We start from the raw sequence: 54,626 nt of genomic DNA, 5'->3' as shown, positions 1-54,626 counted from the left end.
CCGTTCCGGCCGCTATGTCACCGAGCAGCCCAGCTACTCGATCCTCCAGCGCGGGATCGAAACGCAGGTCCTGCCCGTGACCGAGGAATACGGCATGGGTGTGCTCGCGTGGAGCCCGCTGGCGTCCGGCTGGCTGTCCGGCGCGGTCCGGGAAGGCGGCGAGATCAGCACGAACCGTTCGGCGGTCCTGCCCCAGCGATTCGACCTGACCCGGCCCGTCAACCGGGCCCGGCTGGAAGCCGTCGAACGGCTGGTCAAGGTCGCCGACCAGGCCGGGCTGAGCCTGATCCAGCTCGCGCTCGGCTTCGTCGTCGCGCATCCCGGGGTGACGAGCGCGATCATCGGCCCCCGCACGCCGGGCCACCTCGAGTCGCAACTCGCCGCGGCGGACACCGTGCTTTCCGCCGATGTCCTCGACGCGATCGACGAGATCGTCGCCCCGGGCACGGACCTGGCCCCGGAGGAGAAGCACGACACCCCGCCCGCTCTGCTCGACGCGTCGCTGCGGCGCCGCTGACGCTCAGGCGAGCAGTTTGTCCAGCTTGGCCCGGACCCGGTCCAGGTCTTCGCTGTACTTGAGCACCGAACCGAGGGTCCGGGCGGCGGTCGCGGCGTCCAATTCGGACATTCCGAGGGCGAGGAGCGCCTGAGCCCAATCGAGGGATTCCGCCACCCCGGGCGGTTTCAGCAACTCCATGGTGCGAAGCCGCTGCACCGCCGTCGCGACCTGAGTCGCGAGCCCCTCGCCCAGATTCGGGATCTTGCGGCGCAGGATCTCGATCTCGCGGCCGAGGTCCGGATGTTCGAGCCAGTGATAGAGACAGCGGCGCTTCAGCGCGTCATGCACCTCCCGCGTCCGGTTGGAGGTGAGCACCACGAGCGGCGGATGCTCGGCCCGCACCTCGCCGAACTCGGGGATCGTCACCGCGCTCTCGTCGAGGAGTTGCAGCAGGAAGGCTTCGAACTCGTCGTCGGCGCGGTCGATCTCGTCGACCAACAGGACACACGGAGCGGTCTGCAACGCTTTCAGCAGCGGCCGGGAGAGCAGGAAACGTTCGGTGTAGAGGGACTGTTCGGCGGCCTCGACGTCGAGGCCGCCGTCACCCGCGGCTTCCAGCGCGCGCAAATGCAGCAGCTGGCGGGGGAAGTCCCATTCGTACAGTGCCTGCGCCGCGTCGATCCCCTCGTGACATTGAAGCCGGATGAGCGGAATGCCGAGCGCTTCGGCCAGTCCCAGCGCGAGCGAGGTCTTGCCGGTGCCCGGTTCGCCCTCGCAGAACAGCGGGCGGCCGAGCGCCACGGCGAGGAACCCGGCCGTGGCGATGCCGTCGTCGGCGAGGTAGCCGACCGTTTCGAGGGCTTCGGCCAGTTTCTCGGGCGATTCGACGGTCACGTGCCGATCGTAGGCCTCGGTGAGCCGGAGATCAGCCCGGAAGATCCTCGCGGCGGTCCACGTCTTGCCCGGTGCCGAGGTCACCGCATTCGACGAGCCGCAGGTCCTGGCGCCCGTTGAGCCAGTCGCGGGCGCCCTTGTCCCCGGACGCGCCCGCCACGATCTCCGGCCACCACCGGCGGCCGAGAACGACGGGGTGGCCGGGAACGCCTTCGTACGCGGCACGCGCGACGGTGACTTCACCGGCCCCGGCGGCGACCCGGCGGACCACGTCGGCGCCGACGCCGGGCAGGTCCACGAGATGCACGACGGCGGCTTCGGCATCGGTTGCGGTGAGCGCCCTCAGGCCCGCGCGCAAGGACGCGCCCATGCCGGACTCCCAGTCTTCGGCCACGATCGCGGCCCCGGGGTCGGGCAGGAGCGCGCGGACTTCCGCGGCCGAGGCACCCAGCACCACCCGGACCGGCGCACAGCCCGCGTCGGTGAGCACTCGCAATGCCCGCACGACGAACGGCTCACCGTCGAGGACGGCCAGCGCCTTCGGCCCGCCGAACCGGCGACCGGCTCCGGCCGCGAGCAGCAGCCCCGCGACCTCAGCCATGCCTCGCCCTGCTCGGTGGTGCTGAGGCCAAATCGGCCTCGATGGCCCGCGCCGCCGAGAGCAGCGACGGCAGCAGTTCCCGTTCGACCGACTCCGGCGTCGTGCGGCTGGCGTGGGTGGAGAGGTTGACCGCGGCCACGACCGAACCGCGCCGGTCCCGGATGGGCACGGCGATCGAGCGAAGGCCTTCTTCGAGTTCCTGGTCGACCATCGCGTAGCCCTGTTCGCAGACCCTGACCAGCTCGGCGAGCAATTCTTCCGGCCGGCTCTTGGTGCGCGCGGTGAGCTTGTCGAGCTTCGCCCTGGCGAGGTATTCCCGCAGTTCGGCGTCATCGAGGCCGGCGAGGAGGACGTGCCCCATCGACGTCGCGTGGGCGGGGAAGCGGGTGCCGACGTTGATGCTGACGGTCATGATCCGCGAGACGGCCACCCGGGCGACGTAGACGATGTCCGGGACTTCGAGCACGGAGATCGAACTCGACTCGTGCACGTCGGCGGAGAGCCGCTCCAGATGCGGCTGGGCGACCTCCGGGAGCGACAGGCTCGACAGATACGAGTAGCCGAGTTCGAGGACCCGCGCGGTGAGGGAGAAGTACTTGCCGTCCGTGCGCACGTACCCCAGGTCGACGAGGGTGAGCAGGAACCGGCGGGCGGCCGCCCTGGTCAGCCCGGTGGAGCGGGCCACGTCGCTCAGGGTGAGTTCCGCCGCGTCCGCGTTGAACGCCTTGATCACGGCCAGCCCACGCTCCAGCGACTGGACGTGATGCGCCCCGCGCTCGGTCACCTCGCCTTCGTCCATATGAGAACCCTAGGCCGTGACCTGTATGTCTGTCCGATGGGCTTCGTGATCCAGGTGGTTCCCGTCGGTGCGGGCGGATCGGCCTCGTACCGGGTCGTACTCGGCCGCATCCGCCCGTATCGCCAGGGGCCGCCTGGGCGGCGAAGACCGCGGACGGACGTACAGGACGCGGCCTAGCGGCCTCCCTTTTCCTGGGCGGCAGGCTCACCGAGTTCGGCCAGGACCCGCTGCGCGACGGCGAACGCGGTGTTGGCCGCGGGGGCGCCCGTGTAAACGGCGGTGTGCAGCAGGACCTCGGAGATCTCCTGGGCAGTGAGTCCATTGTGGACGGCGGCGCGGACGTGCATCGCGAGCTCGTCGTGGGCGTGCAACGCGGTGAGCGCGGCCAGGGTGACGCAGCTGCGGGTCTTGCGGTCCAGCCCGTCACGCGACCAGACCGATCCCCAAGCGCCCCGGGTGATGTAGTCCTGGAACGGGCGGCTGAACTCGGTGGTGCGGGCGACCGCCCGATCGACGTGCTCGTCCCCGAGGACCTCGCGGCGCACCTTCATGCCGGTCTCGTAGGTGTCGTCGGTCATCGGGCGGCCTCCAGGTGTTCGAGGATCAACGCGGTGAACCGCTCGGGCTGTTCGAAGCTCCCCAGATGCGCGGCGCCTTCGACGACTTCGAGCCGCGCGTCCGGGATGCCGCCCGCGATCACCTCGGCGTGTTCGACCGGGGTGGCCGGATCCTCGGCCCCGGCGATCACCAGGGTCCGCGCCGCGATCTTGGGCAGATCGCCGACGAGATCCATCTTTTCGATGGCCTGGCAGGAGGACGCGTAGCCCTCGGCGGGGACGTTTGCGATCATTTCGCGCAGGTACCCGGCCCGCTCGGGGTGGGCGGCGGTGTAACCGGCGGTCAGCCAGCGGCCGACCCCGGTCTCGGCGACCGCGGCGGTGCCCTTCTCCCGGACCGTCTCGGCCCTGTCCGCCCACATGCTCGGCGGCCCGAGCTTCGCGGACGTGCAGCACAGCACGAGGCTCGCGATCCGGTCCGGCGCGTTCACGCCCAGCCACATCCCGGTCATCCCGCCGAGTGAGAGCCCGACGACATGGGCACGCTCGGCACCGTGCTCGTCGAGCAGTGCGAGCAGGTCGCCGCCGAGATCCGCGAGGGTGTAGGGCCCGGGCGGGACGGGTGACGCGCCATGCCCGCGACTGTCGTACCGGATCACCCGGAAACCCCGCTCCACCAAGGGTTTCACCTGAGGATCCCACATGCGGTGATCGCTGCCGAGCGATCCGCTGAACACCACGACAGGGCCGTCCGCGGGCCCTTCCGCGACGCTGTGCACCTCCACCGGCTCAGACATCGAAGAACACCGTCTCTCCCTCGCCCTGCAACCGGATGTCGAACCGGTAGCCGTCGCCGTCCTTGGCGGCGACCAAGGTGCCGCGGCGGGCTTCCGGGACCGACGCCAGCACCGGATCCCCGGAGTTGTCGTCGTCCTCGAAGTAGATCCGGGTGACCACCCGGTGCAGGAGCCCGCGGGCGAACACCGAGACGTCGATATGCGGGGCCTGCGTACTGCCCGCCGGACCGGGCAGCGAACCGGGCCTGATCGTCCGGATCTCGTAGTTGCCGCCCGGATCGGTGGGGCAGCGGCCGAAACCCCGGAACCCGCCGTCGACGGCTCCGCGCGGGTCGTCGGGGTGGTCGAACCGGCCGTCGGCGTCGGCCTGCCAGGTCTCGATCATCGCGTCCGGGACGGGTTCGCCCGCCCCGTCGAGGACGCGGCCGTGGATCAGGATCGCGGCGGGTTCGTCCGCGGGGACGACGTCCGGCCCGTCCGGCCAGGGCAGGCCGATGGACAGGTACGGGCCGACGGTCTGGGAAGGCGTCGTCTCCGGCATCAGTGCTCGTCCTCCTCGTCTTCGAAGACCGAAGCCTCGCGGCCGCGCACGACGATGTCGAACTGGAAGGCCAGCGCCCACTCGGCTTCCGTGCGGTCGAGGTCGAAGCGCGCGATCATCCGCTGCCGTGCCTTCTCGTCCGGGATGGAGTTGAAGATCGGGTCCTGCGAGAACAGCGGGTCTTCCGGGAAGTACATCTGGGTGACCAGCCGCTGGGTGAACGCGCTGCCGAACACGGAGAAGTGGATATGCGCCGGCCGCCAGGCGTTGTCGTGGTTCTTCCACGGGTACGCGCCCGGTTTGATGGTGGTGAACGTGTAGCGCCCCTCGGAGTCGGTGAGCGTCCGGCCCGCGCCGTCGAAGTTCGGGTCGAGCGGCGACGGCCAGCGGTCGCCGGTGTGCCGGTACCGGCCGCCCGCGTTCGCCTGCCAGATCTCCACGAGCGAATCCCGGATCGGCCGCCCGTCGCCGTCGAGCAGCCGTCCGGTGACGATGATCCGCTGGCCCTGCGGCTCTCCCGCGTGCCCCTGGGTGAGGTCGTTGTCGAATTCGCCGATCCGGCCCGGCCCGAGCGCGGGACCGGTGACCTCGGTCAGCAGATGCGGGAGCACGATCAACGGCTCTTTGGGATGCCGCAGCGCCGTCGACCGGTAGCCGGCGTAGTCGAGCGGCGGATGCGTGCCGTCGGGATCGCGCCGGTAGCGCGGGAGCCTCAGTTCTGCGGGTGCGGACATGGTTTCCCCCCAGCGCGGGTCAGCGGGTGTCACTGGGCTTCGAGGACGACGGCCAGCCCCTGGCCGACGCCGATGCAGATGGCGGCCAGGCCCCACCGGCCGCCGGTGCGGCGCAGGTGGTGGGCCAGCGTGCCGAGGATCCGGCCGCCGGAGGCGCCCAGCGGATGCCCGATCGCGATCGCGCCGCCGTTCACGTTGACGATCTCCGGGTCGAGTCTCGACCAGTCCCGCAGGCAGGCCAGCGACTGCGCGGCGAAGGCCTCGTTCAGTTCCACGGCCGCGAGGTCCTCCCAGCCGATTCCGGCGCGCTCCAGGGCGATCTCGGCCGCGCGCACCGGGCCGATGCCGAAGACGTCCGGGTCGACGCCCGCCGCGCCCCGGCCGGCGATCCGGGCCAGCGGCGCCTTGCCGAGCCGCTTCCCGGCCGCCTCGTCACCGAGCAGCAGCGCGGAGGCGCCGTCGTTCAGCGGGGACGCGTTCGCGGCCGTGACCGTCCCTTGTGGACGGAATACCGGCTTCAGCTTCGCGAGCTTCTCCGGGCTGGAATCCGGCCGGATGCCTTCGTCGCGGGTGAGTTCGACTCCCTCGACGGGGACGACGTGGCCGTCGTAGAACCCCTCGTCCCAGGCGCGGGCGACGTTGACGTGACTGCGGACGGCGAACGCGTCCTGCTCGTCGCGGCCGATGCCGTAGCGCTCGGCGAGCTGCTCGGTGGACTCGCCGAGCGAGATCGTCCACTGCTCGGGCATCTTCGGGTTGACCATGCGCCAGCCCAGCGCGGTGGAGTACAGCGTCTGGTTTCCCGCCGGGAAGGCCTTCTCCGGTTTCTGCATGACCAGCGGCGAGCGGCTCATCGACTCGACCCCGCCCGCGACGGCGAGCGAGGCGTCGCCGACCTGGACCGACCGGCTGGCCTGCATGACGGCGTCGAGACCGGATCCGCACAGGCGGTTGACCGTGGCACCGGGCACGGTCGTCGGCCAGCCCGCGAGCAGCGCCGCCATTCGCGCGACGTTCCGGTTGTCCTCGCCGGCGCCGTTGGCGTCGCCGAGCACCACCTCGTCGACGGTGGCCGGGTCGAGGTCGTTGCGCTCGGCCAGCGCCCGCAGGACGGTGGCGGCAAGGTCGTCCGGGCGGACCCCGGACAGGGCGCCGCCGTACTTGCCGAACGGGGTACGGATGGCGTCGAACAGGAAGACGTCGGTCATGCGCTCGCCCTTGTGAGGTCTCGGAGGATGCGGAGTTCTGCCTCGGTCGGCGCCGGGGTGGTTCCCAGGTCGCCTGCCACCTTCAGTTTCCACCCGGTCGCCGCGACGACCTGATCGACCTCGACCCCGGGGTGCAGCTCGGTCAGCGTGAGCTCGGCGGTCTCCGGGTCGGGCCGCATCAGGCCGAGGTCGGTGACCACCAGCGTCGGCCCGGCCCCGGGGAGGCCGAGGCGCTCGCGATCGCCCTTGCCGGCGCCGTGACCGAACGAGGTCACGAAGTCGACCTTCTCGACGAACGTGCGGGTGCTCTGCCGGAGCACCACGAACACCTCGCGGCAGGAGGCGGCGATCTCCGGGGCGCCACCCGCCCCGGGGAGACGCACCTTGGGGTTGGCGTAGTTCGAGGTGCTCGTTGCCGCCGAGGACTCGTCAGCGGAGTCCGGGCCGATGACGGTGGTGTTGATGTTGCCGAACTTGTCCAGCTGGGCGGCGCCGAGGAAGCCGACGTCGATCCGGCCCGGCTGGAGCCAGTAGTTGAAGACCTCGGGGACGCTGACCACGGCGTCCGCGGTGTCGGCGAGTTCGCCGTCGCCGATGGACAACGGGAGCCTGCTCGGTTTGGCGCCGAGGCAACCGGATTCGTAGATGAGCGTCAGATTCGGCGCGTGCCCGCGGCGGGCCAGGTTGGCGGCCGTGCTCGGCAGGCCGATGCCCACGAAACAGGACATCCCGTCGCCGAGCGCGCGAGCGGCGGCGACGCTCATCATCTCGTCGGAGGTGTACTCGGTCATGCCTTCACTCCCGTCAGCTCGCCGAGCCAGCGGGTGAAGCTCTCCCTGTCCCGGCCGATCGCGTCCCATTCCTGGTAGGCGTCGTTGTCCCGTTCGTAGTACCCCGCCGCGTACGACGGCCTCGCGCCGCCGGGAACCTCGGCCACGGCGGTGAGGGCCCACGACGGCAGCACGATCGCGCCCGGCCGCGGCTCCAGCTCGTCCACGATCTCCTCGACGGTGACCAAGGATCGCTTCGCCGCGAGCACCGCCTCCTTCTGCACGCCGGTGATGCCCCAGATCTGGACGTTGCCGGACCGGTCGGCGCGCTGGGCGTGCACGATCGTCACGTCCGGGTTGAGGGCGGAGACGGCGGCCAGTCGCTCACCGGTGAACGGGCAGGTGATGGGTTTGATCGTGTCGGTCTGCGCGGCGAGATCGGTGCCCGTGTACCCGCGCAGGACGGCGAACGGCAGGCCCGAAGCGCCGGCGACGTACCGATTCGCCATGCCCGCGTGACTGTGTTCCTCTATCTCCAGCGGTACCGGCCAGGAGTGCTGGACGGCGTCGCGGAACCGGTGCAGCGAGCCGACTCCGGGGTTGCCGCCCCACGAGAAGATCAGCTTGCTCGCGCAGCCCGCGCCGATGAGCTGGTCGTAGACGATGTCCGGGGTCATGCGGACCAGCGTCAGGCCGGTGCGGCGCTGGCGGATGATCTCGTGGCCGGCGGCCACGGGGATGAGGTGCGTGAAGCCCTCGAGCGCGACGGTGTCCCCGTCGTGCACCAGCCGTGCCACGGCCTCCTTCAACGACAGCAGCTCAGCCATCCCCACTCCCGGCTCGTTCGAAGCGCGTGTTCGGATCGCGCACACATGTTCTGCATATGAACATAGCACAGGCGGGCCGGTCGTGGCACTGCTTCGACCCGGCGAATCCGGATCAGCCGGCGCGACCGCGCAGCCAGGTGCGGTACCGGCGAAGCGCGACGGCCTGCAGCACCGTTTCCACCACGAGCGCCGGCTTCGGGTCGATGCCCGGCTTCGTCGGCCGTCCCGCGCCGAGGCGCCGCAACTGCCGCCGGACGCGGGCCATGCTCGCGGCGGACGCGACGGCCTTGTCCGCGATCCGGATCGGCCGGAGGTCCACCTTGGCGTCCCGGTCGTGCCGCCACCTGGCGGGCAGTCCGGGATCGACGGCGAGAGCACTGCCCATGCCGACGAGTTCGACGCCGCTCGCCAGCACTTCCTCCGCGACCGGCCTGCGGGCCACGCCGCCGGTCAGCATCAGCGGCAGCGCGCTGGTCCGCACGAGTTGCTCGGCGAGTGTCAGGAAGTAGGCCTCCCGCGCGCGGGTGCGGTGGTCGCCGGACTGTCCGGGAAGAGACCGTGCGCGTCGAAGGCGAACCGGACGTCCTGGCCGTCCTTGCGCAGCATCTTCGCGGCGCCGACCAGACTCGGTTCGGACGGCTTCCCCTTGCCCTCTTCGGCGGCGGACACCGGGCCTGCCGCGACGAGTGTCGTGGCGAGGACCATCGCGGCACCGACGACGGCGAGTTCTCGTGATTGTTTCATGTTCCACCCCTGGAATCCCCTGCTCGCGGAGCCTTTCCGCACTCATCAGCATCCCGGCGCACCCGGCGGTGACGACTCCCCCGCGTAGGGGAAGCGCCTCCCTCATCGCGGGGATTTCCACATTTGGGATACCAACTGCCGCGCACTAGGCTGGCGACGTGACCTCGAAGATCGCGGTGACCCGGTGGATCCCCGACGAAGCGCGGAAAGTGCTCGCCGAAGCCGGGGAGGTGAAACTCTCGCGCGCCGACCGGCCGCTGACGCGGGACGAACTGCTCGAGTTCGTCCATGGCGCGTCCGCGATCGTCGGCATGCTGCACGACCGGCTCGACGGCGAGGTCGCCGACGCGGCGGGTCCCGGATTGAAGGTCGTGGCGAACGTGGCCGTCGGCTACGACAACGTCGACGTCGCGGCGCTGTCGGAGCGCGGGGTCACCGTCACCAACACTCCCGGTGTGCTCACCGATGCCACCGCGGATCTGGCGTTCGGGCTGATCCTCGCGGTCACCCGGCGGCTCGGCGAGGGCGAACGGCTGATCCGCTCGCGTACCCCGTGGTCGTTCCATCTGGGGTTCCTGCTCGGTTCCTCGCTGCAGGACAAGACGCTCGGGATCGTCGGGCTCGGCCAGATCGGGCAGGCGGTCGCGCGGCGGGCGCTCGGTTTCGGCATGCGGATCGTCTACTCGGGACGATCGCGGGCCGCCGAAGACGTCGAGAAAACCCTGGGCGCGGAGTACGTGCCCTTCGGCGAACTGCTGCGAAGTTCCGACGTCGTGTCGCTGCACTGCCCGCTCACGCCGGAGACCCGGCATCTCGTCGACGCGGACGCGCTGAAGTCGATGAAGCCGGACGCGTACCTGATCAACACCACACGCGGCCCCGTCGTCCACGAAGCCGCGCTGGCGGACGCGCTCGAAACCGGCGAGATCGCCGGAGCGGGCCTCGACGTGTTCGAGGCCGAACCCGAGGTCGAACCGCGGCTGCTGAACCGTGAAAACGTCGTCTTGACGCCGCATCTGGGATCGGCGACCGTCGAGACCCGTACCGCCATGGCCGTGCTCGCGGCCGAGAACGTCGCGTCGGTGCTCACCGGCGGAAACCCGCTGACGGAGGTTCGTCCATGACTCGTGTGGTCATCGCGCCCGACAAGTTCAAGGGAAGCTTGACCGCGGTCGAGGCCGCGGCGGCGATCGCCCACGGCGTCCGCGACGCGCTGCCCGAAGCCGAGGTCTCCTCCTGCCCGGTCGCCGACGGCGGCGAAGGAACGCTCGACGTCCTCGTCGCGGCAGGCGGCCGTCTCGTGGAACTCCCGGTCCGCGGGCCGCTCGACGACACCGTCGACGCGCGCTACGTGACGCTCGACGGAACGGCCTACATCGAATCGGCCCGCGCGTGCGGCATCGAATTCGTGGAGCCGAGCCCGGAAGTGGCGCTGGCCGCGCACACCTGGGGCGTCGGCGAACTCCTCGCGCACGCGCTCGACAACGGCGCGCGGCGCCTGGTGCTGACGGTCGGCGGAACGGCGAGCACCGACGGCGGCGCCGGGATGCTGGCGGCACTGGGCGCCGGGGTCTTCGACGCGTTCGGCTCACCGGTCGGACTCGGCGGCGGCACGCTGGGCCGTGTCGCACTGGCCGAACTCGGCCCGGCGCGCGAACGGCTCGGCTCCGTCGAAGTCGCCGTCGCCACCGACGTGACGAATCCCTTGCTCGGGCCCCGTGGCGCGGCCGCGATCTTCGGCCCGCAGAAAGGCGCGGGCCCGCGCGAGGTCGAGCAACTGGACGAAGCCCTGTCCCGCTGGGCACAGGCGCTGCGGAACGCCGGGACCCCCGATGTCTCCGATCTTCCCGGAGCGGGCGCGGGTGGCGGGGTGGCCGCCGGGGCGATCGCGGGGCTCGGCGCCAGCGTCGAATCCGGTTTCCAGCTCATCGCCGGACTCACCGGGGTCGCCGGCGCCATCGAACGCGCCGACCTCGTCATCACCGGCGAGGGCTCACTGGACGAGCAGAGTCTCGACGGCAAGGCCCCGGCGGGCATCGCGGCCCGCGCGCAGGAGCACGCGGTGCCGCTGATGGTGCTGGCCGGACGGATCCAGCTGGACCAGAGCCAGCTCGCCGGCCTCGGGGTCGTGGGCAGCGCCGCCCTGATCGACCACGCGCCTTCGCTCGACCACGCGCGTGCGCACGCGGCGGAACTCCTGCGCGAGCGGGCCGGTGAGCTGGTCCGCACCTGGGCCCGGTCTCAAGCCTGAACCCGCCGGGCTCAGCTGCCAGGCTGGGGCTGAGCCTGCGGGAGTACGGCGAAGGCGGCTTCGCCGGTTTCGTCCTGCTGGACGTCGAGCACCTTGTCGTCGAGCAACGCGGCCGCTTCGGGCTCCAAGAATACCTTCGGGCCGCCGTCGGCGCCGAGGACCTTGTCGCCGGTCTCCGGTTCGGGGGCGACGGAAACCGCGAGCTGGGGACTGTCCCCCTGCTGCGAGTGCATCGCGAACCGCAGGCCGCCTCCGTCCTGTCCGTTCTCCTGTCCGGTCAGTGCGGTGATCGCCTCGGCGGCGGCTTCGGTGACTGTCAGCATCTCTGCCCTTCCTTCGTCGCGGTCTTGCACTTGACCGACCACGCTAGGGGCTGTCGGCATGGCCCGCCGTCTGAGTGAAGATCACTTCTCGCCGACGTCCGGCTCCTCCTCGGCCAGCCGCATGGTGTGCGACTCCCCTTCGCGGATCTCGGCGGGCGTGGTCCCGAAACGGTCTGCCCCGCTCCAGTGCTCGGGTGGTTCGACACCCTCTTCGAGCGGGTCGACGCGGAGTTCGTCTTCGTCGAGTGCCTCGCTGGGATCCAACGTTTCCGGTTCCGCTGTCTCACGGTCGCTCATCGGCCGCTCCCTCCTGGTCGGACGTCAGCCGGGCCGTGCTGTACTCGACCCGGTCCCTGTGGCTTACCCGACGTCTCCGCAGGCCAAACGGCCACGCTGTCGCGGGGATCACAATTTCTCAGGTGGTTCATTAGCTTCACAAGTTTGTGAAATGAGGAGTAGCGTCGTCGGTATGACCACCACCAGGTGGGCGCCAGGGCACCGGATCATCCGGCGCGCGCCGGAGCGGCATCACGAACTCGGCAACCATGCCGCTTGGTACGTCGTGGCCGGCGTCGCCGCCACCGGCCTGCAGGCGGTGCTTTTCCTTGTCCTACAGCCGATCCTCGGCCCCCAGTTCGCCAATCTGGTCGCACTCGCGGTCACGACCGTCGGGAACACCGAGTTCCACCGCAGGGTCACCTTCGCCACCCGGGAGAGCAATGCGGGCAAACGGCATTTCCAGGATCTGGTGACCTTCGCCTTCTACGCCGCGTACGGCTCGATCGTGCTCGCGTCACTCGACGCGGTGATCACCGAGCCGACCGCACTGGAACAGACAGGCGCCCTGCTCGCGGCCAGCGTCGTGGGCGGCATCGCGCGCTTCGCGGTCCTTCGCTGGTGGGTCTTCGCGCGCCGGAACGCCTAGGCGTTGTCCGGCCGGCCTGCGCGAGGGGCTTCGTGATGCAGGTGGTTCCTGGCGGTGCGGGCGGGGATGACCTGGGCGCGAAGACCGCGCGCAGGTCGGCCGGAGACCGCCTAGTCTCTTCGCGTGGCAGAGATCAACAGCCCGCAGGACGGCGGCTCCGAACCCGATTACCGATTCACCCTCGCCAACGAACGGACCTTCCTCGCCTGGCTCCGGACGGCGCTGGGCCTGCTGGCCGGCGGCGTCGCCGTCCACCAGCTGGTTCCCGATCCGAGCGCGCTGAGCACCGTCCTGGCGGGACTGTGCGTCGTGCTGGCCGCCGTCGTCGCGGCGAGCGCGTATCCACGCTGGCGGCAGGTGCAGAGCGCGATGCGCGCGGGACGGCCGCTGCCGAAGAGCGGGATGCTGGTCCTGCTGACCGCCGGGATCCTCGCGATCACCCTGACGGCGGCGGCGCTGGTGATCTTTTCGTGAGCCGACGCGATCACGGAGCGCAAGCGGAACGGACCGGGCTCGCTTGGCGCCGGACCGCGCTCGCGGCTACTGCCTGCACACTCCTGCTCTTGCACGCCGCGGCCCGGCGGGACTGGGGGACGGCGGTCGTCCCGGTCGCGTTCGCGGGCGCCATGGTGATCACCTTCGTCGTCGCCGGGGCGATCCGTGAACGAGCACTGCGCCGTCCGGGAACCCCGAAACCTCTTAACAGAGTCCTTGCTGTCACGGCATCGGCACTCGTCGTAGCGACGGCGGTCGCACTGATCGCGGTGCGCTAACCGCCGCGCACATCCTGCGACGCCGAAGGCCGTTTTCCCGACGCAGAGTCTCGGTTGTATTAAGCCGACTCCGGCGAATGGGCTATCTCTAGTTGAAATCTTTACTGCCGTCCGATCGACGCCTACGATTACGCTGCGTCGCAACGGCGGCAGGTGGATCTGATCTTACGGAGCATCTGCCGCCCTCAATCGTTACGGAGTGTTGACCCCTCGACAGCGACGGTCTCAGGGTCGGCCGGGGAGGACGACCATGCAAGCCACTTCCAGTGCGTCCAGAACCGTCACCCCCGATGCGGTCCCCGGATACACGACTCCGGAGAACCTGCCTCGACCGGGCGGACGGCTGACGAAGGAGGACCTCGATCCCCTCGTCAAGGACGCGGGCGACGGCAATCCCGCCGCGATCCAGTCCCTCCTCCGGATGATCGGTCCCGTCGTGGTCCGCTACTGCCGCGCCAGAATGGGCGGCCGCGACCTGTCCTACCTGTCGGCGGACGACGTCGCGCAGGAAGTGTGCATGGCGGTGCTGAAGGCGCTGCCCGGCTACCAGGATCGCGGCGGTTCGTTCCTCTACCTCGTCCACGCCATCGCCGCCAACAAGGTCGCCGACGCCTACCGCGCGGTCTCCCGCGACCGGTCGGAACCGGTCCCGGAACTGCCGGAACGGCCCATCGGCGACAACGAACCCGAAACCCACGCCCTGCACCTGGACCTCGGTGCCCGGCTCAGCCGCCTGCTCTCCACCCTCCCGCGGGTGCAGCAGGAGATCCTCGCCCTCCGCATCGCCGTCGGCCTGTCCGCCGCCGAAACGGCCGAGGCGCTCGGGATCTCCGCAGGCAACGTGCGCGTGACGCAGCACCGCGCACTGGCCCGCCTGCGGACGATGGTCAAGCAGGACGAGTTCTGATCTTTTCTCCTCCTGCCGCAGGTCATCGACCGGCGGCTCAGGCGCCCGGACCCCGCGCCGCCCACTTCGTCCTTTCCCGGTTCACAGCCGGGTTTTCGTCGTATCTCGTGACTCGCGTGTTCGAAAGCGGAACTCACGTGATTGGAGGCGGTAGGCCCGCCGCGCCGTGCCGTCGAAGAACTCCAGCCGTTCGCTGTCACTCAGCGAGCCCGTCAGCGAAAAAGCGGTGTCCACGACGACTTCGTACGCGGCCGCGAGCTCGCAGACCGGCCAGTCCGAGCCGAACATCAGCCGCGAAGCCCCGAAGGACTCCAGGACGTGCTCGGCCCAGCGCGCCAGCTGCCCGACCTTCCACCGCGCCCAGTCCGCCTCGGTCACGAGCCCGGAAAGCTTGCAGTACACGTTGTCCAGCTCCCCCAAAGCCGCGACACCGTCCGCCCACGGCTGCCATTCGCCCGTGGCGATCGGCGGCTTCCCGGCGTGGTCGAGCACGAAAATCTGGTCCGGCAACGCTTTCGCGGCGGCGAGCGCGGCGGGGAGTTGCGGTGGTTTCACCAGCAGGTCGTACGCCAGCCCTGCCTCGCCGAGGGCGGCGAGACCGCGCAGGACCTCGGGCCGCGTCAGCCACGACGGGTCCGGCTCGTCCTCGACCTGATGCCGGATCCCCACCAACGGCCCGGAAAACGAGGCCACGCGCTCGACGACGTCGGGCGCGGTGAGGTCGGTCCAGCCGACGACGCCCACGACGAGCGGTTCGGCCCGAGCCGCCGCCAGGAACTCGCGCGTCTCCTCCTCCGATGAGACCGTCTGCACCAGCACGGTCCCCTTCACCCCGGCCGCCTCGGTCACCGCGCGGAGATCGTCCACTGTGTACGGACGGCGGATCGGATCCAGTGCCGTGCCGGTCATCCACGGGTAGTCCCGTCGTGCGGGATCCCAAAGGTGATGGTGCGCGTCGATCACGCCCGTTCCTCCTGTCGCAGCACGGTGTCCTCACGCAACAGTCCCGCACGGATCAGGTCCGTCCACAACTCGCGCGGCACCGGGCGCCGGAACCGTTCGGCGTTGAGCCGCACCTGGCCGGGATCGTGCGCGCCGACGACGACGGACACCACCGACGGATGCGCGGCGGGCAACGCCAGCGCGGCTTGCGGGAGTTCGACGCCGTGCCGCTCGCAGACGTCGGCGATCCGCTGGGCGCGCTCGACCAGTTCGGCGGGAGCCTCGGCGTAGTCGTACATCGTGCCAGGCGACGCGGTGGCGAGGATCCCGGCGTTGAACGCCCCGCCGGCCACCACGTCCACACCGCGTTCCGCGCACAGCGGGAGGAGGTCGTCGAGCGCGGGCTGGTTGAGCAGGGTGTACCGGCCCGCCAGCAGGATCACGTCGAGGTCGAACCGGCGGACGAACTCGGTGAGCATCGGCGCCTGGTTCATCCCGGCCCCGATGGCGTCTACGACACCCTGCTCCCGCAGTTCGAGCAGCGCGGGGAACGCGCCACCGACGGTGTCCTCGAAGTGTTCGTCCGGGTCGTGCACGTAGACGACGTCGACGCGGTCGAGCCCCAGCCGCTCCAGACTGTCCTCAAGCGACCGGAGGATCCCGTCGCGACTGAAGTCCCACCTGCGTTTGTACGCGGCGGGAACGACGAAACCCTGTGAGTCGGTGCGCGAAGCGCCTTCGGGATCGGGTTCCAGCACGCGGCCGACCTTCGTCGAGACCACGAAATCCGCGCGCGGATACGCCGAAAGCGCCGCGCCCAGCCGCCGTTCCGACAGCCCGAGACCGTAATGCGGGGCGGTGTCGAAGTAGCGGATGCCTTCGTCCCACGCCTGCCGGACGGTCGCTTCGGCGGTCTCGTCGGTGATGGCGTGGTACAGGTTGCCCAGCTGCGCGCAGCCGAGCCCCAGCGGGGACAGGGGGATCGTCACGGAAGCTCCCAGACGAGGCCGAGCCCCGAATCGCCGCCCGAGTAGTCGTCTTCGACGTCGAGCAGCTCCGACATCCGCGCCTGCCACGGAATGTTGGCCGGGTGATCGCGCAGGACCGCGCGCATCTTCGCGTAGTCCTCGACCTCCACGACGTGGAACAGGTCGAGCCCGTCCCGCCAGATCCGCCACGAACGCACACCCGCACCGCGCAGGGCTTCGTCCAGCTCAGGCGGGATAACGGCGTGGACCGACTCGTATTCGGCCTCCTTGCCCGGCTTCAGCCGGGTGTGGAGTGCCACTCTTTGTAGTGCGACACCGTGGGTCACCGCGCCTCCTCAACTCGAAACATGGCACTCTGTCAACTGACACTCAAACATCCGAGGTCTTCGGGGAGGGCGGTGGAACATGCCGGTCACCGATGTCGCGATCGACAAGATCAAGGACATGATCATCTCCGGCGAGCTTGCTCCGGGCGACAGGCTGCCGAAGGAGGCCGAACTGGCCCAGCGGCTCGGCCTGTCCCGCAGTTCGCTGCGCGAAGCGGTGAAGGCGTTGTGCCTGATCCGCGTGCTCGACGTCCGCCAGGGCGACGGGACGTACGTCACCAGCCTCGAACCGAATCTCCTCCTCGACGCGATGACCTTCGTGGTGGATTTCCACCGCGACGACACCGTGCTGGACTTCCTCGCCGTGCGCCGGATCCTCGAACCGGCGGCGACGGCGCTGGCCGCGATGCACATGAGCGACGAGGACATCGAGGAACTAGGCCGCCTTCTCGACGAACTGGCCGACTCGCCGACGGTGGAGGCGCTGGTCGCGAACGACCTGCAGTTCCACCGCAAGATCGCCGACGGTTCCGGCAATCCGGTGCTGTGCTCGCTGCTGGACAGCCTGTCCGGCCCCACCGCGCGGGCCCGCATCTGGCGCGGGCTCACCCAGGAGGGCGCCGTCGCGAAGACCCGCGAGCAGCACACGGCGATCTACGAGGCCATCGCGGCCCGCGAGCCCGAACTCGCGCGTTCGTGGGCGACCGTGCACGTGGCGGGCGTCGAGCAGTGGCTCCGCAACGCCCTCGGCACCGCCGACGACCCCACCACGGCCGCCGAAGCTTCCTGACACAGCACCCCTCCCGAGGCTTCCGATAGCTCTTACGCCGTGCAATGAAGGGGCCTTTCATCGCAAATTTTGCAATGAAAGGCCCCTTCATTGCATCGGTGTACTAGGTCTGGGCCTTCCCGCCGGCATAGCGGGAGATGATCAACGCGACCAGGATGATCACGCCGTAGATCGCCTTCAGCCATTCCGGCGGCACCTGCGCCACCTGCAGCAGGTTCGTGACCGTCTGCAGGAGCAGCACGCCGGTGAGCGCCCCGACCAGCGTGCCCTTCCCACCGTCCAGTGAGACACCGCCGATCACCGCAGCCGCGAACACCTGAAGGATCAATCCGTCGCCCTGATCCGCGCCGAGCGCGCCGACGTAGCCGGTGTACGCGAGCCCGCCGAGCGCGGCCAGCACACCGGCGACCACGAAGACACCCCACGAGATCCGGTCGACGCGGATACCGGCGGCCCGCGCGGCCTCCCGGTTGCCGCCGATGGCGTACAGCGACCGGCCGATCCGGTGATACCGCAGCCCCAGCCCGAACACGGTGAACAGCGTCGCGGCCAGCCACACCGACATCGGCAGTCCGATGAACGTCGTCGTGGCCAGCGCGGTGAACACGTCCAGCTGATCGAAGAGCGTCTTCCCCTGCGTGGACCCGATCTGCGTGCCGCGCAGCACGGTCAGCATCGCCAGCGTGACGATGAAGGCGTTCAGCTTCAGCTTGACGATCAGGAAGCCGTTCACGAAGCCGACCGCGGCACCGGCCACCAGCACGGCGAGGATGCCCGCGAAGCCGGGGATCTCGGTGCCGAAACCCGAGGACGCCACCGGGATGACCAGCATCGCGCCCAGTGCGGGCGCCATGCCCATGGTGGATTCCAGTGACAGGTCGAACTTCCCGGTGAGCAGCACCAGCGATTCGCCCAGCACCACCATCGACAGCGCGGCCGAGGCGGACAGGATTCCGACGATGCTGCCGAAGGTCAGGAACGTGTCACTGATCAGTCCTCCGATGATCAGCACCACGATGAGCGCGGGCACCAGGGCGAGTTCGCGCAGCCAGCGGAACTTCCGGCGGCGGGGCGGGCCCGCGAACGACGAAGTCTTCGGATCGGTCACCGTTCGACTCCTTCGATGTCGGCCACCAGGTCGCCGTCCGACCAGCCCGCCCGGTGTTCGGCGACCACGGCACCGGCGCGCAGCACCAGCACCCGGTCGCTCAGCCGAAGATCGTCCAGCTCGTCACTGACGATCAGCACCGCCTTGCCCTCCGCGCGCACCCGGTCGACGACCGCGAGCAGCGCCTCCTTCGACTTCACGTCCACGCCCGCGGTCGGGTTGATCAGCACCACCAGTCGCGGATCCCCGGCCAGCGCGCGGGCGAGGACGACCTTCTGCTGATTGCCGCCGGAAAGGTCGGACACCGGCTGGTCCGCGTCGGCCGCGACGATGTCGTAATCCTTCAACGCCTGGGCGGCCCGGCCGTATCGCGTGCCCGGCGACGCCAGGCCACCCTTCCCCATTCGGTCCAGAATGGACAGTGTGGCGTTGTCCGCCACGGAATGCTCCAGCACCAGTCCCTCGTGATGCCGGTCCCTCGGCACGCAGCCGATCCCGGCGCGGATCGCGGCCGGGATGTCGCCCGGTTTCAGCGGTTGCCCGTCCACCCGGACCGTGCCGGATGACGGCGAGCGCAAGCCGTACACGGTTTCGGCGACCTGGTGCTTGCCGCTGGCGTTGCTGCCCGCGAGCCCGATCACCTCACCGCGATGGATCCGGAACGTCACATCCTCGAAGCCGTCACCGGAGAGGCCGTCGACGGTCAGCACCTCGTCGGCGTCCGCGGCCAGCGCCTCGCGGGCGGAGGCGTCGCGCACCGAAAGCCCGCCCTGCTCGCCGGTCATCGCGTCGATCAGCTCGGCACGGCCGACCTCGGAGACCGGCGCGGTCAGGATGTGCTTGGCGTCGCGCAGCACGGTGACCGCCTGACAGACTTCGTAGACCTCGTGGAGGTGATGCGAGATGAACAGGAACGTCACCCCGTTGTCCTGCATCTGGCGCATCCGCGCGAAGAGCCGTTCGATCGCCTGGCTGTCCAGCTGCGCCGTCGGCTCGTCCAGCACGATGAACCGGGCACCGTAGGAAAGCGCCCTGGCGATCTCGACGAACTGCCGGTCCTCCACCGAAAGCTCACCCGCCGGGGTGTCGACGTCGACCCGCACATCCCAGGAGTCGAGCAGTTCCCGTGCCTGACGGCGCAACCGCTGCCAGCCGATCGCGAAACCCTTGCCGGATTGGCGGTTCAGGAACAGGTTCTCCGCGACGGTCAGCTGCGGGACGACCATCGCGTGCTGGTAGACGCAGGCGACCGCGCGTTTCCAGTCGTCCTGCCTGGACAAAGGCGGTGCGGGAACACCGCCGAACTCGACGCGACCGGTGTCCGTTTTGGACAGTCCGGTGAGGATGGAGACGAGGGTCGACTTCCCGGCACCGTTGCGGCCGACGAGCGCGTGCGACTCGCCGGGGTGCACGGTGAGGCTGACGTCGGACAGCGCCATGGTGGGCCCGTAGCGTTTGCCGACGCCCTGTGCGCTGACCACCGGCACGGCGGCGGATCCGGCGGGCAGCGCGCTCACAGGTTGTTCCCCCAGAGGGCCTTGTCGTCCACGTTGTCCTTGGTGACGACGGGAGCGGGGAGCTGGTCTTCCAGGATGCCGGGGCGCACCTCGACGACGGTGCTGCCGTGATCGGTCGGCCCCGCCTTGAAGGTCTCGCCCGCCATGGCCTTCTTGATCCAGTACATACCGTACTTGGCGTAGTCGTCGGCGGGCTGCGAGACGGTCACGTCGAGTTCGCCGGCGCGGATCGCGGCCAGTTCCTGCGGGATGCCGTCGTTGCTGACCAGCACGACATGCTTCGGGTCGCCGACCGGGAAGTAGAGGTTCTTGCGCTTGAGCGCCTGCTGCGTCGGCGCCAGGTACACGCCGCCCGCCTGCATGTACACGGCCTTGATGTCGGGGTTCGCGGTCAGCAGACTGTCCAAACCGGACGAGGCCTTGTCCGCCTTCCACTCGGCGGCGACCTCCAGCACCTGGACGTCCGGGTACTTCGTCTTCATGCACTGCCGGAACGCTTCGGAGCGGTCGCGGCCGTTGACCGAGGCCAGATCACCCATGACCTGCACGACCTTGCCCGACGTCACCTTCGCGCCGATCGCCTCGCAGGCCTTGGTGCCGTACGCCTTGTTGTCCGCGCGCACCACCATCGCGACCTTGCCGCTCTCCGGCGCGACGTCGACCGCGACCACCGGGACACCCTTGTTCTCCGCCACCTTGAGTCCCGCGACGACGGCGGCGGAGTCCAGCGGCGTCACGACCAGGCCCTTGACGCCCTGGTTGAGCAGGGTGTTGATGTCGGTGATCTGCTTCGCCGAGTCGCTGTCCGCGTTGACCGTCGGCAGCGCCTCGACGCCCTGTTCCTTCGCCTTCAGCGGTACGTAGTTGTTGTAGGCCTGCCAGAACGGCGAGGTCAGCAACGGGATCGTCGCGCCGACCTTGCCGCCTCCGCCCGCACCCTGGGGAGCGTTGGCGGCGTTGTCCTTTGTGGACCCACACGCCGACAGGGTCAGCCCGAGCACGGTGGCCGCGGCGGCCACCTTGATCACCCTCGTACGCACCGCATCCTCCTTGATGACAGCGAAAAACTACTGCTGGACCGGGCCGCGCGGACGCAGCCCGTACATACCTCCGTCGACAGCGAGCGCCGTGCCGGTGGTCGAAGCCGACAGCGGGCTGGCGAGGTACACGACCGCGTTCGCGACCTCGTCCGCGGTGACCAGCCTGCCCATCGGCTGACGGGCGGCCAGCGCGGCGCGTTCGGCCTCCGGATCGCCCGCGGCGTCGAGCAGCCTGCCGACCCACGGGGTGTCCGCGGTGCCGGGGCAGACGCAGTTGACCCGGATCCGGTCGGCGAGGTGGTCGGTCGCCATCGCCAGGGTCAGCGAGAGCACCGCGCCCTTGCTGGCCGAGTACAGCGCGCGGTCGGGCAGGCCCGCCCACGCGGCGATCGAGCAGGTGTTGACGATCGCGGCCGACGGCGAGTTCTTGAGATGCGGCAACGCCGCCCGCGCCAGCCGCACCATGCCGACGACGTTGATGTCGAGCACGCGGTGCCATTCGTCGTCGCCGTTGGCGGTGACGTCACCCTGCGCGCCGATGCCCGCGTTGTTGACCAGGACGTCGAGCCTGCCGAACCGGTCCGCGACCGCGTCGATCGCCGACCGGACCTCTTCGTCGGCACCGACGTCGCAGCGGAATCCGGCGAGACCTTCGGGAAGGTCGCCGGGGTTCAGGTCGAGGACCGCGACCTTCGCCCCGCGCGAGGCGAGCAGGTCCGCGGTGGCCCTGCCGATTCCCGACGCGCCTCCGGTGACCGCCGCGACGAGGCCTTCGAACTCACTCACTTGCTTGTCTCCGTCCATTCCGGACCGTCGGGGAAGGTGAACCGGCGCAGCGTCGCGTCGTGCATCCGGGCCGAGAAACCCGGCGCGGACGGGGCGACGTAGCGGCCGTCGACGACGGCGGCCGGATCGGTGAAATGCTCGTGGAGGTGGTCGACCCATTCGATGGACCGGTCGGCGTCGGAACCGGACACCGCCACGAAATCGAACATCGACAGGTGCCGGACGAGTTCGCAGAGCCCGACACCGCCGGCGTGCGGGCACACCGGGATCCCGAACTTGGCCGCCAGCAACAGGATCGCCAGGTTCTCGTTGAACCCGCCGACCCTGGCGGCGTCCAGCTGCAGTACCGAGATCGCGCTCGCCTGCAGCAGTTGCTTGAACACCACGCGGTTCTGGACGTGCTCGCCGGTGGCCACCCGGATCGGGGCGAGCGCCTTGGCGATCGCGGCGTGCCCGAGCACGTCGTCGGGCGAGGTGGGTTCCTCGATCCAGTACGGGTCGTACGGCGCCAGCGCGGTCATCCAGGTGATCGCGGTCGAGACGTCCCAGCGCTGGTTCGCGTCGACGGCCACCTGGATGTCCGGACCGACGGTCTCGCGGGCGAGCTTCATCCGGCGGACGTCGTCCTCCAGATTCCCGCCGACCTTCAGCTTGATCATCTCGAAGCCGTCCGCCACCGCCTGCTCGGCGAGCCGAACCAGTTTCGCGTCCGAGTAGCCGAGCCAACCGGGGGAAGTGCTGTACGCGCGGTATCCGTCGCGCTCGATCCGGGCGATGCGTTCGGCGCGGCCCGGTTCGGCGGCGCGGAGGATGTCGAGCGCCTCCTGCTCGGTCAGCGCGTCGGACAGGTAGCGGAAGTCGACGAGGGAGACCAGGTCCTCCGGCGACATCTCGGCGGCGAAACGCCACACCGGGAGCCCCGCGATGCGCGCGGCGAGGTCCCAGGCGGCGTTGACGACCGCGCCGATCGCCATGTGCGCGACACCCTTTTCCGGGCCGAGCCAACGCAGTTGCGAGTCTCCGACCAGTGCCCTCGACAGAGCACCGAGTGCGGCGGCGTCGGCCGGCACGTCCCTGCCGACGACATGCGGCTCCAGCGCGCGGATCGCCGCGGCCTGGACGTCGTTGCCGCGCCCGATGGTGAAGGCGAGCCCGTAGCCGTCCGGACCGCCGTCGGTGTGCAGCACGACGTACGCGGCCGAGTAGTCCGGGTCCGGGTTCATGGCGTCCGAACCGTCGAGGTCCCGCGAAGTGGGGAACCGGACGTCGAGCACCTCCATGCCCACGATCTTCGCCATCACGCCTGCCTGACGTTCTGGCGCTGACGGCCGAGGCCGTCGATTTCGAGCTCGATGACGTCCCCTTCGCGCAGGTACGGCTTGGGGTCCGGCTGCCCGAGGGCGACGCCCTGCGGAGTGCCGGTGTTGATGAGGTCGCCGGGGCGCAGCACCATGAACCGGCTCAGGTAGCGCACGATCTCGGCCACCGAAAAGATCATGTCCTTGGTCGACGAGTCCTGCTTCTTCTCGCCGTTGACCCACAACCGCAGGCCGAGGGCCTGCGGGTCGGGGACCTCGTCGGCGGTGACCAGCCACGGGCCGAGCGGATTGAAGTTCTCGCACGACTTGCCCTTGTCCCAGGTGCCGCCGCGTTCGAGCTGGAACTCGCGCTCGGACACGTCGTTCGAGACGGTGTAGCCGGCGACGCACCCCAGAGCCTCTTCGGCGCTTTCGAGGTAGCGCGCGGTCTTGCCGATGACGACGCCGAGCTCGACCTCCCAGTCGGTCTTGGTCGAACCGCGCGGCACGAGCACGTCGTCCTCCGGGCCGACCACGACGTCGGGCGCCTTCATGAAGACGACCGGTTCGCCCGGGACCTCGGCGCCGGACTCCTCGGCGTGCTGCCGGTAGTTGAGGCCGATGCAGACGACCTTGCCGGGCCGCGCGATCGGCGCGCCCACCCTGGCCCGCGCGGCTTCGGAGCCGGCTTCGGGCAGCTCACCGGCGGCCAGCGCGGCGGCGACCCTGGCCACGCCGTCGCTCGCGAAGAAGCCGCCATCGATATCGGCGGTCAGCCCCGAGAGGTCGCGCAGCGTGCCGTCCCCGGCACGTACGAACGGACGCTCACTTCCCGGCTCCCCGAGTCGCAACAGCTGCACGGATTTTCCCTTCAAGCCGAACCGCCAGCAATCAACGGCTCCCAACGCGACGAACAGACATCCGATGTATACCCGACAACCTTCGCCAAGATCTAGGGCCGTTCGGATTCGAATGGAAAATTGATCGGATCAGTCTTGCGAAGTCCGGGTGGCGAGACTCACAGCGGGAATAGTTACCTACTCTAAGCAAGTTGTTCCTCGCGGAACCATGACTGGGGAAGGAACGAGCATGACCATCGCGCCCGAGCGGGTGGAAGAAACCGTCGCGCGGCCCCGCACGAGCGGACGCGCCCGATTCGTCCTGATCCTCGGCGGCCTGTCCGCCTTCGGGCCCCTGTCCATCGACATGTACCTGCCCGCGCTGCCGCAGATGGCGGGCGAACTGCGCGCGGCGGACGCGACCGTCCAGCTCACGCTGAGCGCGTTCATCATCGGGCTCGCCATCGGCCAGCTGATCCTCGGACCGCTGTCCGACGCGATCGGCCGCCGCAAACCGCTCGTGGCGGGCCTCGCGCTCTACATCGTCGGCTCGATCCTGTGCGCCGTCGCCCCGACCGCCGAACTGCTCATCGCCGCACGCGGCGTCCAGGCCTTCGGCGCCGCGGCCGGCATCGTGATCGCCAGGGCGACCGTGCGCGACCTCTACTCCGGCACCGCGATGACGAAGTTCTTCTCGCTGCTCATGCTGGTCAACGGGCTCGCCCCGATCCTGGCGCCGATCATCGGCGGCCAGATCATGAACTGGACGTCGTGGCGCGGCGTGTTCGTCTGCCTGACCGCGTTCGGCGCGATCCTGCTCGCCGTCGTCTTCTCCCTGCTGCCCGAACCCCTCCCCGAGGAACGCCGTACCCCCGCGCGGTTCGGCTCGGTGATGCGGAAGTACGCGAGCCTGCTCCGGGACCGCGGCTTCCTCGGCTACGCGCTGGCCTCGGGGCTCATGTTCGGGAGCCTGTTCGCCTACATCTCCGGCTCGTCCTTCGCGCTGCAAGGCGTCTACGGCCTCAGCCCGCAGGCGTACAGCCTGGTGTTCGGGCTCAACGGCATCGGCATCGTGGCCGTCGGCCAGCTGAACGGGCGCATCGTCGGCCGCTTCCCGGAACGGACCCTGCTGACCGTCGGTCTCGTCATCGCGGCGGTCGCCGGATTCGGCGTCCTGGCCGCGGCGGTACTGGACCTCGGCCTGATCGGGCTGCTGGTCCCGCTGTTCGTCCTGGTGTCGAGCATCGGCATGGTGGCGCCGAACGCGAGTTCGCTGGCGCTCGCCGAGCAGGCGCGGTCCGCTGGTTCGGCGTCGGCGCTGCTGGGCGTGCTGCAGTTCGTCGTCGGCGGACTGGCGACGCCGCTGGTCGGGCTGGGCGGCGCGAGCACCGCTGTCCCGATGGGGATCGTGATGGCGGCCTTCGGCGTGCTGGCGCTGCTGGCCTTCGGGACCATGACGCGGCCTTCGGTGGCTTCGGTGCCTCTCGCGCCCGTCGCACAGGAGGCCTGACCCCCTGACGCGCGCTAGGAAAGGACCTTTCCTTGCAAATTTTGCGAGGAAAGGTCCTTTCCTAGCATCCCGAGGGGTCACCCCAGCGACTTGAGGTCGGCCGTCCTCAGCTGCTCCGCGGTCACCGCCGCGCGTCCCTCGACCAGGGCCTTCAAGGCGTCCCCGTCATCCCACTGGTTGACGTTCATCGCGGCGGTCACCTGCCCGTCACGCAGCCAAAACGCCGTGAAGTCGCGCGACGCGAGGTCGCCCCGCACCACCAACTGATCCGCTTCCGGATCGGCGAGCCCCCGGTATTCGCAGCCGAGGTCGTACTGGTCCGAGAAGAAATAAGGGCTCCGCAGGTACGGTTCGTGCTCGCCCAGCAGGTTTCCGGCGACGTGCTCGCCCTGCCACTTCGCGTTCGACCAGTGCTCGACGCGGACACGTTTTCCGTAGCGGGGATGGAACTGCGCGGCGATGTCGCCGATGGCGTAGACGTCGGGCGCCGCCGTCCGCAGGCCGGCGTCGGCGCAGACACCTCCGTCGTCCGACAGTTCCAGCCCGGCGGCGTGCACGAGATCGACCCGCGGCGCGGCGCCGACGGCCACCAGCACGACGTCCGCGGAAAGCTCGTCACCACTCTTCAGGCGAACGCCCGTCACCCCGTCCGGGCCGCCGGTGAATCCGGCGACGCCTTCACCCAGACGCCAGTTCACGCCGTGCTCGGTGTGCAGATCCTTGAAGACCCCGGACACCTGCTCGCCCAGCACCGCGAGCAGCGGTGAGCCGACCTGGTCGACCACGGTCACCTCGGCGCCGTGCTCCCTGGCGGCCGCCGCGGCCTCGGTCCCGATCCAGCCCGCGCCGACGATCACCACCCGTCCGGCGTCCTTCAGCGCCGAGCGCAGCGCCAGCGCGTCGTCGAGGGTGCGCAGGGTCCGTAGTCCGGGCAGGTCCCCGCCGGGTACGGGCAGCGAGCGCGGCCGCGAGCCGGTCGCGAGTACGAGCCGGTCGAAACGGTGTTCACCACCCGCGTCGTCGTGCACGAGCCGCGTGCCGAGTTCGATCCTGGTCGCGGTCACGCCGTTCTTGAACGCGATGTCCTTTTCTTCGTGGAAACCCTCGTCGTGCACCCAGTCGGGTTCATCGGTGTTACCCAGCAAAAGTCCTTTGGACAAGGGCGGTAATTCGTACGGGCGATGCGTGTCGGTGCCGAGCAGCAGGATTTCCCCCGCGTAGCCGCGTTCTCGCAGCGTTCCGGCCGCTGTCGCTCCGGCGAGACCGGCTCCGACGATGACGATCTTCCTGGGTTCGGGCATCGATGACCTCCCAAGCAGTCCTCCCCCGGACGCTACTCCCGTCCCTCCTCGTCCGGCCTAGCGAAAGCGGAAGTCGATCACGATGTGCAGGTTCGGTTAACCCATCAGTAGGAATGTCGGGTAACCCGCGTCACGGCCCCGAAAGCGCCTCGTCCCAGCCTCGGACGAGAAAGGGAGATCATGGGATACGGGAGGATGAGGACGTTGGCACCCCGGGACGAATGGTCGGTCGGCTGCCGGGATCTGGCGGGCAGGCGCAGGGACGTGACGGTGTTCGTGAGCAGCGACAAGATCGTGCTCGTGGCACCGCCCGGAGAGGCCGCCGTACTCGGGCCGCTGGACGTGGGGCGCCTGCGCGCCGCGCTCCGCGACGCCGTCGTCGCGGTGGCCGAACATCCGGACCACAGTGAATGACAACTACCGTTCCTACTTCTGAGTAGGTAGAGTCGGCTCCGTTCGGAAGGAGCAGGCCATGACCACCTACTTCGTGACGGGCGCGACGGGTTTTCTGGGAAAACGCCTGGTCGCACGCCTACTACGGCGACCTGAGACCGTAGCCGTCCACGTTCTCGTGCGGGAGACTTCACGCGGGAAGCTCTCGAGCCACGAGAAGCTCGTTCCCGTCACCGGCGATCTGACCGAACCCTCGCTCGGCATCGATCCCGCCCGTCTGGGGCCCCTCGACCATGTCGTGCATCTCGGCGCGATCTACGACCTCACCGCGGACGAAGCGGCGAACCGCGCGGCCAACGTCGACGGCACCCGCAACGTCCTGGAGTTCGCCACCGCCGCGAAGGCCGGACTCTTTCACCACGTCTCGTCGATCGCGGTCGCCGGGCAGTACGCCGGGCGGTTCACCGAGGCCGATTTCGACCTCGGCCAGAGTTTCGCGTCGCCGTACCACGCGACGAAGTTCGAGGCGGAGAAACTCGTGCGAGAGCACGGGAAAACGCCGTTCCGCGTGTACCGGCCGTCCGCCGTGGCCGGCGATTCGCGGACCGGTGAGATGGACAAGATCGACGGTCCGTACTACTTCCTTCCCGCGATCTCGCGGCTCGCCGCGCTTCCCCGTCGTCTTCCGCTGGCCGCGCCGGATCTCGGCGCCACGAACATCGTTCCGGTCGACTACGTCGTCGAAGCGATGGAGCACCTCATGCACGTCGACGCGCCCAGTGGCAGCACGTACCACCTCGCGTCGCCGCGGCCACAGCCGCTTCACGAGGTCTACAACGCCTTCGCGCGAGCCGCGGGCGGGCCGAAGATCTCCGCGGTCCTTCCTCCCGGACCGTCCGGAGCGCTGAAGCGTGCCGGAACCCGGCTGGCGAAATCCGCGGCCGCCGGATTCGACCGCGTCCCCGGCGGGCGTTCGGCCCGCGCGGCGGTGCTGGCCGAACTCGGCATCCCGCTCGAAGTGCTGCCGCATCTGAGCATGGAGGTCGACTTCGACACGAGCGCGACCACGGCCGCGCTCGAAGGCAGCGGGATCACGTTGCCGCCGTTGAAGGAGTACGCCGGTCCGCTCTATCGGTACTGGCTGGAGCATCTGGATCCCGACCGCGGTCGTCGCCGTCCCGGCCCGGAACCCCTCGACGGCCGCAAGGTGCTGATCACCGGCGCGTCCTCGGGGATCGGTCGCGCGTCCGCGCTGGCCGTCGCCGCGAAGGGCGGCGAAGTGATCCTCGTGGCCAGGCGCGCCGACGAACTCGAACAGGTCCGCGAGCAGATCGTCGCGGCGGGCGGGAAGGCGTCGGCGTATCCGTGCGACCTCACCGACGGCGGTGCCGTCGACGCTCTGGTCAAGGACGTGCTCGCCGCGCACGGCGCCGTCGACATGCTGGTCAACAACGCGGGCCGGTCGATCCGGCGGTCGCTTTCGCTGTCCACCGAACGGTTTCACGACTTCGAGCGCACGATGGCGATCAATTACTTCGGTCCCGTACGGCTGACGCTGGGACTGCTGCCGTCGATGACCGCGCGCGGATTCGGGCACGTCGTCAACGTGACCACCCAAGGACTACAAACGGACACGCCGAGGTTTTCCGCTTATCTGGCCTCGAAGGCAGCGCTGGAGGAGTTCGGGCTGACCGCGGGGCGGGAAACGCTTTCCGACGGCGTCACCTTCACCTCGGTCCGGATGCCGCTGGTACGCACCGACATGATCACGCCGACCGGGTCCTATCGCGGGATGCCGTCGAGTTCTCCCGAACGCGCCGCCTCGCTCGTGGTGAAGGCACTGGAGAAACGCCCCGAGATCCTGAACCTGCCCGAAGGCACGGCCGCCGAACTCGTGACGCTCGTCGCACCCAAGACGACCCGCTTCTTCGCCCACCTCGTCTACCGCGCCATGCCCGAATCCGCGCCGGAATCCCGTGGCCTGCCCCGGAAGGGTCCGTTGGCCTCGGTGGCGGGCGCGGTCACCCGGCTGGTCTGGCGCCGCCGTCCCTGACGTCCCGCCGCCGGGGCTCGTTCGGGGGACGCCCCCGGCCGCTACCATCGGTTTCCGATACGCCGGGGGGTCGGCGGGCACGGGCCGAGGCAGGACGAGGCGGGAAGGGGCAGTGTGGACGTCGCCAGTCCCCCGCTGTCGACCGGACCGGACGCGGCAGTGACATCAGCGGCACGTCCTTCCAGGACAGTGCTACGGCTTTCCTTGCACGTGGCCTGGGTGTTCGCGCTCGCCATCGCCACCGAGCTTCGGGTGGGGCGCTTCGGTTTCCACCCGTCGGACCAGGGTTTCATCCTCGCCCAGGCGTGGCGGGTACGGCACGGCGAGGTCCCGCATTCCGACATCATCTCCGCGCGGCCGCTGGGTTCGGCGTACCTGCACATCGTCGACTTCGCGCTGCCGGGGCCGCTGTTCTTCGTCTCCAGCGTGCTCAGCATGCTGGAGATCATCCTGGCGACCATCGCGTTCGCCGTACTGGTCACCCGCCGCCGCGTCCGCGACTGGGGTCCGGGGCTCACCGGGCTGACGGCGGCCGCGTCGCTGCTGAACCTCAACGCCTTCCCGCTGATGGCCTGGCACACGATCGACGGGATCTTCCTGACCGCCTGCGGTGCCTGGGCACTGGATTCGGGGCTGCGCAACGGCAAGGCCTGGCCGCGGCGGCTCGGCCTGGCGCTGCTGGGCACCGCGGTGTTCGTCAAACAGAGTTTCGCGCCGGTGCCGCTGATCGCGCTGTGCTGGCTGCTGCTGCATCCGTCGCTGCGGGAAGGCGCGTTCCGCACCGGCCGCTGGTGGGCGCGGCTGGCCTGGGATCTGACGGCGCTGGGCGCTTTCCTGGTGTTCTACCTCGGAATCGTCACCCTCGACGGCGGGCTCGGCGCGATGGCCGAGCAGCTCACCGGCGGCCTGCCCGCGTATGGCGAGCGCCTTCTCGGGCTGTGGCTGGAAGATCCCGCGTCCCTGCTGCGGCCACCGGTGCGAGGCTTGACTTTGTTCGCGATCGCCGGACTGTTCCTGGCCCTGCTCGGGATCTTCCGCGACCGCGCGGGGTTCGCCGGCGCGGTCCTCTCGCGGCTGCTGCTCCTGGCCGGCGTGGCGGTGGTGGTCGGCACCGTCGTCGACGGGCACTTCACCGGCGCGTCGCGCTGGGCGGACGTCCTCTGGTGGATCCTCGGTGTCGCGCTCGTGGTGAACTGGGTCGCGTCGCGGCGTTTCCCGAGAATGGGCGCGCTCGTTTTCGCGACCGGCTTCATGACCAGCCTGTCCTGGGGGAACGACACGCCGACGCTGTTCACCGGGACACTGGCGCTGACGGCGATCCTGCTGCTGTCGGACGCGCTGCCACCCCTGCCGGAGCCGCCCCGCCGGGTCGGGCTGGCCGGCGCCACGGCGATGGGCCTGGTCGCGGTGCTGGCGTCGGGCTGGGCCGTGGTCGCGCACCACGACGAGGCGGCGTACCTCGACATGGCGCACGAGAAACTGACCGGTGACCTCGGCGAGGTGACGCCGTCGATGCGCGGGATCCGGACGAACCCGGGCACCTTCACCTACATCTCCCAGATCCAGGACTGCGTCACGCGCTTCCCCGCGGGGCGCACGGCCGTCCTGCCGGACAACCCGTTCGCCTATCCCGCCTTCGGCCTGCGCAACCCGTTCCCGCTGGAATGGCCGCTGCCGCTGGAGATCGTCGCCGACGCTCCGGAACGCATGCTCGCGACGGCCGACGCACTCAACCGCGAAGGCGACTACCTGGTGCTGTTTCAGACCGTGAGCATGCCGGCCCTGGCCAAGGGCGGGCCGGTACCCGCCGAGGTCGCCGGGGACGCGCCGATCTTCGACTACCTCGGGCTGGAGAACGCGCTGCGGTCGCGGCTCACCGGACAGACCGTCACCTGTGGCAGTTTCATCGGCAAGTGGGCGCCTCGCCCCTGATGCGTTTCGTCCTCTGAATGCGGTCCTTGCACACGCAACTACCGCATTCAGAGGACGAAACGCGGGGGTCAATCGACGCCGGCGTCCTCGGGGCGGCCGGAGGCGAGTCCGGCGAGGACGTCCAAAGCGGTCCCGAGCGTCTCCAGGGGCGGCGACGAGACGGCGAGGCGGACCGCGTTCGGGGCGTGACCGGGGACGACGGCGAACGCGGCCGCCGGGGTGACCGCGATCCCGCGGCGCGCGGCCGCGGCGACGAAGGTCTCGGCGCGCCAGTGTTCGGGGAGTTCCCACCAGCAGTGATACGCCTGCGGATCGGCGCGCAGGGTGAACCCGGCCAGCCGGGCCGCCGTCACCCGCTGGCGTTCCGCGGCGTCGAGCCGTTTCGCCCGCTCGACGGTTTCCAGGGTCCCGCCGGTGATCCACCGCGTGGCGGCCTCGACGGCGAACCGGGGCGCGACCCAGCCGCCCGAGCGCACCGCCGCGGCCAGCCGTTCCGTCCATTCCGCCGGCACGGCGAGGAATCCGGTGGTAAGGCCGGGGGCGAGCCGTTTGGACATACTGTCGGCGAACACCGTGCGTTCCGGCGCGTACGCCGCGAACGGGCGGACCTCGGGGCGAAGGAAGGTGTAAATGCCGTCCTCGATCACCGGGATGTCCATCCGGCGCACGGTTTCCGCCAGCTCGACCCGCCGCGCTTCGTCCATTGTGGACCCGAGCGGGTTGTGCAGCGTCGGCTGGACGTACAGCGCGCGGACGGACGCGGCTTCGAGCGCCTCGGGAATGAGACCCAGGTCGTCGGTCTCGATGGGCACCAGCTGGACGCCGAGCCGTCCGGCGAGCGCCTTGACCACGGGATAGGTGATGGCTTCGACGGCGAGACGTTCCCCCATCGGTACGAAGGCGGCGATGGCGGCCGCGATGGCCTGGCGCCCGCTTCCGGCGAAGAGGATTTCCGGCGTCCAGCCTTGCTTCGCGAGCAGCCCGGCGACGGCGTCACGTGCCTGCTTCGAGCCGGAAGCGCTTCCCGGCCGCAGCGCCGCCGTCAGGACGTCGTCGCGCAGCAACGGCTCCAGCGCCTTCCCGACCAGCGCCGTTTGCTCCGGGAGGACGGCGAAGTTGAGTTCGAGGTCGACCGTCGCGCCACCGGGTTCGGCGAGCGCGGTCTCCAACGGCGGCCTCCCGGCACGGACGAACGTGCCCCGGCCGACCTCGCCGACCACGACGCCTCTCCGGACGAGTTCGCCGTAGACCCTGGCGGCGGTCGAGTTCGCGATCCCGCGTTCGCGGGCGAACCGCCGCTGCGGGGGCAGCCGGTCGCCAGGACGAAGCCTTCCCGCCTCGACGTCGGCGGAGATCTCGTCCGCGACTATCCGGTAGTCCTCCACGCCTCATGATGTCATCGGAGGGCGTTGTGAGCCGACTGCGACCTACGGAACACCACAACGGCGGTCTCCTAGGTTAGCCTAACCTGCGTGGAGACCGTGGAAACCCTCACCGAGCAGAGCACGACGTCCCGCCTGCACGCGGACGCGCTGACGCTCGCCTACGACGGTCGGACCGTGGCCGAAGACCTCGGGGTGGTCATCCCCGACCGGTCGTTCACCGTCATCGTCGGCCCGAACGCCTGCGGCAAGACGACGCTGCTGCGCGCGCTCGCCCGGATGCTCAAACCCCGCCAGGGTTCGGTGTTCCTCGACGGACAGGTGATCAGCTCCTTCCCCGCCAAGGAGGTCGCCCGGCGGCTCGGCCTGCTGCCGCAGAGTTCGATCGCGCCCGACGGCATCACCGTCGCCGACCTCGTCGCGCGCGGCCGGTATCCGCATCAGCGGCTGCTGCGCCAGTGGTCCCGTGAGGACGCCACCGTGGTCGCGGAGTCCATGCGCGCCACCGGGGTCGACGACCTGGCCGAGCGGCTGGTCGACGAACTGTCCGGTGGTCAGCGGCAGCGCGTGTGGATGGCGATGGCGCTCGCGCAGGAGACGGACCTCCTGCTCCTCGACGAGCCGACGACCTACCTGGACATCGCGCACCAGATGGACATCCTCGACCTGTGCGCGCAACTGCACCAGGAGCAGGGCCGGACGCTCGTCGCGGTGCTGCACGACCTCAACCACGCCGCCCGCTACGCGACGCACATGATCGCGATGCGGGACGGAGAGGTACTGGCGACGGGCGCGCCCGAAGACGTCGTGACGGCGACGAACGTCGAGAAGATCTTCGAGCTGCCCTGCCGGGTGATGCCGTGCCCCGAAACCGGGACCCCGCTGGTGATCCCGAAGGCCGGGCGCCGCGCCGCGTGATCATCTCGGAGTAGGTTGGCGGCGGAGGTGCCATGTCACAGCAACTGTGGTCCGAAGTGGACGACTACCTGTCCGGAGTGCTCATCCCGGCCGATCCCGCCCTCGAAGGCGCGCGTGAGGCGTCGGATCAGGCCGGGCTGCCGTCGATCGCCGTCGCGCCGAACCAGGGCAAACTGCTCAACCTGATGGCGAGGATGATCGGCGCCCGGTCCATCCTGGAGATCGGCACGCTCGGTGGGTACAGCACGATCTGGCTCGCCCGCGCCCTGCCGCCGCAGGGCAGGCTCGTCACCCTCGAATTCGACCCGAAGCACGCCGAGGTCGCGCGCGGCAACATCGAAGCGGCCGGGCTCGGCGGGCTGGTCGACGTCCGCGTCGGCAAGGCGCTGGACCTGCTGCCGTCGGTCGAGGGCCCGATCGATCTGGCGTTCATCGACGCCGACAAGGTCAACAACCCGGCCTACTTCGAGGCGTCGCTGAAGCTCGTCCGCCCCGGTGGCGTGATCGTGGTAGACAACGTCGTCCGCGGTGGCGCGGTGACCGACGCCGCCAGCGAAGACCCGAACGTCCAAGGGATCAGGCGGCTGCACGAGATGATCGCCGCCGAACCCCGCGTCGACGCGACGGCCGTCCAGACCGTCGGCAGCAAGGGCTATGACGGGCTCACCGTCGTGCTCGTGAAGCCCTGACGGCCCCGGCGACGCGCGTGTCGTCCATCCAGACACGCGTGTCGTCCGTCTGATCACACGTGTCGTCCGTCTGATCACACGTGTCGTCCTCCTGATCACGCGAAAGAGCCGCCTGGGCGCACGGTGGACCGACGCCTCACCGCGGCGCCGTCGTGGCAGGTCGCGGACCGGAGCCCTCCGGCCACCGCACCGGCAGTCCCTGGTGGAAGCCGTTCATGAAGCGCTGCCATATCTCGGCCGGGATCGTCCCGCCGGTCAGTTTCTCCCCGGCGGCGTCCCGCATCCGGCGCGGCTCGTCGGAGCCGGCCCAGACCGCGGTCGCGAGCTGCGGCGTGTACCCGACCGCCCAGCCGCCGGCGTTGTCGTCCGTCTCGTTGTACTGGAAGTCGCCGGTCTTCAACGCCGCCGGGCGATCCTTCAGGCCGGTGGCCAGCACCTGGCTCATCGTGCCGGCGATCCGGCGGCTCAGCGCCTCGTCACCCTTGAACGCGGGTGACCTGTCCGACGGCCGTTCCCACACGATTTCGCCGGTCTCGTCCCGGATCTTCGACACCAGATGCGGAGTGGCGCGCAGGCCGCCGGCGGCGAAGGTCGCGTAGGCGCCGGCCATGTCGCTGGGGCGCAAGGGATAACGGCCGACCGCGATCCCCGGGCCGATCAGGAACCCGTCCTTCTCCCGCAACGTCACCGCGCCGTCGACGGTCTCGGGGATCCCGGCCGCGCGGGCGCCCTCGCGGACCGCTTCCGCGCCGAGTTTCTTCGCCAGGTCGACGAACGGGCCCGGCGCACCCCGCCCCATCGCCTCGCGAAGCGTGCATTTCCCGGTTTCGCCGCACTCGTCCTGGAACGTGAAGGTCTCGCCGAGGAAGTCGACCTTCGCGGGCGCCTTCAGCGGTTCGTCCACGTTCACCCCCCGGTCGAGCCCGGCGGCGAGGATGAACGGCTGGAACGCCGAGCCGGTGCCGTACGGGGTGCCGGCGTAGTCGTGCACGCTCCACCCACCGCCGTTGTAGGCGCGGATGGCGCCGGTCCCGGGTTCGACGGCGACCAGCGACGCCCGGAAGTGCTCCGGCTGTCCCCGCAACCGCTCCTTGACCGTCTTCTCGGCCTCGGCCTGCGCTCGCGGATCGATGGTCGTCTCGACCCGCATCGCGCCGCCGCGGAGCCGGTCGAGCGGGTAGCCGACCTGCTCCAGTTCGGCGAGAACCTGCTGTTTGATGTGGTACTGCTCGTAGGTCACCCGACCGGCCCGAGTCTCCGACGGCGCCTGGATCGCGTCCTCCGGGTAGGTCATGGCGACCGCTTCGGCCTGGCTGACGTAGCCGCGCGCGACCAGCTTGTTCACCACGTAGGACCAGCGTTTCCTCGCGTGCTCGTGGCTGGAGGCGTACGGGTCGTGCACCGACGGCGACTGGATCATGCCCGCGAGGAAGGCCGCCTCGCTCCAGGTCATCGAGTCGTCGAGCTTGCGGCCGAAATAGGCGTTCATCGCCGACGCCGGGCCGTAGGTGCCTCGGCCGAACGAGATGATGTTGACGTAGCTGGAGAAGATCTCCTTCTTGGTCTGCTGCTGGGTGATCTTCGTGGCGAGCACCAGCTCGGAGAACTTGCGGGTGAGGGTGGCGTCCTCGTTGCCGGTGGATTTCTTGATGTACTGCTGGGTGATCCCCGAACCACCGCCGACGCCGGTCACCAGCGCGCGGCCGAGCCCGGTGAGGTCGAAGCCCTCGTTGTCCCAGAAGGTCGGGTCCTCGGTCGCGACGATCGCGTCGCGCAGTTTCGCGGGGACGGCGTCGTACGGCACGAACAGCCGGTCGCCGCCGGGCGGGACCACCTTGAGCAGTTCGGAACCGTCGGCGTTCTGCAGGACGACGGTCTTGTCGAGGTCGGCGAGCACCTCTTGCGGGCTGCGGACGTCGAGCAGGACGTACGCGAGCCCGAACGCGACGACGGGGATGCCGATGAGCAGGCCGAGCGTCCAGGCGGCGATCCTTCGCCACCTGCGCTTCTTTCCCTCCGGCTCGGAAGTGGCCGTGGTCTCCGACTCGGGTGCGTCTGCCTCATCCGGGTTCTCCACGCCAGGTTAGACGCCCGAACGAGTGAAAAGGTTGTGGGAAAATCACCGAATCGCGCCTGCCCCCTACCTCGTTTCGTCCTCTGAATGCGGTAGTTCGTGTCGCCAGCTACCGCATTCAGAGGACGAAGGGATGGAGGGTCAGGCCAAGAACGCGCGAAGCAGCGAAGCCGTCCCTTCGACGTGCTCCGCCATCGCTCGGCGCGCCGCCTCGGCGTCGCCGGCGAGGATCGCGTCGACGATGGCCTCGTGCTGGGCGTTGGAGTGCTCCAGATTGGGTTCGAGCAGCGGGATCATGTCGAGCAGCTGGTTGACCCGCATCCGCGCGTCGGCCATCGCCGTGGTCAGCGAGCCGGACGCGGTGACCTCGGCGATCGCCAGGTGCAGCCGCGAATCCTTGCGCCGGTAGTCGCCGACGTCGGCCGCGGCCGCCTCGGCGAGCGTGCTGGTCAGATGCTGCCGGTCGGCCGGGCTGAGCGAACGTGACGCCGCCATCTCGGCGGCGCCGGTCTCCAGGACGTGCCGCAGGCCGAGCGCGTCCTCCAGGGTGGCGTGGTCGACCTTCCGCCCGTCCGCGGCGGGCGGGTCGGGCAGGACGTCGTTGACGAACGTGCCGCCGTACCGACCGCGCCGCGACTCGACGTAACCCGCGTCGGACAGCGCGCGGATGGCCTCGCGCAGCGTCACCCGGCTGACCCCGAGCCGCTCGGCGAGCTCGCGTTCCGAAGGCAGCCGCTCGCCCGCGCCCACCACACCCAGCCGGATCGCCTGGAGCAGCCTTTCGACGGTCTCCTCGAAGGCGTTGCCCGCGCGCACCGGGCGGAACAGCGCGTCACCCGCGTTCGCGACCGTGCTCGACTCCACCCTCCGAGTTTAGGCCGCCCGCAATTCGTCCTCTGGATGCGGTACTTGCGTGTGCAACTACCGCATCCAGAGGACTAAACGCGAGGGGTCAGCATTCGATGACGTTCACGGCGAGGCCGCCGCGCGAGGTCTCCTTGTACTTCACGCTCATGTCGGCGCCGGTCTCACGCATGGTCTTGATCGCCTTGTCCAGCGTCACGATGTGCGAACCATCGCCGCGCATCGCCATCCGCGCCGCGTGGATCGCCTTCGACGCGCCGACGGCGTTGCGCTCGATGCACGGGATCTGCACCAGCCCGCCGACCGGGTCGCAGGTCAGCCCCAGGTGGTGCTCGACGCCGATCTCGGCGGCGTTCTCCACCTGCGCGGGCGAACCGCCGAGGACCTCGGTGAGCCCGGCGGCGGCCATGGCGCTGGCCGAACCGACCTCGCCCTGACAGCCGACCTCGGCACCCGAGATCGAGCCCGTCTGCTTGAGGATCGAGCCGATCGCGCCCGCGGTGAGCATGAACGTCACGATGCCGTCGTCCGACGAGCCCCGGATGAACCGCTGGTAGTAGTGCAGGACGGCCGGGATGATCCCCGCCGCGCCGTTGGTCGGCGCGGTCACGACACGACCGCCCGCCGCGTTCTCCTCGTTGACCGCCAGCGCGTACAGGCTCACCCAGTCCATCGCGTACAGCGGGTCGCCGACGCCGTCCTCGGCGAGCAGCTTTTCGTGCAACGCCTTCGCGCGGCGCGGCACCTTCAACCCGCCCGGCAGGACACCCTCGTGCTCGCAACCGTTGCGCACGCACTCCACCATGACCTGCCAGATCTCCAGCAGACCCTCGCGGACCTCCTCACGCGTACGCCACGAAAGCTCGTTGCGCAGCATGATCTCGCTGATCGGCAGCCCGGTGTTCTCGCAGTGCGCCAGCAGATCCGCGCCGGTACGGAACGGGAACTCCAGCCGAGTCGAGTCTTCGACGACGACAGTGTCGGTCTCGTAGGACTCGTCACGGACGAACCCACCGCCGACGGAGTAGTAGGTCCGCTCGCGCAGCACCCTTCCGTCGGCGTCGAACGCGCGGAAGATCATCCCGTTCGGATGCGCGGGCAACGACTTCCGCCGGTGCATGGTCAGGTCGTCGTCCTCGGTGAACACGATCTCGTGTTCACCGCGCAGCTTCAGCAGGCAGGATTCGCGGATCTCCGCGATCTTGCCCGGCACCGTGTCGGTGTCGATCTCCTCCGGACGCTCCCCGGACAGCCCGAGCAGCACGGCCTTGTCGCTGCCGTGCCCGAACCCGGTCGCGCCCAGCGAGCCGAAAAGCTCACTCTGGACGCGGGTCGTGGCCGTCAGGTCGCCGTCTTCAGCGAGACCGTCCACAAAGGTCAGTGCGGCACGCATCGGGCCCACCGTATGAGAGCTGGAGGGGCCGATCCCGATCGAAAACAGGTCGAAGACGCTGATCGCCATTGATCTGCCCTCCTTCCTATCTGGCCAGCAAGGAGCTGGCTTCTTGGGCCGCGGGCCCTTCGGCGGCGAGATGGGCCAAGTTCTCCGACAGCTCTTCGCCGCGGTGGGCCTTCGTCTGCGCGAACAGACGCCCGGCCCGATACGACGAGCGTACGAGCGGCCCGGCCATCACACCAGCGAAGCCCATGGCCTCGGCGGCGTTCGAATGCTCGACGAACTCCTCCGGCTTGACCCACCGGCCCACCGGGTGATGCCTCGGCGACGGCCGCAGATACTGGGTGATCGTCAGGATTTCGCAGCCCGCCTCGACCAGGTCCTTCATCGCCGGAGCCACCTCCTCCGGCGTCTCGCCCATACCCAGGATCAAATTCGACTTCGTCACCAGACCCGCCTCACGAGCACGGGTGATGACCTCCAGCGACCGCGCATACCGGAAACCCGGCCGGATCCGCTTGAAAATCCGCGGCACCGTCTCCACGTTGTGCGCCAACACCTCAGGCCGCGAACCGAACACCTCGGCCAACTGCTCCGGATCCGCGTTGAAATCCGGGATCAGCAACTCCACACCCGTACCCGGATTCAGCGCATGGATCTGCCGCACCGTCTCCGCGTACAACCACGCGCCGCCGTCATCCAGATCATCACGCGCGACACCGGTCACCGTCGAATAACGCAAACCCATCGCCTGCACCGACTCCGCCACCTTGCGCGGCTCAGTCCGATCCAGCTCGGCCGGCTTACCCGTATCGATCTGACAGAAATCACACCGCCGCGTGCACTGATCCCCACCGATCAGGAACGTCGCCTCACGATCTTCCCAACACTCATAGATGTTGGGACAGCCGGCCTCCTCACACACGGTGTGCAGGCCTTCACGCTTGACCAGCCCCTTGAGCTCGGTGAACTCCGGACCCATCCGCGCGCGCGTCTTGATCCACGACGGCTTCTTCTCGATCGGGGTCTGCGCGTTGCGGACCTCGAGCCGGAGAAGTTTGCGCCCCTCGGGGACCGCGCTCATCGGTTGAGGTCCGCGTACAGCGGGTGCTTCTTGGCCAGGAGTTCGACCCGGGCGGCCAGCGACTGGCGCAGGGCCTCGTCGAAGTCCGGGCGCAGCGCCTCGGCGATGATGTCGGCCACCTCGGCGAAGTCCTCGGCGCCGAAGCCGCGGGTCGCGAGTGCCGGGGTGCCGATCCGCAGGCCGGAGGTGACCATCGGCGGACGCGGGTCGAACGGGACGGCGTTGCGGTTGACCGTGATACCGACCGAGTGCAGCCGGTCCTCGGCCTGCTGACCGTCCAAAGTGGAGTTGACCAGATCGACCAGCACCAGGTGCACGTCGGTGCCGCCGGTCAGCACGCGGACACCGGCTTCGGTGCAGTCCGTGCGCGAAAGGCGGTCGGCCAGGATCTTCGCGCCTTCGAGCACGCGCAGCTGACGCTCGCGGAACTCCTCGCTCGCGGCGATCTTGAGCGCGACGGCCTTCGCGGCGATGACGTGCTCCAGCGGTCCGCCCTGCTGACCGGGGAACACCGCCGAGTTGATCTTCTTGGCGAGTTCCTGGCGGCACAGGATGATGCCGCCGCGCGGGCCGCCGAGGGTCTTGTGCGTGGTCGTGGTGACGATGTCCGCGTACGGCACCGGGCTCGGGTGCAGGCCCGCGGCGACGAGACCGGCGAAGTGCGCCATGTCGACCATGACCTTCGCGCCGACCTCGTCGGCGATGCGGCGGAACTCGGCGAAGTCGAGCTGACGCGGGTACGCCGACCAGCCGGCGATGATCAGCTTCGGCTTGTGCTCCTTGGCGAGGCGCTCGATCTCCTCGACGTCGACGATCCCGGTCTCCTTGTCGACGTGGTAGGCGACGACGTTGTAGAGCTTGCCGGAGAAGTTGATCTTCATCCCGTGGGTCAGATGCCCGCCGTGCGCGAGATCGAGACCGAGGATGGTGTCACCGGGGTTGAGCACCGCGACCATGGCGGCGGCGTTGGCCTGCGCGCCCGAATGCGGCTGGACGTTGGCGTGCTCGGCACCGAACAGGGCCTTCGCGCGGTCGATCGCCAGCTGCTCGATGACGTCGACGTGCTCGCAACCGCCGTAGTAGCGGCGGCCGGGGTAGCCCTCGGCGTACTTGTTGGTCAGCACCGAACCCTGCGCCTCGAGCACGCCCACCGGGGCGAAGTTCTCCGAGGCGATCATCTCCAGGGTCGACTGCTGCCGGTCGAGTTCGGCCGCGACGGCGGTGGCGACCTCGGGGTCCACTTCGGACAGGGCGGCGTTGAACATCTCAGTTCTCCTGGGTCAGGACGGCGTACGCCTGGGCGTCGAGCAGGGCGGGCACGTCGCCGGAAAGACGCACCTTCAGGAGCCATCCTTCGGCGTACGGGTCCGAGTTGATGAGCTCGGGGGTGTCCGTTGTGGCCTCGTTCACCTCGACGACCTCGCCGTCCACGGGCGCGTACAGCTCGCTGACCGATTTGGTCGACTCGACCTCGCCGAACACCTCGCCCGCGGTGACGGTGTCGCCGACCGAGGGAAGCTGGACGAACACGATGTCACCGAGCGATTCGGCGGCGAAGGCGGTGATGCCAACGGTGGCGACGCCGTCGGCGACGTTCAGCCACTCGTGTTCCTTCGTGTACTTCAGGTCCTGGGGGATGCTCATGGTTGCGAAAGGGCCTTTCAGGCGCGGGAGTAGAAGGGCAGGGCGACGACCTCGACGGGCTCGATACGGCCCCGGATGTCGACGGAAAGCTCGGTGCCGGGCTCGGAGTGCTCCCGGTCCACGTAAGCCATGGCGATCGGGTAACCCAGAGTCGGCGACAGGGCACCGCTGGTGACCTCGCCGATCTCGTTCTCGCCCGCCAGGACGGTGTAGCCGTGGCGCGGGGCGCGGCGGCCGGAGCCCTTGAGCCCGACGCGCACCCGGGGAACGTCCTTCTTGGACAGTTCCTCGAGCGCGGCCTTGCCCACGAAGTCACCCGGCTTCTCGAATTTGACCACGCGGCCGAGGCCGGCTTCGAACGGGCTCAGCTGGAGGCTGAGTTCGTTGCCGTACAACGGCATTCCCGCTTCGAGGCGCAGGGTGTCACGGCAGGCGAGACCGGCCGGGAGCAGGCCGTGCGGCTCGCCCGCGTCGGTCAGGATGCGCCAGACGGCGGGAGCCTCACCGGCCGGGACGTACAGCTCGAAGCCGTCCTCGCCGGTGTATCCGGTGCGGGCGAGCAGGACGTCGTGACCCTTCACGACGGCCGGGACGCTCGCGTAGTACTTGAGCGCGCCCAGGTCGGCGTCGGTGACGGCGCCGAGGATCTCGACGGCCTTCGGACCCTGGACGGCGATCAGCGCGACGTCCTCGGACTTGTTCTCGACGACCGCGTCGAAACCCGAGACCCGCTCGGCCAGCGCCTCCGCGACCACGGCGGCGTTGCCCGCGTTGGCCACGACCAGGAACTTCTCGTCGGCGAGGCGGTAGACGACCAGGTCGTCCAGCACGCCGCCGTTCTCGTCGCAGATCATCGTGTAGCGCGCCCGGCCCGGCTTCACGCCGGACAGGTTGCCGACCAGCGCGAAGTCGAGTGTGTCGGCGGCCTGCGGGCCGGTCACCTCGATCTCGGCCATATGGGAGAGGTCGAACAGGCCCGCGGTCTCGCGGACGGCCTTGTGCTCCGCCAGTTCGCTGGAATAGCGGATCGGCATCGACCAGCCCGCGAAATCGGTGAACAGCGCACCCAGTCCTTTGTGGACTCCGTGCAGGGACGTCTCTTTCGACATCAAGTGCCTCAGTTCTCGTAGGCGTTGAGCGGCGGGCAGGAGCAGACGAGGTTACGGTCCCCGCGCGCACCGTCGATGCGGCGCACCGGAGGCCAGTACTTGGCCTTGCGATTCACTCCGGCGGGGTACACCGCCAGTTCGCGGTCGTAGGGCAGGTCCCAGTCTCCGACCAGGGTCTCGGCGGTGTGCGGGGCGTTGCGCAGCGGGCTGTTGTCCGCGGTCCACTTGCCCTGCGCGACGGCGTCGATCTCCGCGCGGATGGCGATCATCGCCGCGATGAAGCGGTCGATCTCGCCGAGGTCCTCGGATTCGGTCGGCTCGACCATCAGCGTGCCCGCGACCGGGAACGACATGGTCGGGGCGTGGAAGCCGTAGTCGATCAGGCGCTTCGCGACGTCGTCGACGCTGACGCCGGTCTCCTTGGTGAGCCCGCGGAGGTCGAGGATGCACTCGTGCGCGACCAGGTCGTCCTGGCCGGTGTACAGCACCGGGTAGTGCTGGTTGAGGCGCTTGGCCACGTAGTTCGCGGCGAGGACCGCGACCTGCGTCGCGGCGGTGAGCCCGCCCGCGCCCATCATGCGGACGTACGCCCACGAGATCGGCAGGATCGAGGCCGAGCCGTACGGGGCGGCGCTGATCGGGCCGACGCCGGTCGCGGGACCGGCCTTCTCCAGCATCGGGTGGTTGGGCAGGTACGGCGCGAGGTGCGCGCGGACCGCGACCGGGCCCACGCCGGGGCCGCCGCCACCGTGCGGGATGCAGAAGGTCTTGTGCAGGTTCAGGTGCGAGACGTCGCCTCCGAACTCACCCGGCTTCGCCAGCCCCAGCAGCGCGTTGAGGTTCGCGCCGTCGACATAGACCTGACCGCCCGCGTCGTGGACGATCTTGGCCAGCTCGTCGATGCCGTGCTCGTACACGCCGTGCGTGGACGGGTACGTCACCATGATCGCGGACAGCGTGTCGCGGTTGGCCTCGACCTTGGCGCGCAGGTCGTCGAGGTCGACGTTGCCCTCGGCGGTGCACTTGACCACGACGACGCGCATCCCGGCCATGACCGCGGAGGCGGCGTTCGTGCCGTGGGCGGACGACGGGATCAGGCAGACCTCGCGCTCCTGCTGACCGTTCGCGTGGTGGTACGCGCGGATCGCGAGCAGACCGGCGAGCTCGCCCTGGCTGCCGGCGTTCGGCTGCAGCGACACCTTGTCGTAGCCGGTGACCTCGGCCAGCCAGCCGGACAGCTGCTCGACGAGGACGTGGTAGCCCTCGGCCTGGTCAGCGGGGGCGAACGGGTGGATACCCGCGAACTCGCGCCAGCTGATCGGCTCCATCTCGGTGGTGGCGTTGAGCTTCATCGTGCAGGAGCCGAGCGGGATCATGCCGCGGTCGAGCGCGTAGTCGAGGTCGGACAGGCTGCGCAGGTACCGCAGCATCGCGGTCTCGGAGCGGTGGGAATGGAAGACCTCGTGCGTGAGGTACTCGCTCTCGCGGTCGAGGCCGGTGGGCAGCGCCTGAGTGCTTTCGGCCTGGTTTTCGACGCCGAACGCGTTGAGCACCTTGGCGATGATCGCGGACGTGGTGACCTCGTCGACGGCGATACGGACGTGGTCGGCGTCGAGGAGGCCGAGGTTGATCCCGTTCTCGCGCGCGACCGCGACGACCGCTTCGGCCTGCCCGGGCATGCGGGCGAGGACGGTGTCGAAGAAGCCCTCGTGGACGACCTCGACGCCCCCGGCGCGGAGAGCGCCGGCCAGGCCGGCGGCGAGTTCGTGGACCCGGGTCGCGATGCGCTTGAGGCCGTCGGGGCCGTGGTAGACCGCGTACATCGCGGCGAGCACGGCGGGCAGGACCTGCGCGGTGCAGATGTTCGACGTCGCCTTCTCGCGGCGGATGTGCTGCTCACGCGTCTGCAGGGCGAGGCGGTACGCGGGGTTGCCGTCGGCGTCGACCGAGACACCGACGAGGCGGCCCGGCAGCGAGCGCTCGAGCCCGGCGCGGACGGCCATGTACCCGGCGTGCGGGCCGCCGTATCCGAGCGGGACACCGAAGCGCTGGGTGGAACCGGCGGCGATGTCGGCGCCGAACTCACCCGGCGCGGTGATCAGCGTGAGGGCGAGCAGGTCGGCGGCGACGGTGTACAGCGCGCCGGCGGCCTTCGCGGTCTCGGAGATGGCGGAGTAGAAGCCCGCGCCGCGCAGCACGCCGGAAGCGCCCGGGTACTGGACGACGACGCCGAAGAACTCCTCCGGCAGGCCGGTGAGCAGGTCACGGACCTCGACCTCGACGCCCATCGCCTCGGCACGGGTGCGGACGACGGCGATGGTCTGCGGCAGGCACTCGGCGTCGAGGACGACCTTGTTGGACTTGGACTTCGACACGCGGCGCATCAGCATGACGGCCTCGGCGACGGCGGTGGACTCGTCGAGCAGGGAGGCGTTCGCGGTGGTGAGACCGGCCAGCTCGGAGACCATGGTCTGGAAGTTGAGGAGGGCTTCGAGACGGCCCTGCGAGATCTCCGGCTGATACGGCGTGTACGCCGTGTACCAAGCCGGGTTCTCCAGCACGTTGCGACGGATGACCGCCGGAGTGACCGTGTCGTGGAAGCCGAGGCCGATCATCTGCGTCATCGGCTTGTTGAGCGCGGCGAGCGCGCGCAGCTCGGCGATGGCGTCCTCTTCGGACGCGGCGGGGGGAAGTTCGAGGTCGCGGGTGACCCGGATCGCGGACGGCACGGCGGCCTGCACCAAGGCATCGAGACTGCCGTAGCCGACCTCGGCGAGCATCTTGGCCTGCTCGGACTCCGAGGGGCCGATGTGCCGGTCGTCGAAGGACGTACTGGTCAAGGGAGCTCCTTGGGTCAGGCGCCGGATAGACCGGTGCGCTGGGAACTCCCCCTCTGTCATGGCACCTGAGAGTTTCACCACCGTTGAGGGTGGCTTTCACCTTGGGTGAGACGCACTTGCGCGCCTGCTTTCCAGAGTGGCCTCGCGTGAAGCGGTAGTGGGTACCTGAGAGATTCCGGGGAGTTTGCTCCTTCGGTGCCCCACCACGTTCGTGGGGGCTCTCCCGCTCCAGCTCGACGGCCCTGTCTGAAGTTGTGCGCACACCGTACCTGGCGTCTTCGAGGCGCGTCTACTTCCAGCCGAGCACGTCACTTGCGTGCTTGGAGCCGTGACTCGCGTGATCGGAGGCGTAACTCGTGAGTTACGCCTCCGATCACGCGAGTCACGGGTCTGATCACGCGAGTTACGCGTTCTCCATCATCATTTCGGCGGTGATCGTGCCGCAGAGCTCGGCGCACCGCGTCATCATGTCGGCCGCGTCGGCGAGCTCGGCGTCACCGGTCTTGGCGCACTCCTGGGCGCACATGCGCATCATCTGGGAGGCGAGGCCGCACATCTTCGCGCACATGCGCATCATCTCGAGGTCGGCGATCATGGCGGAGCAGCGCATCATCATGTCGGCGGACATGCGGGACATGTCCGCGCAGGTCACCATCATCATCCCGAGCTTCGCGCCGCCCATCTCCATGCAGCGCGTCATCATCTTCTCGCACCGGACGTGGCACTCGTTGCACAGGTCGATGCAGTCACGCATGGCGGTACTCATCTGCCGGGTCATTCTGGGGCCTCCTGGCTGGTCCTGGATGCTGGCTTCGCGCTCTCAGGACTACAGCGCAGGTCAGCGGCCCGCCATCCCAGCCACCGGGACGAGTGAGGGGGTCGTGAGTGATAAGGAGCGTTAGAACGACACTTATCACTCACGACGCCCGCGCACCGACGCGCCGGCTTTGACTGACCCCTCACTGAATGCGTGCCGTCAGAGCGGGGTCACATAGGCGCCCGAGATGCCGCCGTCCACCAGGAACTGCGAAGCCGTGATGAACGAGGCGTCGTCGCTCGCCAGGAACGCGACGGCCGCGGCGATCTCCTCGGGCTCCGCGAACCGCCCGACCGGCACGTGCACCAGCCGCCGCGCGGCCCGCTCGGGGTCCTTCGCGAACAGTTCCTTCAGCAACGGCGTGTTCACCGGTCCCGGGCACAGCGCGTTCACCCGGATGTTCTCCCGCGCGAACTGCACGCCCAGTTCCCGGCTCATCGCCAGCACCCCGCCCTTGGACGCGGTGTAGGAGATCTGCGACGTCGCCGCGCCCATCACCGCGACGAACGACGCCGTGTTGACGATGGAACCTTTGCCCTGCCGCCGCATATGCGGCAGGGCGGCCTTGCAGCACAGGTACACCGAGGTCAGGTTGACCTTCTGCACTTTCTCCCACGCGTCGATGCCCGTGGTGAGGATCGAGTCGTCCTCGGGCGGGGAGATACCCGCGTTGTTGAACGCGACGTCGACCGAGCCAAAGGTGTCCACAGTGGTCTGGAACAGGGCTTCGACCTGCTCGGCGTCGGTGACGTCGGCCTGCACGAACAGGCCGCCGACCTCGTCAGCGGCGGCTTTGCCCGCCTCGGCGGAGATGTCGCCGATGACGACCTTCGCGCCCTCGCTCGCCAGCCGCCGCGCGGTGGCGAGGCCGATGCCGCTGCTGCCGCCGGTGATGACCGCGACGCGGCCTTCGAAACGCTGAACCATTCCTAATCCTCCGTGCTGATAAAAAGGTTTTTGGTCTCGGTGAAGGCATCGACGGCGTCCGGGCCGAGTTCCCGGCCCAGTCCCGACTGCTTGAACCCGCCGAACGGCGTCCAGTACCGGACGGACGAATGCGAGTTCACCGAAAGGTTCCCGGCTTCGACGCCGCGCGCGACGCGAAAGGCGCGGCCGACGTCGCGGGTCCAGATCGAGCCGGACAGGCCGTACTCGGTGTGGTTGGCCATGGTCACCGCGTCCGTCTCGCCGTCGAACGGGACCACGGCGACGACCGGGCCGAAGATCTCGTCCGACGCCAGCGGATGCCGCAGGTCCGGCGGGGTGACCACGGTCGGCGCGAACCAGTATCCGGGGCCGACGGGCGCGTTGCCCCGGAAGGCGACCGGCGCCGCGTCGTCCACATAGGACGAAACCTTCGCGTGGTGCGCCGAGGAGATCAGCGGCCCCATCTCGGTCACTTCCAGCCGCGGATCCCCCACGACGACGCCGTTCACCGCGGGTTCCAGCAGCTCCATGAACTTCTCGTACACGCTCGACTGCACCAGGATCAGCGACCGCGCGCAGCAGTCCTGCCCGGCGTTGTCGAAGACGCCGTACGGCGCGGTGGCCGCGGCCTTCTCCAGGTCGGCGTCGGCGAAGACGATGTTCGCGTTCTTGCCGCCGAGTTCCAGCGTCACCCGCTTCACCTGCGCGGCGCAGCCGGCCATGATCTGCTTGCCGACCTCGGTGGAGCCGGTGAACACCACCTTCCGCACCGCCGGGTGGTCCACGAATCGCTGCCCCACCACGGATCCCTTGCCGGGCAGCACCTGGAAGACGTCTGCGGGGATCCCCGCCTCGCGGGCGAGTTCGCCGAGGCGGATCGCGGTCAGCGGGGTGAGTTCGGCGGGTTTGAGCACGACGGTGTTCCCGGCGGCGAGCGCGGGCGCGAACCCCCAGCCCGCGATGGGCATCGGGAAGTTCCACGGCACGATCACCCCGACCACGCCGAGCGGTTCGTGGAACGTCATGTTCACCCCGCCGGGCACCGGGATCTGCTTGCCGCTCAGCCGTTCGGGCGAAGCCGAGTAGTAAGTCAGCACGTCGCGGACGTTGCCCGCTTCCCAGCGCGCGTTGCCGATCGTGTGGCCGGCGTTGGCGACCTCCAGCGCGGCGAGGTTCTCGATGTCGGCGTCGACGGCGTCGGCGAACCGGCGCAGCAGCCGCGCCCGGTCGCCGGGGGCCACCGCTCGCCAGGCGGGGAACGCCGCGTGCGCGCGGGCGATCGCCGCGTCGGTCTCCTCGGCCGAGGTCAGCTCGACCGACCGCACCACCTCTTCGGTGGCGGGGTTGATGACCTCGAACACCGCCGACATGCTCCCTCCCGTGGAGGCGGCATCAAATCCGGTCACTTCGTCTCCTTCGCAGCTTTCACCAGCGCCTCGAAAAGCCTGATGTCGTCGGGATTCTGTTCGGGATGCCATTGGATGCCGAGAACGAACCCGTCGCCGGGCAGTTCGGCAGCCTCGATGGTCCCGTCGGCGGCCCAGCCGACCGGGACCAGCCCGTCGCCGAGCTTGTCGATCGCCTGATGGTGGTAACACGGCACCTTGGTCTCGGCGCCGAGGATCGACGCGACGCGGCTGCCCTCGGCAAGCCTCACCGTAGTGGTGCCGAAGATCCCCGGCGCGGGCTGGTGATCCGCACTGTCCAAAGTGTCCGGCAGGTGCTGCGCGAGCGTGCCGCCCAGCGCGACACTGAGCACCTGCAGCCCGCGGCACACACCCAGCACCGGTTTGCCACTGTCCAAAGCGGACCGCAGCACACCGAACTCGAAGGCGTCGCGGTTCGGCCTCGTGTACGTCGTCGCGTGCTGCTCCTGGCCGTAGCGCGCCGGGTCGACGTCGGCGCCGCCGGCCAGCACAAGTCCGTCCACGGCGGACACCAGCCGATCGTGTGCCCCGCTCACCGGCGGCAGCAGGACCGGAACGCCGCCCGCCGCGACGATCCCGTCGACGTAGACCCTGTGCAACAACGCGGCTTCGGTCTCCCAGACGAGGAACTTCGCGGGTTCCAGATAGGAGGTGAGCCCGATCAGGGGCTCAGAGACGTTCGAAGCCACGGATCCTCTCCCAGTCGGTGACGGCCGCGTCGTACGCGGTCAGTTCGACCTTCGCCGCGTTCAGGTAGTGATCGACGACCTCGTCCCCGAACGCGGACCTCGCGAGCTCGCTCTTGTCCAGCAGGTCCGCGGATTCCCGCAGGGTCGTCGGCACCGTCGGCTTGCCGGAACCGTAGGCGTTGCCCTGGAACTCCGGCTCCAGCTCCAGTTCGTTCTCGATGCCGTGCAACCCGGCCGCGATCAGCGCGGCCACCGCGAGGTACGGGTTGACGTCGCCGCCCGGGACGCGGTTCTCGGTGCGTAGCGAATCTCCGTGCCCGACGACGCGGAGCGCGCACGTGCGGTTGTCGGTGCCCCACGCGACGGCCGTCGGCGCGAAGCTGCCGGGGACGAAACGCTTGTAGGAGTTGATGTTCGGCGCGAAGAAATAGGTCAGCTCACGCAGCCCGGCGAGCTGGCCCGCGAGGAAGTGCTCCATCAGCGGCGAGAACCCGCCGGGACCGTCGCCCGCCAGGACGGGCTCGCCCTCGGCGGAGCGCAGGCTGATGTGGATGTGGCACGAGTTGCCCTCGCGTTCGTTGTACTTCGCCATGAACGTGAGGCTCTTGCCCTCCTGCGCGGCGATCTCCTTCGAGCCGGTCTTGTAGACGCTGTGGTTGTCGCAGGTGGTCAGCGCGTCGGTGTAGCGGAACGCGATCTCGTGCTGGCCGGGGTTGCACTCGCCCTTGGCCGACTCGACGTACAGGCCCGCTCCGCCCATGTCGTTGCGGATCCGCCGCAGCAGCGGCTCGATCCGCGCGGTGCCGAGCATCGAGTAGTCGACGTTGTACTGGTTGGCCGGGCGCAGGTCCTGGTACCGCTTGTCCCAGGCCGACTCGAAGGTGTCGTCGAAGACGATGAACTCCAGCTCGGTGCCGACGTACGCGGCGAGACCGCGTGCGGCGAGCCGGTCGAGCTGACCGCGCAGGATCTGGCGCGGCGAAGGGGCCACGGCGCCGCCTTCCACCCGTTCGAGGTCGGCGAGGACGAGCGCGGTGCCCTCCTGCCACGGAAGCAGGCGCAGCGTGCCGAAGTCCGGGCGCATGACGAAGTCGCCGTAGCCGGTCTCCCAGGACGACATCGCGTATCCGTCGACGGTGTTCATGTCCACGTCGACCGCGAGCAGGTAGTTGCACGCTTCGGTGGCGTGCTCGACGACCTCGTTGAGGAAGTATTCGGCGGCGCAGCGTTTGCCCTGCAACCTGCCCTGCATGTCGGTGATCGCCACCAGCACCGTGTCGACGGTGCCGTCCTCGACCAGTTCCCGGAGCCGATCCAGCGTGAGCATGCCGCGCCTGTTCGCCATCAGCCTCACCTAAAGGTTCGAAGCGGTACCTTTGCGGCTTCTTCCTACCGGGTCGGCCGGACACGGTCAACTCAGACAATGGTCTGATCCGTTACCCATTGCGCACCGTAGTTGATCCCTGGGCGGATTGTCTGCGATGCCCGGCTGAGAAGATGCTGTGAATCCCGCCGCACCGGGAGGAGATCCGCGCATCCGGGACGTTGTACGGATCAAGAGAGGTGAGAAGGAATGACACAGGCATTCACGCAGCAGACCACGTTCACCGAGCCCCAGGGGCGGGCTCAGCTCCCGACGATGCCCAGTGGGTGGCCGATCGGCTCGTACGAGTCGTACTCCGAAGCGCAGCGTGCCGTCGACCACCTCGCGGGAACGGACTTCCCGATCACGGACGTCACCATCGTCGGTGTCGAGCCGGTCCTGGTCGAGCGGATCGCCGGACGGATGGGCTGGAGCAAGGTGCTCACCAGCTCGGCGCTGTCGGGCGCGATGTTCGGTATGTTCCTCGGCCTCGTGCTGAGCCTGCTGAACCCGGGCGCCGGACTGGTGCCGATCCTCGTCGGCCTCGTCGGCGGTATCGGGTTCAACCTGCTCTTCGGCGCACTGGGGTACGCGGCTTCGAAGAACAAGCGCGGGTTCATCTCGCAGAGCCAGCTGGTCGCCCGGCGTTACGACGTCCTGGCCCAGCCGCGCAACGCCGAGAAGGGCCGCGCCCTGCTGGCCGACCTGGCCGCCAGGAGCGCGTTCACCCACTGAGCCTCCCCCACGCGAGCCGGTACCTCAGCACGAGGTGCCGGCTCGCGGCTTTACGGGGGTCAGGCGATGCAGGCCGACCGTGGCGTGCGCCCCGCATCCGCGTTTCGTCCTCTGAATGCGGTAGTTCGTGCTCCCAACTACCGCATTCAGAGGACGAAACGCGGGTGGAGGCGCCCCCGACGGCCGCCTCCACCCGGACCACCTAGCGCGTCGGCTGGGTGGAGTTCGACGGTGGCGCCGCAGAAGAAGGTGGTGCCTGGGCGGTCGTGGAAGGTGGTACCGGCGCGCCCTTCGGGATCGCCGCGCTGAAGGGCACGTCCGTCCTTTCCAGACAGTAGCCGCGGGAACCGTTGTAGCCGTTGAGGTTTCCGTCGTTGTCCTGGACTCCCCGGTCGAGCCGCGGACGCGGGTAGCGGTTGTCGTCACCGACCTTCCGCTTCTCGCCCGTGCTCCGTTCGCAGGCGTACCGGGTCGTGCTGAGCGGACGCCCCTCTTCGTCGTAGAGGTAGATCTCGGTCAGCGGCTTGCCCTCGGCGTCGAACGCGTAGATGTTCTCCACGTCCTGGCTGCCGTACATCAGCTGCGGGTTGCCGTAGTTGTCGTTGTAGTTCGGCGCGTAGGGACTGTTGTAGGAACCGTTGCTGTAGGACCGCTTCGCGACCAGGTCGACCGCCGCGCCCGCACCGCCGAGCATGCTGCCGATGACGAACGCCGAGATCGGCACCGCCAGCCACAGCAACCGCCGGTCGGCCTTCAGCTTCGGGCCCGCCCAGACCACCGCCACGGCGGCCAGCAGCATCAGCGGAAGGAGCAGCACGGCTTCGGTATCGCGGAGCACGAGCAGCAGGCCGAAGATGACCAGCACCGCCGCGCACAGCACCCACCACGCCGGTTTGAGCGTGCGGAAGTAGTTCAGCCCCTTGCTGTTCCGGTCCTTCTGGAACGAGGTCGCGATCTCGCGGAGCTTGACCACCTCGGGCAGTTCCGCGATCGGGGCGACCCCCTTCCGGACCACGTAGGCGACGCTGATCGCGAGCACGGGTGCGACGAAAAGCAGGCCCAGTAACGGATCCACCCGGACCAACACCGCGGCGGCGAAGCCGAACAGCGCGAAGCCCCCGACCGAGAACACCAGGCCCCACAACGCGAACCGCGCTCCGCCGACCCCGGTCTTCACCTTCAGCACGGTGGTCTTGTCGCCCGCGTCGGCCGGACGCGGCGGGTAGCCGCCGGACGCCCGCAGCTCGGCGGCGTAGCCTTCGGGACTGCCCAGCCGCTCGATCAGGGCGTCGACCTTGGGATTGTCCCCCAGTTCCGCCTCCATCTCGGCGAGATGCGGCCGGACGTCTTCGAGGATTTCCTCGACTTCGCTCTCGGGCAGGTCGGCGAGCGCGCTCCTGACCCTCGCCAGATACACCCGCACGGCGGTCGGATTCTGCGTGCTCATGCTGCCTCTCCCAACAGGCTGTTCATCGTCGTGGCGAAAGTCCGCCAGGTCTGCCCCGACTCTTCGAGCCGCTGGCGACCCGGCTCGTTGAGGCTGTAGTACTTGCGGTGCGGGCCTTCCTCGCTCGGCACCACGTAGGACGTCAGCAGGCCTGCCTTGTACAGCCGCCGGAGCGTCCCGTACACCGAGGCGTCGCCCACCTCCTGCAACCCCGCGATACGAAGTCTTCGGAGTACGTCGTAGCCGTAGCCGTCCTCTCCGCGAAGCACCGCGAGAACGGCGAGGTCCAGCACGCCTTTAAGTAGCTGACTGATCTCCACAGTCGCGTCCCTCCCAGTCTTACGCGACAGAAAGTACCACGCATTGCACAGTAGTGCGCACGGCGGAAGCGACTTGCGGCGAACGGGTGGTTCATGGGTTACTTAGTCCAGTAATGAACCACCGCACCCGCACGGGTGCACGAAGACTGGGACGGAGGTGTCGTGCTCGACGAAGGAACACCACTGTTCGTGCAGATCGCCGAACAGATCGCCGACGACATCGCCGAGGGAAGCCTGGCCGAGGGGGAACGCGTGCCGTCAACCAACGAACTCGCCGCCTTCTACCGGATCAATCCGGCGACGGCGGCCAAGGGGATCAACGTGCTCGCCGATGACGGCCTGCTGGAGAAACGGCGCGGGATCGGCATGTTCGTCGCCGCCGGTGCGCGGCAGAAGCTGCTCACCGACCGGCGGCAGCGGTTCGCCGAGCAGTACCTCGACCCGATGCTCAGCGAAGCGCGGCGCCTCGGCATCGACGACGAAACCCTGATCTCGCTCATCCGCGGGAACGGACACCGGAACGGAGGACCCGCCGCATGACGCCGACCATTTCGACCACCGGCCTGACCCGGCGCTACGGCGACCATCTCGCGCTCGGCGATGTCTCGGTCGACATCGAAGAAGGCAAGATCACCGGCCTGCTGGGCCGCAACGGCGCGGGCAAGAGCACCTTCCTGCGCATCGTCACCGCGCAGGAGTTCGCCAGCGCGGGCTCGGTCCGCGTGTTCGGTGAGAGCCCGGTCGAGAACGAGCGGGTGCTGAAGCGCCTGGTGCTCGTCCGCGAAGACCAGCAGTTCCCGGATTTCAAGGTGCGGCACGCACTTTCGGCCGCTTCGTGGTTCTATCCGAATTGGGACGCGGAACTCGCCGACACGCTGCTCCGCGACTTCGACCTGCCGACGAAGCGCCCGATCAAGAAGCTCTCGCGAGGGATGCGCTCGGCGCTGTCGATCACGATCGGACTCGCGGCGCGAGCGGAACTCACGCTGCTCGACGAGCCGTACGCGGGCCTCGACGCCGTCGCGCGCCAGCTGTTCTACGACCGGCTGCTCGACGACTACTCGACCCATCCGCGCACGATCCTGCTCTCCACGCACCTGATCGACGAAGTGGCCGATCTGCTGGAGCACGTGGTGATGATCGACAAGGGCCGCGTCGCCCTCGACGCGGCGGCCGACGAACTGCGCGGCTCGGCCGTCACGGTCTCGGGCCCCGCCCTCGCGGTGGACGACTTCGTCACCGGGCGCCGGGTGCTGCATCGCCGCAAGATCGGCTCGCGGGCTTCGGTCACCGTCGCCGACGCACTCGACGCCGCCTCGAAGGCGAAGGCCAAGGCCCTGCACCTGAAACTCGAGCCGCTTTCCTTGCAGCAACTGATGGTGCACACCTCCACCGGACAGACCGCAGAGGAGGCGTCCGCATGAACACCCTGATCAACGTCGCGCGCTACCACCTGGTGGACCGGCTCCAATACGTCGTCCTCCCGGTCGGCATCACGTTCTTCGCCTTCGGGGTGAATCTCGCGATCTTCTCGCTGCTCCCCGAAACACCGGATGAGAACTACTCCGGCGGCCTGTTCACGCTGTATGTGTTCATGCTCGTCTGTGGCGCCTTGAGCATGACGAAGTCGCTGCCGTTCGGGCTCGCGCTGGGCGTGTCGCGACGGTCGTACTACCTTGGCACGATCCTGCTGGTCGCCGGGCTGTCCGCGCTGTACGCGGTGGGGATCGTCGTGTTCCAGGCGATCGAGGAGGCGACCGGCGGCTGGGGGCTCGGCCTCAACTACTTCCGGGTGCCGTGGCTTCTCGACGGTCCCTGGTACCTGACCCTGCTCACGTCGTTCGTGTTCCTGACGCTGATGTTCGTCTACGGCATGTGGTACGGCCTGATCTACCGGCGCGCCGCGGTGGTGGGTGTCGTCCTCTTC

Annotated in this window: 57 protein-coding genes, 1 pseudogene and 1 riboswitch (2 of these 59 running past the window's edge); of the genes and pseudogenes, 18 read left to right on the top strand and 40 right to left on the bottom strand. The window is 69.2% G+C overall.

Features of this window, described 5'->3' with window-relative positions:
* Positions 1–517, top strand: partial view of an aldo/keto reductase gene (locus ACLJQ7_RS21350; protein ID WP_410650288.1) — the 3' portion only. 503 nt of this gene lie to the left of the window's left edge; only the last 517 of its 1,020 coding nucleotides appear in the window; the start codon falls outside the window, past its left edge; the stop codon is at positions 515–517.
* 3 nt (positions 518–520) lie between these two features.
* Here the strand turns inward: ACLJQ7_RS21350 and ACLJQ7_RS21345 are convergent, their stop codons facing one another.
* The 12 genes from ACLJQ7_RS21345 to ACLJQ7_RS21290 all read right to left on the bottom strand — a co-directional run bounded on the left by ACLJQ7_RS21345 (position 521) and on the right by ACLJQ7_RS21290 (position 8,971).
* Positions 521–1,393, bottom strand: coding sequence for an AAA family ATPase (locus ACLJQ7_RS21345; protein WP_410649965.1), 873 nt, complete (start codon positions 1,391–1,393; stop codon positions 521–523).
* A 31-nt stretch (positions 1,394–1,424) separates the two neighbouring features.
* Positions 1,425–1,994 (bottom strand): NTP transferase domain-containing protein, encoded by a 570-nt coding sequence (locus ACLJQ7_RS21340; RefSeq protein WP_410649964.1) that lies wholly within the window; start codon positions 1,992–1,994, stop codon positions 1,425–1,427.
* On the bottom strand, positions 1,987–2,793 hold the full coding sequence (locus ACLJQ7_RS21335; RefSeq protein ID WP_410649963.1) for an IclR family transcriptional regulator C-terminal domain-containing protein: 807 nt from the start codon (positions 2,791–2,793) through the stop codon (positions 1,987–1,989). The genes ACLJQ7_RS21340 and ACLJQ7_RS21335 overlap by 8 nt, the downstream gene beginning before the upstream one ends.
* Positions 2,794–2,966: 173 nt before the next feature.
* Positions 2,967–3,371, bottom strand: coding sequence for a 4-carboxymuconolactone decarboxylase (pcaC, locus tag ACLJQ7_RS21330; protein ID WP_410649962.1), 405 nt, complete (start codon positions 3,369–3,371; stop codon positions 2,967–2,969).
* Positions 3,368–4,147 carry a 3-oxoadipate enol-lactonase gene (gene pcaD / locus ACLJQ7_RS21325; RefSeq protein WP_410649961.1) on the bottom strand — a complete coding sequence of 260 codons (780 nt, stop codon included), beginning with the start codon at positions 4,145–4,147 and terminating at the stop codon, positions 3,368–3,370. The genes pcaC and pcaD overlap by 4 nt, the downstream gene beginning before the upstream one ends.
* Positions 4,140–4,688, bottom strand: a complete 549-nt coding sequence (pcaG, locus tag ACLJQ7_RS21320) for a protocatechuate 3,4-dioxygenase subunit alpha (RefSeq protein WP_410649960.1) — start codon at positions 4,686–4,688, stop codon at positions 4,140–4,142. The genes pcaD and pcaG overlap by 8 nt, the downstream gene beginning before the upstream one ends.
* Positions 4,688–5,422 carry a protocatechuate 3,4-dioxygenase subunit beta gene (gene pcaH, locus ACLJQ7_RS21315; protein ID WP_410649959.1) on the bottom strand — a complete coding sequence of 245 codons (735 nt, stop codon included), beginning with the start codon at positions 5,420–5,422 and terminating at the stop codon, positions 4,688–4,690. Before pcaH ends, pcaG begins: the two co-directional genes overlap by 1 nt.
* A 29-nt stretch (positions 5,423–5,451) precedes the next feature.
* Positions 5,452–6,630 (bottom strand): thiolase family protein, encoded by a 1,179-nt coding sequence (locus ACLJQ7_RS21310; RefSeq protein ID WP_410649958.1) that lies wholly within the window; start codon positions 6,628–6,630, stop codon positions 5,452–5,454.
* Complete coding sequence (locus ACLJQ7_RS21305; RefSeq protein WP_410649957.1) at positions 6,627–7,421, bottom strand: CoA-transferase subunit beta; 795 nt, start codon at positions 7,419–7,421, stop codon at positions 6,627–6,629. Before ACLJQ7_RS21305 ends, ACLJQ7_RS21310 begins: the two co-directional genes overlap by 4 nt.
* A complete protein-coding gene (locus ACLJQ7_RS21300) occupies positions 7,418–8,227 on the bottom strand; it encodes a CoA transferase subunit A (RefSeq protein ID WP_410649956.1) in 810 nt (269 codons plus the stop codon). Before ACLJQ7_RS21300 ends, ACLJQ7_RS21305 begins: the two co-directional genes overlap by 4 nt.
* 112 nt (positions 8,228–8,339) lie before the next feature.
* Positions 8,340–8,708: a hypothetical protein gene (locus ACLJQ7_RS21295; RefSeq protein WP_410649955.1), complete on the bottom strand. Its 369-nt coding sequence runs from the start codon at positions 8,706–8,708 to the stop codon at positions 8,340–8,342.
* A gap of 17 nt (positions 8,709–8,725) precedes the next feature.
* Entirely contained in the window at positions 8,726–8,971 is a 246-nt protein-coding gene (locus tag ACLJQ7_RS21290; RefSeq protein ID WP_410649954.1) for a hypothetical protein, read from the bottom strand.
* A 158-nt stretch (positions 8,972–9,129) separates the two neighbouring features.
* Here ACLJQ7_RS21290 and ACLJQ7_RS21285 point away from each other — a divergent pair, with 158 nt between their 5' ends.
* Both ACLJQ7_RS21285 and ACLJQ7_RS21280 read left to right on the top strand, forming a co-directional pair.
* Positions 9,130–10,095, top strand: coding sequence for a 2-hydroxyacid dehydrogenase (locus ACLJQ7_RS21285; RefSeq protein WP_410649953.1), 966 nt, complete (start codon positions 9,130–9,132; stop codon positions 10,093–10,095).
* Positions 10,092–11,222 carry a glycerate kinase gene (locus ACLJQ7_RS21280; RefSeq protein ID WP_410649952.1) on the top strand — a complete coding sequence of 377 codons (1,131 nt, stop codon included), beginning with the start codon at positions 10,092–10,094 and terminating at the stop codon, positions 11,220–11,222. The genes ACLJQ7_RS21285 and ACLJQ7_RS21280 overlap by 4 nt, the downstream gene beginning before the upstream one ends.
* A gap of 11 nt (positions 11,223–11,233) precedes the next feature.
* Here ACLJQ7_RS21280 and ACLJQ7_RS21275 read toward each other — a convergent pair whose 3' ends face one another.
* The gene (locus tag ACLJQ7_RS21275; protein ID WP_410649951.1) at positions 11,234–11,545 is read right to left on the bottom strand and encodes an iron-sulfur cluster biosynthesis protein; all 312 of its coding nucleotides are present in this window, start codon (positions 11,543–11,545) and stop codon (positions 11,234–11,236) included.
* A gap of 96 nt (positions 11,546–11,641) precedes the next feature.
* Positions 11,642–11,842, bottom strand: a pseudogene (locus ACLJQ7_RS21270) (hypothetical protein); the annotation flags it as partial.
* A gap of 172 nt (positions 11,843–12,014) precedes the next feature.
* On the opposite strand from ACLJQ7_RS21270, the gene ACLJQ7_RS21265 reads away from it, so the two are divergent.
* The 4 genes from ACLJQ7_RS21265 (at position 12,015) to shbA (ending at position 14,150) form a co-directional block, all read left to right on the top strand.
* Entirely contained in the window at positions 12,015–12,470 is a 456-nt protein-coding gene (locus tag ACLJQ7_RS21265; protein WP_410649950.1) for a GtrA family protein, read from the top strand.
* A 123-nt stretch (positions 12,471–12,593) separates the two neighbouring features.
* Positions 12,594–12,944: a YidH family protein gene (locus tag ACLJQ7_RS21260; RefSeq protein ID WP_410649949.1), complete on the top strand. Its 351-nt coding sequence runs from the start codon at positions 12,594–12,596 to the stop codon at positions 12,942–12,944.
* Complete coding sequence (locus ACLJQ7_RS21255) at positions 12,941–13,243, top strand: DUF202 domain-containing protein (RefSeq protein ID WP_410649948.1); 303 nt, start codon at positions 12,941–12,943, stop codon at positions 13,241–13,243. The genes ACLJQ7_RS21260 and ACLJQ7_RS21255 overlap by 4 nt, the downstream gene beginning before the upstream one ends.
* A 250-nt stretch (positions 13,244–13,493) precedes the next feature.
* Entirely contained in the window at positions 13,494–14,150 is a 657-nt protein-coding gene (gene shbA / locus ACLJQ7_RS21250; protein ID WP_233621370.1) for an RNA polymerase sigma factor ShbA, read from the top strand.
* A gap of 81 nt (positions 14,151–14,231) precedes the next feature.
* Here the strand turns inward: shbA and ACLJQ7_RS21245 are convergent, their stop codons facing one another.
* From ACLJQ7_RS21245 to ACLJQ7_RS21235, 3 genes are read right to left on the bottom strand one after another with little or no spacing between them, the layout of a single operon-like run.
* Entirely contained in the window at positions 14,232–15,113 is an 882-nt protein-coding gene (locus tag ACLJQ7_RS21245; RefSeq protein ID WP_410649947.1) for an amidohydrolase family protein, read from the bottom strand.
* Positions 15,110–16,081, bottom strand: a complete 972-nt coding sequence (locus ACLJQ7_RS21240) for an aldo/keto reductase (protein ID WP_410649946.1) — start codon at positions 16,079–16,081, stop codon at positions 15,110–15,112. The genes ACLJQ7_RS21245 and ACLJQ7_RS21240 overlap by 4 nt, the downstream gene beginning before the upstream one ends.
* Positions 16,078–16,380 carry an L-rhamnose mutarotase gene (locus ACLJQ7_RS21235; RefSeq protein ID WP_125674275.1) on the bottom strand — a complete coding sequence of 101 codons (303 nt, stop codon included), beginning with the start codon at positions 16,378–16,380 and terminating at the stop codon, positions 16,078–16,080. Before ACLJQ7_RS21235 ends, ACLJQ7_RS21240 begins: the two co-directional genes overlap by 4 nt.
* 106 nt (positions 16,381–16,486) lie before the next feature.
* Between ACLJQ7_RS21235 and ACLJQ7_RS21230 the strand changes: the two genes are divergently transcribed.
* Entirely contained in the window at positions 16,487–17,197 is a 711-nt protein-coding gene (locus ACLJQ7_RS21230; protein WP_034321224.1) for a FadR/GntR family transcriptional regulator, read from the top strand.
* Between the two features lie 103 nt (positions 17,198–17,300).
* Here the strand turns inward: ACLJQ7_RS21230 and ACLJQ7_RS21225 are convergent, their stop codons facing one another.
* Genes ACLJQ7_RS21225 through ACLJQ7_RS21200 form a run of 6 tightly spaced genes read right to left on the bottom strand, consistent with a single transcriptional unit; the run spans position 17,301 to position 23,806 of the window.
* Complete coding sequence (locus ACLJQ7_RS21225) at positions 17,301–18,305, bottom strand: ABC transporter permease (protein WP_410649945.1); 1,005 nt, start codon at positions 18,303–18,305, stop codon at positions 17,301–17,303.
* Positions 18,302–19,822 (bottom strand): sugar ABC transporter ATP-binding protein, encoded by a 1,521-nt coding sequence (locus ACLJQ7_RS21220; protein ID WP_410649944.1) that lies wholly within the window; start codon positions 19,820–19,822, stop codon positions 18,302–18,304. The genes ACLJQ7_RS21225 and ACLJQ7_RS21220 overlap by 4 nt, the downstream gene beginning before the upstream one ends.
* Positions 19,819–20,862 carry a sugar ABC transporter substrate-binding protein gene (locus tag ACLJQ7_RS21215; protein ID WP_410649943.1) on the bottom strand — a complete coding sequence of 348 codons (1,044 nt, stop codon included), beginning with the start codon at positions 20,860–20,862 and terminating at the stop codon, positions 19,819–19,821. Before ACLJQ7_RS21215 ends, ACLJQ7_RS21220 begins: the two co-directional genes overlap by 4 nt.
* A gap of 27 nt (positions 20,863–20,889) precedes the next feature.
* Positions 20,890–21,648 (bottom strand): SDR family NAD(P)-dependent oxidoreductase, encoded by a 759-nt coding sequence (locus tag ACLJQ7_RS21210; RefSeq protein ID WP_410649942.1) that lies wholly within the window; start codon positions 21,646–21,648, stop codon positions 20,890–20,892.
* Complete coding sequence (locus ACLJQ7_RS21205) at positions 21,645–22,946, bottom strand: enolase C-terminal domain-like protein (protein WP_410649941.1); 1,302 nt, start codon at positions 22,944–22,946, stop codon at positions 21,645–21,647. Before ACLJQ7_RS21205 ends, ACLJQ7_RS21210 begins: the two co-directional genes overlap by 4 nt.
* The gene (locus tag ACLJQ7_RS21200; RefSeq protein WP_410649940.1) at positions 22,946–23,806 is read right to left on the bottom strand and encodes a fumarylacetoacetate hydrolase family protein; all 861 of its coding nucleotides are present in this window, start codon (positions 23,804–23,806) and stop codon (positions 22,946–22,948) included. The genes ACLJQ7_RS21205 and ACLJQ7_RS21200 overlap by 1 nt, the downstream gene beginning before the upstream one ends.
* Positions 23,807–24,035: 229 nt before the next feature.
* On the opposite strand from ACLJQ7_RS21200, the gene ACLJQ7_RS21195 reads away from it, so the two are divergent.
* Positions 24,036–25,295 (top strand): Bcr/CflA family multidrug efflux MFS transporter, encoded by a 1,260-nt coding sequence (locus tag ACLJQ7_RS21195; RefSeq protein ID WP_410649939.1) that lies wholly within the window; start codon positions 24,036–24,038, stop codon positions 25,293–25,295.
* A gap of 77 nt (positions 25,296–25,372) precedes the next feature.
* On the opposite strand, the gene ACLJQ7_RS21190 is transcribed toward ACLJQ7_RS21195, so the two are convergent.
* Positions 25,373–26,596, bottom strand: coding sequence for an NAD(P)/FAD-dependent oxidoreductase (locus ACLJQ7_RS21190; protein WP_410649938.1), 1,224 nt, complete (start codon positions 26,594–26,596; stop codon positions 25,373–25,375).
* A gap of 195 nt (positions 26,597–26,791) precedes the next feature.
* On the opposite strand from ACLJQ7_RS21190, the gene ACLJQ7_RS21185 reads away from it, so the two are divergent.
* The 3 genes from ACLJQ7_RS21185 (at position 26,792) to ACLJQ7_RS21175 (ending at position 30,974) form a co-directional block, all read left to right on the top strand.
* On the top strand, positions 26,792–27,010 hold the full coding sequence (locus ACLJQ7_RS21185; RefSeq protein WP_039922712.1) for a hypothetical protein: 219 nt from the start codon (positions 26,792–26,794) through the stop codon (positions 27,008–27,010).
* 58 nt (positions 27,011–27,068) lie between these two features.
* Positions 27,069–29,042, top strand: a complete 1,974-nt coding sequence (locus ACLJQ7_RS21180) for an SDR family oxidoreductase (RefSeq protein ID WP_410649937.1) — start codon at positions 27,069–27,071, stop codon at positions 29,040–29,042.
* Positions 29,043–29,156: 114 nt separating this feature from the next.
* The gene (locus tag ACLJQ7_RS21175) at positions 29,157–30,974 is read left to right on the top strand and encodes a hypothetical protein (protein ID WP_410649936.1); all 1,818 of its coding nucleotides are present in this window, start codon (positions 29,157–29,159) and stop codon (positions 30,972–30,974) included.
* A gap of 68 nt (positions 30,975–31,042) precedes the next feature.
* Here ACLJQ7_RS21175 and ACLJQ7_RS21170 read toward each other — a convergent pair whose 3' ends face one another.
* Positions 31,043–32,359: a PLP-dependent aminotransferase family protein gene (locus ACLJQ7_RS21170; protein ID WP_410649935.1), complete on the bottom strand. Its 1,317-nt coding sequence runs from the start codon at positions 32,357–32,359 to the stop codon at positions 31,043–31,045.
* 87 nt (positions 32,360–32,446) lie between these two features.
* Between ACLJQ7_RS21170 and ACLJQ7_RS21165 the strand changes: the two genes are divergently transcribed.
* Both ACLJQ7_RS21165 and ACLJQ7_RS21160 read left to right on the top strand, forming a co-directional pair.
* Positions 32,447–33,274: an ABC transporter ATP-binding protein gene (locus ACLJQ7_RS21165; protein ID WP_410649934.1), complete on the top strand. Its 828-nt coding sequence runs from the start codon at positions 32,447–32,449 to the stop codon at positions 33,272–33,274.
* A 32-nt stretch (positions 33,275–33,306) separates the two neighbouring features.
* The gene (locus tag ACLJQ7_RS21160; protein WP_410649933.1) at positions 33,307–33,963 is read left to right on the top strand and encodes an O-methyltransferase; all 657 of its coding nucleotides are present in this window, start codon (positions 33,307–33,309) and stop codon (positions 33,961–33,963) included.
* A 136-nt stretch (positions 33,964–34,099) separates the two neighbouring features.
* Here ACLJQ7_RS21160 and ACLJQ7_RS21155 read toward each other — a convergent pair whose 3' ends face one another.
* The 13 genes from ACLJQ7_RS21155 to ACLJQ7_RS21095 all read right to left on the bottom strand — a co-directional run bounded on the left by ACLJQ7_RS21155 (position 34,100) and on the right by ACLJQ7_RS21095 (position 50,179).
* Positions 34,100–36,040: a transglycosylase domain-containing protein gene (locus tag ACLJQ7_RS21155; RefSeq protein ID WP_410649932.1), complete on the bottom strand. Its 1,941-nt coding sequence runs from the start codon at positions 36,038–36,040 to the stop codon at positions 34,100–34,102.
* 138 nt (positions 36,041–36,178) lie between these two features.
* Entirely contained in the window at positions 36,179–36,901 is a 723-nt protein-coding gene (locus tag ACLJQ7_RS21150; RefSeq protein WP_410649931.1) for a FadR/GntR family transcriptional regulator, read from the bottom strand.
* Positions 36,902–36,989: 88 nt separating this feature from the next.
* Positions 36,990–38,363: an L-serine ammonia-lyase gene (locus ACLJQ7_RS21145; protein WP_410649930.1), complete on the bottom strand. Its 1,374-nt coding sequence runs from the start codon at positions 38,361–38,363 to the stop codon at positions 36,990–36,992.
* 16 nt (positions 38,364–38,379) lie between these two features.
* Positions 38,380–39,381 (bottom strand): lipoyl synthase, encoded by a 1,002-nt coding sequence (gene lipA / locus ACLJQ7_RS21140; RefSeq protein WP_410649929.1) that lies wholly within the window; start codon positions 39,379–39,381, stop codon positions 38,380–38,382.
* Positions 39,378–40,646: a serine hydroxymethyltransferase gene (gene glyA / locus ACLJQ7_RS21135; protein ID WP_410649928.1), complete on the bottom strand. Its 1,269-nt coding sequence runs from the start codon at positions 40,644–40,646 to the stop codon at positions 39,378–39,380. Before glyA ends, lipA begins: the two co-directional genes overlap by 4 nt.
* Before the next feature lies 1 nt (position 40,647).
* Positions 40,648–41,025, bottom strand: a complete 378-nt coding sequence (gene gcvH, locus ACLJQ7_RS21130) for a glycine cleavage system protein GcvH (protein WP_016336369.1) — start codon at positions 41,023–41,025, stop codon at positions 40,648–40,650.
* A gap of 17 nt (positions 41,026–41,042) precedes the next feature.
* Positions 41,043–42,134: a glycine cleavage system aminomethyltransferase GcvT gene (gcvT, locus tag ACLJQ7_RS21125; protein ID WP_410649927.1), complete on the bottom strand. Its 1,092-nt coding sequence runs from the start codon at positions 42,132–42,134 to the stop codon at positions 41,043–41,045.
* Between the two features lie 8 nt (positions 42,135–42,142).
* Positions 42,143–44,974, bottom strand: coding sequence for an aminomethyl-transferring glycine dehydrogenase (gene gcvP, locus ACLJQ7_RS21120; protein ID WP_410649926.1), 2,832 nt, complete (start codon positions 44,972–44,974; stop codon positions 42,143–42,145).
* A gap of 142 nt (positions 44,975–45,116) precedes the next feature.
* A riboswitch (glycine riboswitch) is annotated at positions 45,117–45,210 on the bottom strand.
* 167 nt (positions 45,211–45,377) lie between these two features.
* On the bottom strand, positions 45,378–45,752 hold the full coding sequence (locus ACLJQ7_RS21115; RefSeq protein ID WP_410649925.1) for a hypothetical protein: 375 nt from the start codon (positions 45,750–45,752) through the stop codon (positions 45,378–45,380).
* Between the two features lie 198 nt (positions 45,753–45,950).
* Positions 45,951–46,718 (bottom strand): 3-oxoacyl-ACP reductase, encoded by a 768-nt coding sequence (locus ACLJQ7_RS21110; protein ID WP_410649924.1) that lies wholly within the window; start codon positions 46,716–46,718, stop codon positions 45,951–45,953.
* A gap of 2 nt (positions 46,719–46,720) precedes the next feature.
* Positions 46,721–48,088 (bottom strand): aldehyde dehydrogenase family protein, encoded by a 1,368-nt coding sequence (locus ACLJQ7_RS21105; RefSeq protein ID WP_410650287.1) that lies wholly within the window; start codon positions 48,086–48,088, stop codon positions 46,721–46,723.
* A gap of 32 nt (positions 48,089–48,120) precedes the next feature.
* Positions 48,121–48,834 carry a gamma-glutamyl-gamma-aminobutyrate hydrolase family protein gene (locus tag ACLJQ7_RS21100; protein ID WP_410649923.1) on the bottom strand — a complete coding sequence of 238 codons (714 nt, stop codon included), beginning with the start codon at positions 48,832–48,834 and terminating at the stop codon, positions 48,121–48,123.
* Positions 48,815–50,179 (bottom strand): glutamine synthetase family protein, encoded by a 1,365-nt coding sequence (locus tag ACLJQ7_RS21095; RefSeq protein ID WP_410649922.1) that lies wholly within the window; start codon positions 50,177–50,179, stop codon positions 48,815–48,817. The genes ACLJQ7_RS21100 and ACLJQ7_RS21095 overlap by 20 nt, the downstream gene beginning before the upstream one ends.
* Positions 50,180–50,407: 228 nt before the next feature.
* Here ACLJQ7_RS21095 and ACLJQ7_RS21090 point away from each other — a divergent pair, with 228 nt between their 5' ends.
* Positions 50,408–50,932 carry a general stress protein gene (locus ACLJQ7_RS21090; RefSeq protein ID WP_125673321.1) on the top strand — a complete coding sequence of 175 codons (525 nt, stop codon included), beginning with the start codon at positions 50,408–50,410 and terminating at the stop codon, positions 50,930–50,932.
* A 202-nt stretch (positions 50,933–51,134) separates the two neighbouring features.
* On the opposite strand, the gene ACLJQ7_RS21085 is transcribed toward ACLJQ7_RS21090, so the two are convergent.
* Together ACLJQ7_RS21085 and ACLJQ7_RS21080 are read right to left on the bottom strand one after the other, a co-directional pair.
* The gene (locus ACLJQ7_RS21085; protein ID WP_410649921.1) at positions 51,135–52,379 is read right to left on the bottom strand and encodes a DUF1700 domain-containing protein; all 1,245 of its coding nucleotides are present in this window, start codon (positions 52,377–52,379) and stop codon (positions 51,135–51,137) included.
* The gene (locus ACLJQ7_RS21080; RefSeq protein WP_034323457.1) at positions 52,376–52,699 is read right to left on the bottom strand and encodes a PadR family transcriptional regulator; all 324 of its coding nucleotides are present in this window, start codon (positions 52,697–52,699) and stop codon (positions 52,376–52,378) included. The genes ACLJQ7_RS21085 and ACLJQ7_RS21080 overlap by 4 nt, the downstream gene beginning before the upstream one ends.
* Before the next feature lie 162 nt (positions 52,700–52,861).
* Here ACLJQ7_RS21080 and ACLJQ7_RS21075 point away from each other — a divergent pair, with 162 nt between their 5' ends.
* The 3 genes in view from ACLJQ7_RS21075 to ACLJQ7_RS21065 are tightly spaced (each overlapping or abutting the next) and all read left to right on the top strand, a layout consistent with a single transcriptional unit that may run on beyond the window.
* Positions 52,862–53,239 carry a GntR family transcriptional regulator gene (locus ACLJQ7_RS21075; RefSeq protein ID WP_034323460.1) on the top strand — a complete coding sequence of 126 codons (378 nt, stop codon included), beginning with the start codon at positions 52,862–52,864 and terminating at the stop codon, positions 53,237–53,239.
* Positions 53,236–54,123 (top strand): ABC transporter ATP-binding protein, encoded by an 888-nt coding sequence (locus tag ACLJQ7_RS21070; protein WP_410649920.1) that lies wholly within the window; start codon positions 53,236–53,238, stop codon positions 54,121–54,123. Before ACLJQ7_RS21075 ends, ACLJQ7_RS21070 begins: the two co-directional genes overlap by 4 nt.
* Positions 54,120–54,626, top strand: the 5' portion of a protein-coding gene (locus tag ACLJQ7_RS21065) for an ABC transporter permease (RefSeq protein WP_410649919.1). 183 nt of this gene lie beyond the right edge of the window; 507 of the gene's 690 nt are visible here — the first part of the coding sequence; it begins with the start codon at positions 54,120–54,122; the stop codon falls past the right edge of the window. The genes ACLJQ7_RS21070 and ACLJQ7_RS21065 overlap by 4 nt, the downstream gene beginning before the upstream one ends.

The sequence above is a fragment of the Amycolatopsis sp. cmx-4-54 genome, assembly GCF_046548895.1.
GTDB lineage: Bacteria > Actinomycetota > Actinomycetes > Mycobacteriales > Pseudonocardiaceae > Amycolatopsis.
The sequence above is the reverse complement of the archived record's forward strand: the minus strand, read 5'-3'. Positions and strand labels throughout refer to the sequence as shown.

Bases quoted from the DNA above. Each gene is read 5' to 3' on its own strand.
- ACLJQ7_RS21310 (WP_410649958.1), bottom strand. From the start codon at position 6,630: ATGACCGACGTCTTCCTGTTCGACGCCATCCGTACCCCGTTCGGCAAG.
- ACLJQ7_RS21275 (WP_410649951.1), bottom strand. From the start codon at position 11,545: ATGCTGACAGTCACCGAAGCCGCCGCCGAGGCGATCACCGCACTGACC.
- ACLJQ7_RS21145 (WP_410649930.1), bottom strand. From the start codon at position 38,363: ATGGCGATCAGCGTCTTCGACCTGTTTTCGATCGGGATCGGCCCCTCC.
- ACLJQ7_RS21280 (WP_410649952.1), top strand. From the start codon at position 10,092: ATGACTCGTGTGGTCATCGCGCCCGACAAGTTCAAGGGAAGCTTGACC.
- ACLJQ7_RS21095 (WP_410649922.1), bottom strand. From the start codon at position 50,179: ATGGCGAACAGGCGCGGCATGCTCACGCTGGATCGGCTCCGGGAACTG.
- gcvH (WP_016336369.1), bottom strand. From the start codon at position 41,025: ATGAGCATCCCCCAGGACCTGAAGTACACGAAGGAACACGAGTGGCTG.
- ACLJQ7_RS21190 (WP_410649938.1), bottom strand. From the start codon at position 26,596: ATGCCCGAACCCAGGAAGATCGTCATCGTCGGAGCCGGTCTCGCCGGA.
- ACLJQ7_RS21180 (WP_410649937.1), top strand. From the start codon at position 27,069: ATGACCACCTACTTCGTGACGGGCGCGACGGGTTTTCTGGGAAAACGC.
- ACLJQ7_RS21335 (WP_410649963.1), bottom strand. From the start codon at position 2,793: ATGGACGAAGGCGAGGTGACCGAGCGCGGGGCGCATCACGTCCAGTCG.
- ACLJQ7_RS21300 (WP_410649956.1), bottom strand. From the start codon at position 8,227: ATGGCTGAGCTGCTGTCGTTGAAGGAGGCCGTGGCACGGCTGGTGCAC.
- ACLJQ7_RS21185 (WP_039922712.1), top strand. From the start codon at position 26,792: ATGAGGACGTTGGCACCCCGGGACGAATGGTCGGTCGGCTGCCGGGAT.
- lipA (WP_410649929.1), bottom strand. From the start codon at position 39,381: ATGAGCGCGGTCCCCGAGGGGCGCAAACTTCTCCGGCTCGAGGTCCGC.
- shbA (WP_233621370.1), top strand. From the start codon at position 13,494: ATGCAAGCCACTTCCAGTGCGTCCAGAACCGTCACCCCCGATGCGGTC.
- ACLJQ7_RS21265 (WP_410649950.1), top strand. From the start codon at position 12,015: ATGACCACCACCAGGTGGGCGCCAGGGCACCGGATCATCCGGCGCGCG.
- ACLJQ7_RS21160 (WP_410649933.1), top strand. From the start codon at position 33,307: ATGTCACAGCAACTGTGGTCCGAAGTGGACGACTACCTGTCCGGAGTG.
- ACLJQ7_RS21115 (WP_410649925.1), bottom strand. From the start codon at position 45,752: ATGACCCGGCAGATGAGTACCGCCATGCGTGACTGCATCGACCTGTGC.
- pcaG (WP_410649960.1), bottom strand. From the start codon at position 4,688: ATGCCGGAGACGACGCCTTCCCAGACCGTCGGCCCGTACCTGTCCATC.
- ACLJQ7_RS21230 (WP_034321224.1), top strand. From the start codon at position 16,487: ATGCCGGTCACCGATGTCGCGATCGACAAGATCAAGGACATGATCATC.
- glyA (WP_410649928.1), bottom strand. From the start codon at position 40,646: ATGTTCAACGCCGCCCTGTCCGAAGTGGACCCCGAGGTCGCCACCGCC.
- ACLJQ7_RS21110 (WP_410649924.1), bottom strand. From the start codon at position 46,718: ATGGTTCAGCGTTTCGAAGGCCGCGTCGCGGTCATCACCGGCGGCAGC.
- ACLJQ7_RS21105 (WP_410650287.1), bottom strand. From the start codon at position 48,088: ATGTCGGCGGTGTTCGAGGTCATCAACCCCGCCACCGAAGAGGTGGTG.
- ACLJQ7_RS21085 (WP_410649921.1), bottom strand. From the start codon at position 52,379: ATGAGCACGCAGAATCCGACCGCCGTGCGGGTGTATCTGGCGAGGGTC.
- ACLJQ7_RS21340 (WP_410649964.1), bottom strand. From the start codon at position 1,994: ATGGCTGAGGTCGCGGGGCTGCTGCTCGCGGCCGGAGCCGGTCGCCGG.
- ACLJQ7_RS21090 (WP_125673321.1), top strand. From the start codon at position 50,408: ATGACACAGGCATTCACGCAGCAGACCACGTTCACCGAGCCCCAGGGG.
- ACLJQ7_RS21205 (WP_410649941.1), bottom strand. From the start codon at position 22,946: ATGGCGAAGATCGTGGGCATGGAGGTGCTCGACGTCCGGTTCCCCACT.
- gcvT (WP_410649927.1), bottom strand. From the start codon at position 42,134: ATGTCGAAAGAGACGTCCCTGCACGGAGTCCACAAAGGACTGGGTGCG.
- ACLJQ7_RS21070 (WP_410649920.1), top strand. From the start codon at position 53,236: ATGACGCCGACCATTTCGACCACCGGCCTGACCCGGCGCTACGGCGAC.
- ACLJQ7_RS21305 (WP_410649957.1), bottom strand. From the start codon at position 7,421: ATGACCGAGTACACCTCCGACGAGATGATGAGCGTCGCCGCCGCTCGC.
- ACLJQ7_RS21290 (WP_410649954.1), bottom strand. From the start codon at position 8,971: ATGAAACAATCACGAGAACTCGCCGTCGTCGGTGCCGCGATGGTCCTC.
- ACLJQ7_RS21195 (WP_410649939.1), top strand. From the start codon at position 24,036: ATGACCATCGCGCCCGAGCGGGTGGAAGAAACCGTCGCGCGGCCCCGC.
- pcaD (WP_410649961.1), bottom strand. From the start codon at position 4,147: ATGTCTGAGCCGGTGGAGGTGCACAGCGTCGCGGAAGGGCCCGCGGAC.
- pcaC (WP_410649962.1), bottom strand. From the start codon at position 3,371: ATGACCGACGACACCTACGAGACCGGCATGAAGGTGCGCCGCGAGGTC.
- pcaH (WP_410649959.1), bottom strand. From the start codon at position 5,422: ATGTCCGCACCCGCAGAACTGAGGCTCCCGCGCTACCGGCGCGATCCC.